The following is a 56,380-nucleotide window of genomic DNA, read 5'->3' on the forward strand; positions in this document are numbered from 1 at the left end:
CGCCCTGCCCGCGCTGACCCCCGCGAGCGACCTCGCTCCACGCCGGCCGGGCGCCGCGCTCCGGGAACAGCTCGGCGAGTCCGGGGCTGGTGCGCTCGTACGGGCGGCGACCGGCGTGCTGCGCCGGCACAGGGACGCCGACCCGCGTCGCGGCGCCCTCGCGGGGGAGCGGAGTGTCGGGGCCGAACTCAAGCGCCTGACCCGCCACGGCTGGCGGGTCCTGCACTCCGTCCCGCTTCCGGACGGTACGGAGATCGGACACCTGCTCATCGGGCCCGGAGGGGTCTTCGCGGTGAGCACCGAGCACCGTCCCGGGGCATCGGTACGGATCGGGGACGGCGCGCAGCGCATCGACGACGGCGCCCCGCAGCCGTACGAGCTCGATGGCCGGGCCGGTGCCCGGCGGGCCCGGGAGGCGCTGGAGGCGTACTGCGCCTTCGACGTGCCCGTCCAGACCGTGCTGGTGTTCACCGGCGTCACCGCACTGGAGGTGGCCGGCACCCCCGCCGGCGTCCGCGTGTACCGCGAGCGCGGGCTGTCCGCGCTCGCACCCCTGACGGGCGTGCTGACCGCCACCCAGGTGGAGCGGGTCTACGACGTCGCGCGGAACGCGGAGGCCTGGCTGGAGGCGTGATCCTGGGCCCGGCCGGTAGATTCCCCCGTACCGGGGCGGTGACGTCGCCGTGCCGCGCCGCCGAAGGGGAAGCCGCCATGACACTCCGCTGTGCCGTGCTCGACGACTACCAGTCCGTGGCGGCCACCGCCGCGGACTGGTCTCCCGTCGCCGACGACGTCGACGTGGTCGGATTCACCGAGCACTGCGCCACCGAGGACGAACTGGCGGAGCAGCTCGCCGAGTTCGACATCGTCGTGACGCTCCGGGAGCGTGTGCCGTTCCCCGCGACCCTGATCGAGAGGCTGCCCCGGCTCCGGCTGATCGTCGCCTCGGGCATGCGCAACACGTCCATCGACTACGCCGCCGCCGAGCGGCACGAAATCACGGTCTGCGGCACCGCCAGCACGGCCACCCCGCCCGTCGAGCTCACCTGGGCGCTGTTGCTCGGACTGGCGCGGGGAATCGTGACCGAGGCCAACTCCCTCCGCGCTGGAGGCCCCTGGCAGTCCACCGTCGGAGCCGACCTGCACGGGCGCAGGCTCGGGATCATCGGACTGGGGAAGATCGGCAGCAGGGTCGCCGCGGTCGGCCGCGCCTTCGGGATGGACGTGGTCGCCTGGAGCGAGCACCTGACCGAGGAGCGGGCGCAGGAGGCCGGGGCCGGATTCGTCGCGTCCAGGGAAGAGCTGCTGGAGACCAGCGACTTCGTCTCCGTGCACCTGGTCCTGAGCGACCGCACGCGGGGCCTGCTGGGTGCGAAGGAGCTCGGGCTGATGAGGCCCGGCAGCTATCTGGTCAACACCTCGCGGGCGGCGATCATCGACCAGGACGCGCTGCTCGACGTCCTGCACAGGGGGGCCATCGCGGGCGCCGGCATCGACGTGTTCGACGTCGAGCCGCTCCCCGCGGACCACCCGATGCGCAGCGCGCCGCGCCTCCTGGCCACACCGCACCTGGGCTACGTGTCGCAGGCCAACTACGCGGCCTACTACGGGGACGCGGTCGAGGACATCCGGGCCTTCCTGGACGGGAAGCCCGTACGCAGGCTCGGCTGACAGGTTGGCCGCCCCGGGCCCCGCGTGCCCCCGGGTTTCCCGGCGGTAGACCACGGATCGGAAGTAGCCTGACCGAAGGGGCACTTGGGCCCTGTGGACAGGGAGGGCGCCCGATGAGCCTGCTCGACGACGAGACGGCGGCAGGCATGGTCCCCGTACCGCCCGGCACGGTCGGTCTCCGCGACGACCGACGCGGTGCGGAGTGGGAGGAGACCGTCGACCCCTTCCTGCTCGCCCGCCTCCCCGTCACCCTCGGCCAGTACTGGGCCCTCACGGACACGGCCCCCGATCCCGCCGTCTCCCACGCCCTGCCCCTGACGAACGTCAGCTGGCTCGACGCCGTCGACGTGTGCAACCGCTTCTCGGCCCGCGTCGGACTGGCTCCGGTCTACTCCCACGACGCGCGGAGCGCCGAGGTGACCCGCGACCCCGCCGCCGACGGCTACCGGCTGCCCACGGAGGCGGAGTGGCAGTACGCGTGCAAGGCGGGCACCACCGGCTACCGCTACGGCGAACTCGACGACATCGCCTGGTACGAGGGCAATGCGGGCGGCCGGATCCACGACGTCGGCGGCAGGACCCCGAACCCCTGGGGGCTGTACGACATGCTGGGCAACGTCTGGGAGTGGTGCTGGGACCTCTACGACGAGGAGGTCTACGGCGCCTACCGCACCTTCCGCGGCGGTGGCTGGGCCGAGACGGAGCGCGGCTGCGGCGCCACGGTCCGGCGCCGCAGCCACCCCACGTTCGCGATCGACGACCTCGGCCTCCGGATGGCCCGGAACCGCTGAGGCGTGGGCGTCGAGAAAGACGCGGTAATGGTGGAGGTTCGAGTCCTCCCCCCGGCACCACCTACCGGGGTGGCCCAACATGGCAGAGGCAGCCGCGATCACACTCAGACTCTCGCTCCAGCTTCAGCATCGCCACCGACTGCCAGATCGACCGAGTACGGACGAACACCTTTGAATGCTGGCTCGAATCCGGCCTGCGCCTCTTCACGGCGCGGTAGTTCAATGGAAGAACGCGATGGTATGACGACTGATCCGCACTCTTGAACGGCGCTGGCACGCGCAATTGGGTGGCAACCCCAGGGGCCCGGGAGCTGGATACGACTCCCGGGCCCCGCCACGTCTGCCGCACCCCACCCCGGCAGACGTCAGACGGCCTTACACGGCCGACACGGCCGAGGAGGAGAACAGCACACGGTCGGTGCCGAAGGCCTCGGAGGCCGGTCCTGCCAGGGGCCAGCGGGTTGACGGCGAAACAGGACATGACCCAGTCCCCGAATTGGCGTCCCGATGAGCGCCCGCCACTGAACGGCGAGCCGAAGCCACCCGTCGACCAGGCCGTGGCCTCCGTGGCCACCACGGCGGAGATGCTGGCCCACCCCGACGTGGACGAATGCATGCTGGCCCCCTCGGAGCGGCACCGCCTGTCCCCGATACGGGGCCCGGCCCGCCGCGACGATGTGGTGGCGGCCCGCCTCCTGCTGCGCCTGTGCGCGGTACGGGCCACGGGCCATTCCCGTTCGCGATCGTGCTCGCCCAGTACTGCCCCGACTGTGGGAAGCACGGTCACGGCCGTCTCTCGCTACTCGGCCGGTCGGCCGGCCCCGGGCCCGTGGGCATCGACGCGGAACCCTTCACCCGCCGCGTCGGCCTCCGGCGCGGCTGAAGTGGATCCTGCCCGAGGTCGACCTACAGGCAGCCGCCCCCCGGACCCGGGAACCGGGCGGGGTCACCGGTCAGGAAATTCCTGCTCCGCGTCCTTGAAGCCCATGCGGGAGAACTGCTCGGCTCCATTCGTGAGCTGTACCTGGCGGTTCAAGTCGAGGCCCCCGCTCTTCGCCGCTGTGCCGACCATGTCGGTGATCTGCGTCCCAAGGCTGGAGAGCAGGTTCTCCGCCTCTGCGGTGCGCAGTGTCCCTCGCCAGGAGGCCGTGAGGTGTCCAGCGGGGTCACGCTCGTCGGACGGGGGCGCGGATCCGTCTTCTGTCAGCCGGTCGAAGACCTCGGTGCGCCAGTCCTCCCAGCTGATCTTCCCCAGGTTCCGCAGGCTCTTCCAGCCTTCGCCCCGGTCCCTGTGCACATGTTCGGCGAGGGCGTCGAACACGCCCAGGACGTATCCGGCGGACTTGGTCTCGGTAGCGAAGCGGCTGCCGTCGGCGTCAGGTGGTACCGAAGTGAGCTTTCCAGCGGCTTGTCGGGATACCGCCTCGCGGAGTTGCGCATAGGCGGCCGGGGTCTCCGAGAGGCGCCGCATCAGGCGCACGAGGTAGTCCGACGCCACGGACATGTGGACGCCCTCATCGTCCTTCCAGGGCGGCTCGGAATTCCTTCCGGCTCGGATGTACTCGATGTTTGCCGGCCTGAGGCTTTCGTAGACGTCCGGCATGTAGTCCGCCAGCGTCTTCGAGAACGGGACGGCGAAGTCTGAGCTGATCTTTCTCTCGTCCTCCGGCCCCTGGGTGTCCTCCAACGCGACCAGGATGTTCTTCATCGCCTGTGCCTGAACGACGGAGTGTTCGCCGGTCCTGTCTCCTGTGGTGGCCCGGTGGATCGCGTTCGCGAGGGTGGCGCAGTCACCGATGTCCTGTGGTTCCGCCGCCAACGTCGAGCGTAGGCGCTCGTCCTGGCTCATCTCCTCGCAGAAACCGGGTCCGTCGTCGGTGTGCAGATAGAGCCAGCCGCCACCGCTCCCTGCCAGCAGGACACACAGGGCGCCGACGACTACAAGGCGCCGCCCTGTCACGCGAGACTTCGACGTGGCTTCAGGGGCATCCGGAGTGGCCGAATCGGATGGCGCAGGCGTGCTCACTGTCAGCTGTTCCCGTCTGTCAGGTACTTGGACGTTGTCCCGACACCTCGGTCGTGGCCCTGGAGCATGTATGTGGCGTATGCCTGCTGGGCGTCGTTGTCGACGCCCGGACGGTCCTGTGCCCATCCTTCGACCATGTATGCGATCTTCTCGTTCGTCGCCAAATACCGGTCCGAGATGGCCGCGTTGGCAACGGCGTCGGCGTCACCTTTCATGGAATTGCCCAGTTCCCAGGTGATGGTGTCCACACCGCGCTGGAGCAGGTCGCCGTAGGCGATGGAGACGGCCGCGCCGCCTGCCGTGAAGTACAGCGGGGTCACCGCCCCGCCGACCAGGTGATAGGCGGCCTTCATCTTCCAGTCGGCATCCGCGTACTTGTCCATGCGCTCGTCGTTGAGTACGTCTTCCTTGATGGCGCTGTAGGCGCCCATGGCGGTGCCCATGTTCTCCATCTTCGCGTTGACGGCTTCAGGGGTGGTGCCTTCCGGCAACGATCCGAGCACGTTGCCGATATGGCGCAGTTCGGCCTTTTCCAGAGTGCCGAACGCCTCAGGGTCCTCGGAGAGCCCTCTGAGGACCTGGCTGAGGTCGTCGGCATGGACGGCCAGGTGGGTGGAACCGTCCTGCTCGAAGTAACCGTCGCCGTTTGCGGCTCGCATGTATGCGGTGTCCACCCCGGTCAGGATCTGGTGGGTGTCCGAGCCGTACTCGCCCAGTGCGTTGGCCAGCGGCCGGCGGAGGTTCGCCGGGATCTCGGCCTCCGTCCCCGACGTCGGTGCCAGATCGGTGACGGCCGTATGCAGGATGCGGGCCTGCGCCTCGGTGTGTTTCACGTCGGGCCAGGGGTCCTCGCCGTCCTGCAGCGGGATGTGGCCGGTGGTAGCAGCCTCCAGTGCGGCGCCGAGCCCGGCGTGCCCGAACGGGTCGTCGGTCTGGACCAACGGGTACAAGGAGAGGGTGACCTTCGGCCACTCGCGGGCGTTCTCGCCCTGGCCCATGAGGTAGTCCAACCGGCCGTTGCCCTTGGCCGGGTCAGGGCCCGGGTCGAGGTAGGCGGTCGCGGTGTCAGGATCGCGGCTCATGATACCGAGGAGGTTGTCGATGGCGTCCGCCCGGACGCCGTTGTGGCCGACCCCGAGCTGGACGAAGAGCTCCTTGTCCTTGCCCTCGGCGGCGATGAGTTCGTCGCCCAGCTCGTACATGAATTCCGGGTCGAACTTCTCATCGGCCATGTTCATCACGGCCACGAAGCCCGAGTAGCCCCGGATCGGGTTCTCCGCTTCGCCGTAGTTCCCGGTGCCGTTCACTCTGAGGTCCTCGGTGAAGTCCTCGTAGAAGGCGCGCTCCTTGGCGCCCTGGGGGTCCTTCGTGGCGCTGGCGATGGAGTTGCCGAGCTCACGCTGGATCCCGAGCAGCTGCGCGCGGCTCTTCTTGTCCCCGTCCGCCATCTCGAACAGCCTGTTGCCGAGCTTGATCGTGCCGTCTGCCCCGAGCCTGGCGAGCAGGGGCTGACTGAAGTCCTTGTTGCCACTGTTGGCATGAATCACGCGTTCGAACTGATCAAGTTCGGTGGGAGAGACCTTTTCGCCCGCGTTGAGCTTCATCGCGGTGTCGGCGACGGCCTCTGCTTCGTAGACCTCGATGTCGCCGCTGGGCGTGTGGTTGAAGCCGCCCTGGGTGCCGTCCTGGTCGTTGCTGTCCCTGGTGGCTGCCTTCAGGGCAAGGGCGAAACCGGCGTCGGCGTCACCGACCGCCTGCACGGCTCTGGATATCCGATCGGTCCAGGACTGTTCGGTGGAGTGCAGATCAGGGTCGTGACGGGCGGAGAACCGCTGGTCCTCCGTCAACTTGCTGAAATCCAGGTGGCACTGACCTCGATCGGAGACGGTCATTCCGGCGGCCACGGCGTCGCCGGCAGCGGTCTTCACCTTGCCCCGTAGATCGACGAACTGAGCATGCGCGTCTCGGATCAACGAGGCCAGAGCCTTCGCTTCGGCCTGGGCGGCCGCGTATTCCTTGAGCGTGATGTCGAAGCGCCGGTTGGCTGACTCGGCGCTCTGCCCGACCCAGGACGGGCCGAGGCTGATCCCGTGCACATCGCGCCTGTAGGAGCGCTCTGCCGTTGCGAACCGGCCCGCCATCGCGTCCCACTTCTCGGCTGCGGTGATGAGGGTGGAGAGGTCTGTCGTCATGACCTCGTGGTAGCTCGGCATGGCTGAATCTCCCGTCAGAGTCCGTCGATATTCGACTTCAGGCCGAGGCCCGTGCCGATGCCGATGTCGTTGTTCCGGAAGATGATGCCGGTGTCGCGTAGAGAGGCGCTCTCCGATGAGAGGCGCGTGCACAGCACCCGGAGCGAGCTGTCCCAGCCTTCGCCGTCCTTGGGGCCGAAGGCTTTGACAGCCACGCTGTTGGCCTCGTCCGCCCACTTACCCGCGTCACGGGTTTCCGTGAGTATGCGCTCGTCGATCGCGTCGGCTGCGGCCTTCTTCTCGGCGGGGGTGGACGCGCAGGAGGGACTGAGGGGGCCAGCTGATGACGAGCCACCCTGGTCGGCCGGCAATTGGTTCAGTTGCATGCCGGTCGAAGTGCTCTCGCGTTGATCCGACTTGATCTGTTCCCACTCGTCCCACGCCATCGAAATCCTCGCCCCCGGTTCCCGGCTCTGCACCATGGTCGTCACAGGCAGTGCTCACTCGCATGTCAGTATGAATGACGCTCCGTGCAGCAGCTTGCCGGGGCCTGGCCGTAGGCGAGCCCGCGTTCGCGGTTGTGGCGGGCACTCCGCGCCCGAGGCTCCTGGCGAGAGGGCGGGACTGAACTCGCTGGGCCCGGAGTGCACGCGTATCAGGGCGGGGCGTGCAACGGTCGCACGGAGAGGCACAACACGTGGAGCTGTTGAGGGACGACGACCCGAAGACGATCGGGGGATACCCCCTGTGCTCCTCGCTGCGCCGCGTTCGCGTCGTCTCCGCAGTTGGTCCTCGTCCAGCGAGGTGTACGTCGCGGGCGCCGCGGTGTGCGGGTCACCGCCGTGGCTCTTCTTCAGGGCACGGGTGACGGGTTCCGTCGATGCTGCAGCAACGCCTCCATGACCTTCACACTCCGTGGGTCATGTCCCGTGTTGTGGTGAGGTGATCAGCTGACGGCGCGGGGGTGGGATTCCACGCGGTTGTCCCAGCCGGACCCTCGCACCGTCTACAGGCTGAGCCGGGCGCGGCATCGGGCGGCGGAGGGCGACCGGCGGGTGGCAGAGGCCGAGGAACACGGGGGCGGCCGGAGCTCCACGGAGGGACGGCCGTTGGCGGTGGCGAAGGACGTCGACGAGCCATATGTGCTGTCCTGCCGCTGGGGCCCGCCTCGAGATCGGGTCCGACGGCCGGCTGACCGGAAGTCACCGACGACGGGGACACCGGCGGCTCCTCCGCCCGCTTCCGACAGCCAGTCGTGCCGCGAGGCCCTGTAGGTCGTGAGGGCCACGGAGGGTCGGTCTTCATGCCTGTCCCGGATTCCGACGAGCCCGGGACAGAAAAAGACCCCCTGCGCAGTGTCTCCACTGGCGAGAGGGTCTTTTCGGCACTTCCTGCGAAGTGCCCCCGGCAGGATTCGAACCTGCGCACCCGGCTCCGGAGGCCGATGCTCTATCCCCTGAGCTACGGGGGCGATATCGCTGCTCTCGGCGGCGACGAGTGAAACCCTACCAGCTCCGGCCGGGTGTCCGGGAACAGGTATTTCCGTGCCGCGGGCGCCCGTGTCCGAGAGGTACGCGGCCGCCGCTCCGGGAGGACGCCGGCCGCCCCGCCGGGGCGCAAGTGGGCAAAACCCGGACGCAGCTACTCCGCTCGACCTACCCTCGAAGGGTGTCAGGGGCGTACGGCCGCGTGCTTGTTGTGGACGACAACAAGGTCATCCGGCAGCTGATCAGGGTCAACCTCGAGCTGGAGGGCTTCGAGGTCGTGACCGCGGCCGATGGCGTCGAGTGCCTGGACCTGGTGCACGAGGTCTGCCCCGATGTGATCACTCTCGACGTGGTGATGCCCAGGCTCGACGGACTGCAGACCGCGGCCCGGCTGCGCGCCGATCCCCGGACCGGACATCTGCCCGTCGCCGTCATCAGCGCGTGCACGCCCCCCGACGCGGATTCCGGGGCGGCCGCCGGGGTCGACGCCTTCCTGGCGAAACCGTTCGAGCCGAGCGACCTGGTGCGCATGGTGCGCCGGCTCGCGCACCGGGAGGATCCGGCGCCGTTCGACGGCAGGCACGGCGCGGGGACGGCCGGGAGCGCGGCCGGCTGACCGGGTGCCCGCCCGGAACGCTGCCCGTATGGCGAAACCGGTTGGCGAAGCGCCCCCCTTCCTCCCATACGCTTGTCCCGTGACCCCCGCAGATCTCTCCCGGACCGTGCTGCACGCTGTGCGCCGCGCGGTCGACGAGGACGCCCTGCGCGCGCCGGTGCCCGCCCGCGTGCGGGTGGAGCGGACGCGGCCGGGCGGCAGCGGGGACTACGCCTGCGCCGTCGCCCTCCAACTGGCCGGCCCCGCCGCGCTCCCCGCGCGGGAGGTCGCCGCGCTGCTGCGGGACCGCGTCGTCGGCACGCCCGGGATCGGCCGGGTCGAGATCACCGGGCCCGGCTTCCTGAACTTCACCCTCGACGCCGCCGCCGACGGCCACGCGCGCGCCGACCGCGTCCGCGAGGTGCGCGAGACGGGCCTGCGGTACGGACGGGTCACCACGGAGGCCGGGCGCCTCCACCGGCTCCACCACCCGCGCGAGGTCCGGGCAGCGGTCCTGGCGCAGAGCGTGGCGCGCCTCCTGCGCACCCAGGGCGGTCAGGTGATCGTCGGCTGCGCGGGGGAGCCCGACCCTGCCTGGGAGGAGCTACGGGTCCGGGTCGGCCCGCGCCACGGGGCCGAGGGGAGCTCCGAGATCCGCCCCGTGCCCGCCGGTGCCACCGCCGGGACGCTGGTGCGGCGGCTCGGGTGCGACGCCGCGCTCTGGGGCCTGCAGCGGCCCGCCGCCCACGACCGCGCACCCCTGGCCGGTGATCTCCTCGTGCAGGGGGAGTCCAATCCCCTCTTCCTGGTCCGCTACGCCCACGCCCGCGCCCGCGCGCTCGTCCGTGAGGGAGAGAGGCTCGGCCTCGGCCCCGCGTACGAGGAGGACGTCGACGCGCCCGCGCTGCATACCGCGCTCGCCGATCACCCCGGCGTGCTGGCCGCCGCCGCGCGCCACCACGCGCCCGACCGCGTCGCCCGGCACCTGGAAACGGTGGCGGACGCCTTCTTCGACTTCCACGGCACGACTCCGCCGCTCCCCGTCGGCGACGAGAAACCCTCGGCCGCCCACCGCTCCCGGCTGGCCCTTGCCGAAGCCGCCGGGAAGGTGCTGGCAGGTGGCCTCTTCATGCTCGGCATCCACGCGCCCCCACACGTCTGATCCAGAGACCTGAGAGAGCAGAGCAGAACGATGAGCCGATCCGCACACCCCGCCGGGCCCCGTCACGCCGACGTCCTCCCCGAGGGCCACTACACCGCCCCGGCCACCGACCTGAACGAGCTGGACGCGAAGGTCTGGTCCCGTACCGTCACCCGTGACGCGGACGGTGCGCTCACCGTCGGCGGCATCGGAGTCGCCCGTCTCGCCGAGGAGTTCGGCACCCCCGCGTACTTCCTGGACGAGTCCGACTTCCGTGCGCGCTGCCGCGCCTGGGCCGATGCCTTCGGGGCGGACGCCGACGTCTTCTACGCGGGGAAGGCCTTCCTGTCGCGCGCCGTGGTGCGCTGGCTCAAGGAGGAGGGGCTGAACCTCGACGTCTGCTCCGGCGGTGAACTGGCGACCGCGCTGGACGCGGGGATGCCCGCCGAGCGCATCGCCCTCCACGGCAACAACAAGACCGTCGCCGAGATCGAGCGGGCCGTCGAGGCGGGCGTCGGGCGGATCGTGCTCGACTCCTTCCAGGAGATCGCCCGCGTCGCGCACATCGCCCAGCGGCTCGGCGTCCGCCAGCGCGTGCAGATCCGTGTCACGGTCGGGGTCGAGGCCCACACCCACGAGTTCATCGCCACCGCGCACGAGGACCAGAAGTTCGGCATCGCGCTGGCGGGCGGCCAGGCCGCCGAAGCGGTCCGCAGGGCACTCACCCTGGACGGCCTGGAGCTCATCGGGATCCACTCGCACATCGGGTCCCAGATCTTCGACATGGCCGGCTTCGAGGTCTCCGCGCGGCGCGTCGTGCAGCTGCTCGCCGAGGTCCGCGACGAGCACGGCGTCGAGCTCCCCGAGATCGACCTCGGCGGCGGCCTCGGGATCGCGTACACCTCCGACGACGACCCCCGCGAGCCGCACGAGATCGCCAAGGCGCTCGGCGACATCGTGACGAGGGAGTGCGAGGCGGCCGGTCTGCGCACCCCGCGGATCTCCGTCGAGCCGGGCCGCGCGATCGTCGGGCCCACGGCGTTCACGCTGTACGAGGTCGGCACGATCAAGCCCCTCGAGGGGCTGCGGACGTACGTCAGCGTCGACGGCGGGATGTCGGACAACATCCGCACCGCGCTGTACGACGCCGAGTACAGCGTCGCGCTCGTCTCGCGCACCTCCGACGCCGAGCCGATGCTGGTCCGGGTCGTCGGCAAGCACTGCGAGAGTGGTGACATCGTGGTCAAGGACGCGTTCCTGCCGTCCGACCTGGCATCCGGCGACCTGATCGCGGTGCCGGCCACCGGCGCGTACTGCCGCTCCATGGCGAGCAACTACAACCACGCCCTGCGCCCGCCGGTCGTCGCCGTGCGCGACGGGCAGGCCCGGGTCGTCGTCCGGCGCGAGACGGAGGAAGATCTCCTGCGCCTCGATGTCGGCTGATGAAATTTACATCTCAAAATCCGGACGGGTGGCAGAAACCCCCGTCCGGTGAGTGAGACTGGTCCACACATCAGAAGTATGAGAAACGAGGTCGGATGATGCGTACGCGTCCGCTGAAGGTGGCGCTGCTGGGCTGTGGAGTGGTCGGCTCAGAAGTGGCGCGCATCATGACGACGCACGCCGACGACCTCGCCGCGCGCATCGGCGCGCCGGTCGAGCTCGCCGGTGTCGCCGTCCGCCGGCCCTCCAAGGTGCGGGAGGGGATCGACCCCGCACTCATCACGACCGACGCCACCGCACTGGTCAAGCGGGGCGACATCGACGTCGTCGTCGAGGTCATCGGCGGCATCGAGCCCGCCCGCACGCTCATCACGACCGCCTTCGAGCACGGCGCGGGCGTCGTCTCGGCGAACAAGGCCCTGCTCGCCGAGGACGGCTCCGCCCTCCACGCCACCGCCGAGAAGCACGGCAGGGACCTCTACTACGAGGCGGCCGTGGCCGGTGCCATCCCGCTCGTGCGGCCGCTGCGCGAGTCCCTCGCAGGCGACAAGGTCAACCGGGTGCTCGGCATCGTCAACGGCACGACCAACTTCATCCTCGACAAGATGGACACGAGCGGCGCCGGATACTCCGAGGCGCTCGACGAGGCCACCGCCCTCGGGTACGCCGAGGCCGACCCGACCGCCGACGTGGAGGGCTTCGACGCCGCCGCGAAGGCCGCCATCCTGGCCGGGATCGCCTTCCACACCCGGGTGCGGATCGGCGAGGTGCACCGCGAGGGCATCACCGAGGTCACCGCCGCCGACATCGCCTCCGCCCGCCGCATGGGCTGCACCGTCAAGCTCCTCGCGATCTGCGAGCGCGCCGCCGACGGCAACTCCGTCACCGCCCGCGTGCACCCCGCGATGATCCCGCTCAGCCACCCGCTGGCCTCCGTCCGCGAGGCGTACAACGCGGTGTTCGTCGAGGCCGAGGCGGCCGGGCAGCTGATGTTCTACGGTCCCGGTGCCGGCGGCTCCCCGACCGCGTCCGCGGTCCTCGGCGACCTGGTCGCCGTCTGCCGCAACATCATCGGAGCGACCACCGGTCCCGGTGAGTCCGCGTACACGCGCCTGCCGGTCAGCCCCATGGGCGATGTCGTCACGCGCTACCACATCAGTCTCGACGTGGCCGACAAGCCTGGCGTACTCGCCCAGGTCGCGACGGTCTTCGCCGAACAGGGCGTATCCATCGATACGGTCCGCCAGCAGAGTCGGCCGGACAGTCAGGAAACCGGCGGCGAGGCATCCCTCGTCGTCGTCACCCACCGCGCGCCCGACGCAGCCCTCTCCGGGACCGTCGAAGCGCTGCGCAAGCTGGACACCGTGCGCGGTGTCGCCAGCATCATGCGTGTTGAAGGGGAGTAAGGACCCATGACCAGCAAGGGCACCCACCAGTGGCGCGGCATCATCGAGGAGTACCGGGACCGCCTTCCGGTCACGAGCACGACGCCGGTCGTCACACTCCGTGAGGGCGGCACGCCGCTCGTTCCGGCGCAGGTCCTCTCCGAGCGCACGGGCTGCGAGGTGCACCTCAAGGTCGAGGGCGCCAACCCCACCGGTTCGTTCAAGGACCGCGGGATGACCATGGCGATCACCCGGGCCAAGGAGGAGGGTGCGCAGGCCGTCATCTGCGCCTCCACCGGCAACACCTCCGCCTCCGCCGCCGCGTACGCGGTGCGCGCCGGCATGGTCTGCGCCGTCCTCGTGCCGCAGGGCAAGATCGCACTGGGCAAGATGGGGCAGGCGCTCGTCCACGGCGCGAAGATCCTCCAGGTCGACGGCAACTTCGACGACTGCCTGACCCTGGCCCGCAGCCTCTCCGACAACTACCCGGTGGCGCTGGTCAATTCGGTCAACCCGGTCCGGATCGAGGGACAGAAGACCGCCGCCTTCGAGATCGTCGACGCGCTCGGCGACGCCCCTGACATCCACGTCCTGCCGGTGGGCAACGCGGGCAACATCACGGCCTACTGGAAGGGCTACCGGGAGTACGCGGGTGACGGCGTCTCCGCGCGCACCCCGCGCATGTGGGGCTTCCAGGCGTCCGGTTCCGCGCCGATCGTGCGCGGTGAGATCGTCAAGGACCCGGCGACCATCGCCACCGCGATCCGCATCGGCAACCCGGCGTCCTGGCAGTTCGCACTGGACGCGCGTGACGAGTCGGGCGGCTTCATCGACGATGTGACGGACCGTCAGATCCTCTCGGCGTACCGTCTGCTGGCCTCCCAGGAGGGCGTCTTCGTCGAGCCCGCGTCCGCGGCGTCGGTGGCCGGTCTGCTCAAGGCCGCCGAAGAGGGCAAGGTCGACCCCGGCCAGAAGATCGTCTGCACCGTCACGGGCAACGGCCTCAAGGACCCCGACTGGGCCGTCGCGGGCGCACCGCAGCCGGTCACCGTCCCGGTCGACGCCGTGGCCGCGGCGGAGAAGCTGGGCCTCGCGTAGCAGTTCAGCCGCCCTCCGGGGCGGAGAGCGCATAGGAGGTGTGCGACACGCATCGTGCGCCTCCTGTGCGCCCTATGTCGCCACAGAACCTTCCTTCGATAGGCTGTGACCGACCCGCCCCGCCGCATCCGCCGCGGTGCAGCAGTCGTGGTGACTGCCGGGCCCCCCGTCCCCTCGCACAACGGCACCCCACGCACATCGCAGTACCCTGAACCACATCCCCGCCGCCGTACAGGAAGAGTCGTCCAACCGATGGCCGGTCCCGCGTTCCGAGCCGCCGCCGTCCGGGTGCGCGTCCCCGCAACCAGCGCCAATCTGGGCCCGGGTTTCGACGCCCTCGGCCTCTCGCTGGGGCTCTACGACGACGTCGTCGTCCGGGTCGCCGACTCCGGGCTGCACATCGACATCGCGGGTGAGGGCGCCGAGACGCTTCCCCGCGACGAGAGCCACCTGCTCGTCCGCTCCCTGCGCACGGCCTTCGACCTGCTCGGCGGACAGCCCCGCGGCCTCGAGATCGTCTGCGCCAACCGCATCCCGCACGGCCGCGGCCTCGGCTCCTCGTCGGCCGCCATCTGCGCCGGGATCGTCGCCGCGCGTGCCGTGACGACGGGCGGCGAGGCCCGCCTCGACGAGGCCGCGCTGCTGGAGCTGGCCACCGAGATCGAGGGCCACCCCGACAACGTCGCCGCCTGTCTCCTCGGCGGATTCACCCTCGCCTGGATGGACGGCGGAGCCGCCAGGGCGATCCGGATGGACCCGGCCGACTCCGTCGTCCCGGTGGTCTTCGTCCCGGCCGTGCCGGTGCTGACCGAGACCGCCCGCGGCCTGCTGCCGCGCACCGTCCCCCATGTGGACGCCGCGGCCAACGCCGGCCGTGCGGCCCTGCTCGTCGAGGCGCTGACCAGGCGCCCCGAGCTGCTGCTGGCCGCCACCGAGGACCGGATCCACCAGGAGTACCGGGGCCCGGCGATGCCGCAGAGCGTGGAGCTGGTGAACCGGCTGCGCGCCGACGGCGTCCCCGCTGTCATCTCCGGCGCGGGGCCCACCGTGCTCGCGCTGACGGATCAGGGCTCGGCCGACAAGGTCGCCCGGCTGGCGGGTGAGGGATGGGCCGCGAACCGGCTCGCCCTCGACGCCACGGGTGCGAGCGTGTTGCCGCTCGCCGCGTAATCCCATGTGATTGCCGGTGCATGAGAGGGGGAATGTTTGTTGGAGCCGGTAGTGTTAACCTCAAGTCAGCAATCGACGTCTTCGCGGCGCGTTGCTCCGTGTCCCCCTCCGGGACCACCACTCTTCCGGGAGCCTCCCCGACTGCCTGAGCAGCCTGCCTGAGCTTTCGAGCACGCTCCGGAACCGGCACGACACCCTCTTGCTCGTCCAGGAGTGGGCCGAGCAGGGGGATCTCGCGCCGGAACCCCGCACATTCGTCTCTCCGCCGTACCCGGCGGACCACCGCCCCGGCACGGTCCGCGATCGACACGATCAACAGACCGCAGTCGGACAGCACAACCGGTCGCCGAGCCAGAAGGCCGACGTCCGCTCCAGGGAAGGACCCTTCGTGAGCGACACCACCGATCTGATGGGCGTGACTGCCGACAAGAGCGTCGACAGCTCCGCGTCCGCCGAAGGTGCTGCCACTGGCACCACCGCACGGCGCCGCCGCTCCGGCACCGGCCTCGATGGCATGGTCCTGGCCGAGCTGCAGCAGGTCGCGTCCGGCCTCGGCATCAGGGGAACCGCGCGGATGCGCAAGAGCCAGCTGATCGAGGTCATCAAGGAGGCGCAGGCCGGAGGATCCTCCGCGCCCGCCCCCAAGGCCGCCGCGTCCGCCGGCACGGACGCCGCGAGCAAGCCGAAGCGGCGCGCCACGTCCAAGTCGCGCACCGGTGACGAGACCGCTGCCGCGCCCGCCGCCGACAAGGCCGCCGACCAGCAGCAGATCGACATTCCCGGTCAGCCGGCCAGCGACGACCAGCCCACGGGCGAGCGCCGTCGCCGCCGCGCCACCGCACAGGCGGGCAGCCCCGACACCAAGGCCGAGGCCAAGGCCGAGGCCCGTACGGAGTCGAAGGCGGAGCCCAGGACCGAGCCGAAGGGCGAGGGCCGCCAGGACCGCGCCGACGAGCGCGGCGAGGGCAAGGCCGACGCGAAGGCGGAGTCCGCCGCGGACAACGCCGAGGGCCGTCGCGGTGACCGCCAGGACGGCCGTCGAGGCGACCGCCAGGACCGCGGTGACCGCGGTGACCGCGGTGACCGCCGGGACCGCCAGCGCGACCGCCGGGGCAAGGGCGACGACCAGGGCCAGCAGGGCGGCGGACGCCGCCAGGGCCAGCAGGGCGGCGGCCAGAACCAGGGCCAGCAGAGCAGCGGCCCGCAGGACGACGGTTACGACGACGAGGGCGGCCGGCGCGGCCGTCGGGGCCGTTACCGCGACCGCCGTGGCCGTCGAGGACGCGACGACTTCGCGACCGACGTCCAGGTGGCCGACGACGACGTCCTGATCCCCGTCGCGGGCATCCTCGACATCCTCGACAACTACGCGTTCATCCGGACCTCCGGCTACCTGCCGGGACCGAACGACGTGTACGTCTCGCTCGCCCAGGTCCGCAAGAACGGCCTGCGCAAGGGTGACCACGTCACCGGTGCGGTGCGCCAGCCCAAGGACGGCGAGCGCCGCGAGAAGTTCAACGCGCTGGTCCGTCTCGACTCCGTCAACGGCATGGCGCCGGAGACCGGCCGCGGCCGTCCCGAGTTCCAGAAGCTGACGCCGCTGTACCCGCAGGACAGGCTCCGTCTGGAGACCGACTCCAACGTCCTGACCACCCGGATCATCGACCTGGTCGCACCGATCGGCAAGGGCCAGCGAGGCCTGATCGTGGCCCCGCCGAAGACCGGTAAGACCATGATCCTTCAGGCCATCGCCAACGCGATCACGGTCAACAGCCCCGAGTGCCACCTGATGGTCGTCCTGGTCGACGAGCGTCCGGAAGAGGTCACCGACATGCAGCGGTCGGTGAAGGGCGAGGTCATCTCCTCGACCTTCGACCGTCCCGCCGAGGACCACACCACGGTCGCCGAGCTCGCCATCGAGCGCGCGAAGCGCCTCGTGGAGCTGGGACACGACGTCGTGGTCCTGCTGGACTCGATCACCCGTCTGGGCCGCGCCTACAACCTGGCGGCACCGGCCTCCGGCCGCATCCTGTCCGGTGGTGTCGACTCGACCGCGCTGTACCCGCCGAAGCGCTTCTTCGGTGCCGCGCGCAACATCGAGGACGGCGGCTCGCTGACCATCCTGGCCACCGCGCTCGTCGAGACCGGCTCGCGCATGGACGAGGTGATCTTCGAGGAGTTCAAGGGCACCGGCAACATGGAGCTCAAGCTCGACCGGAAGCTCTCGGACAAGCGCATCTTCCCGGCGGTGGACGTCGACGCGTCCAGCACCCGTAAGGAAGAAATCCTCCTCGGCACCGACGAGTTGGCCGTGGTCTGGAAGCTGCGCCGGGTGCTCCACGCGCTCGACCAGCAGCAGGCCATCGAGCTGCTCCTGGACCGCATGAAGAAGACGCAGTCCAACGCGGAGTTCCTGCTCCAGATCCAGAAGACGACGCCGGGCAACGGCAACAGCGACTGACGTCCCGTCAGGATCCATCCGGAACCGCCCCCGCCACCTCGTGGCGGGGGCAGTTGCGCGTCTTCGCCCCTTCCGCCCGTGCGGGCAACATGCTTGTGTCGGCCGCCGGTCGGCTCCGGAGGGGAGAGCCCCGTCCTGGGCGGCATCCGCGGGCCGGGCGGCTCGTGGCCCGCCTCCTCGTGAGCTCCCCTCCTGGCGGTCGCAAGCGTTCGGCCCGGAGCGGCGTGGACACCCCCCGGCCCGGCTCGCCAGGGCGGGCCCAGGGCGCGCCCGGATGCCGGCCAGGGCGGCCCCCCGGCGCCGTCCGGCAGGGGCTGGAGCGGATCCTGCGTAGCGGCCCTCCGGAACGGAGGGTCCTGTGTCCCGGAGGCCGCCCGCCCGGAGACGTTGACCACATCCGGCGGGGCCGGAATGCGACCCCGCCGGATTCGGTCCCGGGCACGAAACGCCAGGTGAACCGCCTGTTTCCGGAAGATCGGCCACTCGCTTCGAGCCACCCTCGGCCGGACCGCGGTCTCAGCTCCCTGTGCAACGCTTTTCGATGCTCCGGCCGTCCCACCGAGTGACGCCGGACCACGCCCGTGCACCACGGCAGGGGGTAACAGCGAGAAGCGGAAGAGGGAGCGCATGAGCGAGCAGGGCAGGAGCACCGGCCGAATACGCGGCACCGGCAGCCGCCGGAGGAAGCCGTCGCGGGCCCGCCGGGGCAAGACGATCGCCCTGTGGGGCGCTGCCGCACTGGTGGTCGTCGGAGGATCCGGGCTCGGCTACGCCTACGTCACCCTCAACGGGAACCTGAAGGGCGTCGACATCGACGCCGCCCTCGGCACCCACCGCCCCGACGACGTGGACAACGGCTCGCAGGACATCCTGGTGCTGGGATCGGACTCCCGCTCCGGCGCGAACGCGAAGTACGGCGCCGACCAGGGCTCCGCGCGATCGGACACCGCCATGGTCGTGCACGTCGACAAGGGCCACACGTCCGCCAGCGTGGTCTCCGTCCCGAGGGACACCCTCGTCGACCGCCCCGCCTGCACGAGCGACACCACCGGGAAGCAGGTCGGCGGGCAGAAGCAGGCGATGTTCAACACGGCGTACGCCGTCGGCGGCCCCGCCTGCGCGGTGAAGACCGTCGAGCAGATGTCCGGCATCCGCATGGACCACTACGTCGAGGTCGACTTCACCGGGTTCAAGAAGCTCATCGACGAGCTCGGCGGGGTGAAGATCACCACCTCGGAGGCGATCGACGACCCCAACAGCCACCTCGCGCTGAAGCCCGGCCCCCACACCCTGAGCGGGGAGCAGTCCCTCGGCCTGGTCCGTACGCGTGAGAGCGTCGGCGACGGCAGTGACCTGGGGCGCATCCAGCTCCAGCAGGCGTTCGTCAAGGCGCTGATGGACCAGGCGAAGAGCGTCGGGGTGTTCTCCGACCCGAAGACGCTCTTCGGGCTCGCCGACACCGCGACCAAGGCCGTCACCACCGACTCCGAGCTGGCCTCCGTGAAGAAGCTCACCGGCTTCGCCAACGGGCTGAAGGGCCTCGGCTCGTCGAACGTCGACATGGTCACGCTGCCCGTGGAGTACGACCCGGAGGCCCCGAACCGGGTGCTGCCCCAGGAGAAGGCCGGACAGCAGGTCTGGGCGGCCCTCAAGCAGGACAAGCACATTCCGGCGTCCGCCACGGCGAAGTCGGCGGGCGACAAGGGCGACGCCGGGAAGGTCGTCCGGTAACGCGCCTTCCGTCACCGGCCGGTCGCCGAGGGTTCCCCGGAAGGCGCGGGAATATGCGGGGCAGGGTCCTCGTTTTGGGAGATACGGCCGGTCCTGGCAGACTGGTACGTCGGCCCCGGTTCACGGACGTGCAATCCGCGCGATCGACCCGGAGCCCTCCCGAAACTAGGAGACACCTTGAAGCGCGACATTCACCCCGAGTACGTCGAGACCCAGGTCAGCTGCACCTGCGGTGCGTCGTTCACCACCCGGAGCACCCTCGACGGCGGCGCCATCCGTGCCGACGTCTGCTCCGAGTGCCACCCGTTCTACACGGGCAAGCAGAAGATCCTCGACACCGGCGGCCGTGTGGCCCGCTTCGAGGCCCGCTTCGGCAAGGCCGCCGGCTCCGCCAGCAAGTAGCGAGCCGATGCGCCGGTTCCCGACGCCCTTCAAGGGGCGCCGGGACCGGCGTTTTTTCCGGCTGTGCGGCCGGCCTCGCCACTGAGGCGCCCCGCCGGCGGCACACCGTCCAGCAGGCCCGCAGACGTATGACGCAGAAACCAGGAGCCCGAAGATGTTCGAGGCGGTCGAGGAACTGATCGGCGAGCACGCCGATCTCGAGAAGAAGCTCGCCGACCCGTCGGTCCACGCCGACCAGGCCAACGCGCGCAAGCTGAACAAGCGCTACGCGGAGCTGACCCCGATCGTCTCCACCTACCGGTCCTGGAAGCAGACCGGCGACGACATCGGGACGGCCCGGGAATTCGCCGCCGACGACCCGGACTTCGCCGCCGAGGTCAAGGTCCTGGAGAAGCAGCGCGAGGAGATCACGGAGAAGCTCCGTCTCCTCCTGGTCCCGCGCGACCCCAGCGACGACAAGGACGTGCTCCTGGAGATCAAGGCGGGCGCGGGCGGCGACGAGTCCGCCCTCTTCGCCGGCGACCTCCTGCGCATGTACCTGCGCTACGCCGAGCGCGTCGGCTGGAAGACCGAGATCATCGACTCCACCGAGTCCGAGCTCGGCGGTTACAAGGACGTCCAGGTCGCCGTGAAGACCAAGGGCGGCAACGGCGCCACCGAGCCCGGCCAGGGCGTCTGGGCACGGATGAAGTACGAGGGCGGCGTGCACCGCGTGCAGCGCGTGCCCTCCACCGAGTCGCAGGGCCGCATCCACACCTCGGCCGCCGGTGTGCTCGTCACCCCCGAGGCGGAGGAGGTCGACGTGGAGATCCACGCCAACGACCTCCGCATCGACGTCTACCGCTCCTCGGGCCCCGGTGGCCAGTCCGTCAACACCACGGACTCCGCCGTCCGCATCACGCACCTGCCGACCGGTGTCGTCGCCTCCTGCCAGAACGAGAAGAGCCAGCTCCAGAACAAGGAGCAGGCCATGCGCATCCTGCGCTCCCGGCTGCTGGCCGCCGCGCAGGAGGCCGCCGAGCAGGAAGCCTCCGACGTGCGCCGCAGCCAGGTGCGCACGGTGGACCGCTCCGAGAAGATCCGGACGTACAACTTCCCGGAAAACCGGATCTCGGACCACCGCGTCGGCTTCAAGGCGTACAACTTGGACCAGGTGCTCGACGGCGATCTCGGCGCCGTCATCCAGGCCTGCGTCGACGCAGACTCCGCCGCCAAGCTCGCCGCCGCATAAGCCGCACCCGTCCCGCCCCGCTCGTGAACCCGTACGGAGAACCGCGATGAACCTGCTGCTCGCCGAGGTGGCCCAGGCCACCCAGCGGCTGGCCGACGCCGGTGTCCCCTCACCGCGCTTCGACGCCGAGGAACTCGCCGCGTTCGTGCACGACGTCAAGCGGGGCGAGCTGCACCACGTGCAGGACGCCGACTTCGACGCCCGCTACTGGGAGACGATCGCCCGCCGCGAGAACCGCGAGCCGCTCCAGCACATCACCGGCCGCGCCTTCTTCCGCTACCTGGAACTCCAGGTCGGGCCCGGTGTCTTCGTGCCCCGGCCCGAGACGGAGTCGGTCGTCGGCTGGGCGATAGACGCCGTCCGCGCGATGGACGTCGTGGAACCCCTCATCGTCGACCTCTGCACCGGATCGGGCGCGATCGCGCTCGCCATGGCGCAGGAGGTCCCGCGCTCGCGGGTGCACGCCGTGGAGCTGTCCGAGGACGCCCTGCGGTGGACCCGGAAGAACGCCGAGGGGTCCAGGGTCACCGTCCACCGCGGAGACGCCCTGAGCGCCCTTCCCGAGCTCGACGGCCAGGTCGACCTGGTGATCTCCAACCCGCCCTACATCCCGCTCACCGAGTGGGAGTACGTGGCGCCCGAGGCCCGCGACCACGACCCGCAGATGGCGCTCTTCTCCGGCGAGGACGGCCTGGACACCATCCGCGGCATCGAACGCACCGCGCACCGTCTGCTCCGCCCCGGCGGGCTCGTCGTCATCGAGCACGCCGACACCCAGGGCGGCCAGGTGCCGTGGATCTTCACCGAGGAGCGGGGCTGGGCCGACGCGGCCGACCACCCCGACCTGAACAAGCGCCCCCGGTTCGCGACGGCCCGCAAGGCCATGCCGTGACCACCGGGACTCCGGCACCGCACGATCCCTACCCGCCCCACCCGTACCTGTCCGAGGAGGCCGGCTGATGGCACGGCGATACGACTGCAACGACGCGACCGACCGTACGACCGGCCTGCGTGAAGCCGCGTCCGCCGTCCGCCGCGGCGAACTGGTCGTGCTGCCCACCGACACCGTGTACGGGATCGGCGCGGACGCCTTCAGCTCGGAGGGCGTCGCCGACCTGCTCGACGCCAAGGGCCGCGGCCGCAACATGCCGACCCCTGTCCTGATCGGCTCGCCGAACACCCTGCACGGCCTGGTCACCGACTTCTCCGAGCAGGCCTGGGAGCTCGTCGACGCGTTCTGGCCCGGAGCCCTCACACTCGTCGCCAGGCACCAGCCGTCGCTCCAGTGGGACCTCGGCGACACCCGCGGCACCGTCGCCGTACGGATGCCCCTGCACCCGGTCGCCATCGAGCTCCTCACGGAGGTCGGCCCGATGGCCGTCTCCAGCGCCAACCTCACGGGACACCCCTCGCCCGAGGACTGCGACGCCGCGCAGGAGATGCTCGGCGACAGCGTCTCCGTCTACCTCGACGGCGGCCCGACGCCCGGCATCGTCCCGTCGTCGATCGTCGACGTCACCGGCAGGATCCCCGTACTGCTGCGGGCCGGCGCGCTCTCGGTCGAGGAACTCCGCAAGGTGGTACCCGACCTCGAGGTGGCCAATTGACCGCCCCTGAGGGGCGTGGCATAGCGGGGCGGCACGACACTTTCCGCATCCTCCACGTCAGCACCGGCAACGTCTGCCGCTCGCCCATCACCGAGCGGCTGACGCGGCATGCCCTCGTGGACCGCCTCGGGGATCCGCTCAGCGGCGGCCTCATCGTCGAGAGCGCGGGCACCTGGGGACACGAGGGTGCGCCCATGGAGGCCAACGCCGAGGTCGTCCTCGCCGACTTCGGCGCCGACGCCACCGGCTTCGTCGGCCGCGAGCTCCTCGACGAGCACGTGATCCGCGCGGACCTGGTCCTCACCGCCACCCGCGACCACCGGGCCCAGGTGATCTCCATGGGCCACTCCGCGGGTCTGCGGACCTTCACCCTCAAGGAGTTCACCCGGCTGGTGCGGGCCATAGACCCCGCGACGCTGCCGGACGCCCGGGAGGAGGGCGTCGTCGAGCGCGCCCGCGCACTGGTGCGCGCCGCGGCGGCCCTGCGCGGCTGGCTGCTGGCCCCCACCGCGGAGGCGGACGAGGTCTACGACCCGTACGGCGCCCCGATCACCTTCTTCCGCTCCATCGGTGACGAGATCAGCCAGGCCCTCGACCCGGTCATGACCGCGCTGACCGGGGTGCGCGCCCCGCACTGAGCCGCTGACGGCCCACCCGCCCGGGGCGAGGTGCGCCGACCGGCGTAGAGGGGCCTGCGGCAGCGGGCAGGCGGCCCGGGGCGGGCCTACATTGGATCTGACGCCACGCACCCCTCCTCCAGGCCCGGAGCCCCCGATGCCGGTCACCACTCCAGCCGCACCCGCACCCGCGCCGCCGACGGCCCTCTCCGGGGCCACCGTGCCGCAGGACTTCGACGCGCTGCTCCGCCAGGACCCGGAGGTCGGATCCATCCTGCTGGCCGAGGCGGGCCGGCAGGCGAGCACCCTCCAGCTGATCGCCGCCGAGAACTTCACCTCACCCGCGGTCCTCGCCGCCCTCGGCTCCCCGCTCGCCAACAAGTACGCCGAGGGCTACCCCGGCGCCCGGCACCACGGCGGGTGCGAGCAGGCCGACGCCGCGGAACGCCTCGCGGTCCGGCGGGCCATGTCCCTCTTCGGCGCCGAGCACGCCAACGTCCAGCCGCACTCCGGCTCCTCCGCCGTCCTGGCCGCCTACGCCGCCCTGCTGCGCCCCGGTGACACGGTGCTGGCCATGGGACTCCCGTACGGGGGACATCTCACCCACGGCGCTCCGGGCAACTTCTCCGGGCGCTGGTTCGAGTTCGCCGGCTACGGCGTCGACCCCGACACCGGCCTGATCGACTACGCGCAGGTGCGCGCCCTGGCCCGGGCCCGTCGCCCCAAGGCGATCGTCTGCGGGTCGATCTCGTACCCCCGGCACCCCGACTACGAGCACTTCAGGGACATCGCCGACGAGGTCGGGGCCTATCTGATCGCGGACGCCGCCCACCCGATGGGGCTGGTCGCCGGGGGAGCGGCGCCGAGCCCCGTGCCGTACGCCGACGTGGTGTGCGCCACGACGCACAAGGTGCTGCGCGGACCGCGCGGCGGCATGATCCTGTGCGGCGTCGAGCTCGCCGAGCGGATCGACCGCGCGGTGTTCCCCTTCACGCAGGGCGGCGCCCAGATGCACACCGTCGCGGCGAAGGCCGTCGCCTTCGGGGAGGCGGCGTCGCCGTCCTTCGCGGTCTACGCCCACCGGGTCGTCGCCCACGCCCGCGTCCTCGCCGCGGCCCTGGAGTCGGAGGGCTTCGAGATCACCACGGGCGGCACGGACACCCACATCGTCGTCGCGGACCCCGGCCCGCTGGGAGTCGACGCGGCGACCGCCCGTGAGCGGCTGACGGCCGCCGGGATGGTGCTGGACACCTGTGCGCTGCCGTACGGGGACGCGCGCGGGCTCAGGCTCGGCACCGCGGCCGTCACCACCCAGGGCATGGACGAGGACGACATGGCACGGATCGCCTCGCTGTTCGGTGCGGCCGTGCGGTCCGGGTCCGACACGGGTGGCCTGCGGGCCGAGGTGCGGGGACTGGTGGAGCGCAACCCGCCGTATCCGGGGTAGTCGGTGCGGACGAGCCCTGTGCAACCAACACCCGTGGCTCGGTGTCCTTGCTCATGAGACTAGGGTGTGGGGCTGAGATGGCCGGCGAATTCTGTGGGGCAGCCCGTGCGTGATTACCTGCTGACGCTCTGTGTCACGGCCGCAGTGACCTATCTGCTGACCGGACCGGTGCGGAAGTTCGCCATCGCGGTCGGGGCGATGCCCGCGATCCGTGCGCGTGACGTCCACCGGGAACCGACACCCCGGCTCGGTGGCATCGCCATGTTCGGCGGACTCTGCGCGGGGCTGATCGTCGCGGACCACCTGTTCAACCTGAACGGCGTCTTCGAGCTCTCCAACGAACCCAGAGCACTGCTCTCCGGCGCGGCCCTGATCTGGCTGATCGGCGTCCTGGACGACAAGTTCGAGATCGACGCCCTGATCAAGCTCGGCGGGCAGATGATCGCCGCCGCCGTGATGGTCATCCAGGGCCTGACGATCCTGTGGCTGCCCATCCCCGGCGTCGGCACGGTCGCGCTCACCCAGTGGCAGGGCACGCTGCTCACCGTCGCGCTGGTCGTGATCACCATCAACGCGGTCAACTTCGTCGACGGGCTGGACGGCCTCGCGGCCGGCATGGTCTGCATCGCCTCCGCCGCGTTCTTCCTCTACACCTACCGCCTCTGGTACGGGTACGGCATCGAGGCGGCCGCCCCCGCGACGCTCTTCGCGGCGATCCTGATGGGCATGTGCCTGGGCTTCCTCCCGCACAACATGCACCCCGCGCGCATCTTCATGGGCGACTCCGGGTCGATGCTGATCGGTCTCGTCCTCGCCGCGGGCGCCATCTCCGTCACGGGCCAGGTCGACCCGGACGCGATGAAGCTCTTCGAGGGCAGCGAGCGGCAGGCGACCCACGCGATGCTGCCGGTCTTCATCCCGCTGCTGCTGCCGCTGACGATCATCGCGATCCCGGCCGCCGACCTCGTGCTGGCCATCGTGAGGCGCACCTGGAACGGCCAGTCACCGTTCGCGGCCGACCGGGGGCACCTGCACCACCGGCTGCTGGAGATCGGGCACTCGCACAGCAGGTCCGTGCTGATCATGTACTTCTGGTCCGCGCTGATCGCCTTCGGGGCCGTCGGCTACTCCGTGCACTCCGCGTCGCTCTGGATCGTGCTGGTGATCGTGGGCCTCAGCGCCGTGGGCCTGGTCCTGCTGCTCATGCCGCGCTTCACGCCGCGGGCCCCGCACTGGGCGGAGGCCTTCGTGCCGCCGCGCTACCGCAGGCGCTCGCGCGATGGCCAGGAGGAGTCCGCGGACACGGCGGACGTCACCTCGGAGGGTCAACAGGGCGCGGACGACTCGCACATGGCGTCCCCGGTGGAGGAACGGGCCCCGGTGGCCGTGGGCGTCTCCGGCGTCAACGGCGCGACCGCGATCGGCCCCCGTTCGCGGTTCACGAATCGGGACCGTGCCGACTCGCCGCGTTAGCAGCCACGGCACAGAACTCCCCATACCAGACAATGCCGCGTGATGTTCTGCACACACGCGCGAACTAACTCTCATGTGTGACAGCTGGCACACTTTCTGAGTAAAGACCTCATCAAATAGTTTGTGATACCGTTCACGAAGCCCGGTGAGGAGCCGAAGGACCTGAGTAGCACGGTCCATTGGCCCGAGGCATCGACTCGGACCGGGCCTACTCTCGTCCCTGACGACCACTGCCCACCCCCTGCCACGCGGAGTAACCGCCATGCCGTCCAACGACGCCCGGACTCTCCTCCACACCGCCGTGCCCACTGCTGCCGTCGGTGTTGTCGCCGTCGCTGTCAGCGCTGCGCTCGCCGGCGGCAAGGGGGCGATCGGCGCGGCGGTCGGGACGCTGGTGGTGATCCTCTTCATGGGGATCGGGCTCGGCGTCCTGCAGCGCACGGCGAAGTCCCTGCCGCACCTGTTCCAGGCCATGGGGCTGGTGCTCTACACGGTCGAACTGCTGCTGCTCTTCGTCTTCGTGGCCGCCTTCCAGAACACGACGCTGTTCAACCCGCGGGCCTTCGCCGCTTCGCTGATCGCAGCGACGCTGGCGTGGGTCGCGGCGCAGATCCGCGTGCACATGAAGACCAAGATCCTTTACGTCGAGCCGGACTCGTCCGCGGGCAAGACGCCCGAGAACATGGGGTCTTCGACGTGAGGGGTAGGGCCGGGATAAGCGAGCGTTCGAGACCCTGCTATCGTCCGGTGCCAACTGCGGCACTGCGGGCGCGGGCATCAAATTCGGCGCCTGCTTCATCGCGAGGCCTCATGCCTGAGCCGCCCCCCATCCGTAAAACCAGTCCAGTGCCGACCAGCGGCTGCTTGCCGCGCCGACACAACGAGGTTGCCGTACCTATGCGCCACGCTGAAGGAGCCCGCGGTGAGTGCTGACCCGACGACGGTGCTCGCCTTCGAGACCGACTGCCACATCTTCGACGGATGCGGCTTCCCGGCTCCTGGCCTGCACTCCTTTGTTTTCGAGCCGATGTTCACCGTCGGCGGCATCGAGATCAACAAGCCGATGCTGCTGGCGGTCCTGAGCACCGTTGTCGTCGTCGGCTTCTTCTGGGCCGCCTTCAACAAGCCGAAGGTGGTGCCCGGAAAGCTCCAGATGGTCGCCGAGGCGGGTTACGACTTCATCCGCACCGGTGTGGTGTACGAGACGCTCGGCAAGCGCGAGGGCAAGAAGTACGTGCCCCTCATGGTCTCGCTGTTCTTCTTCATCTGGATCATGAACCTCTGGGCGATCATTCCCTTCGCCCAGTTCCCGGTGGTCTCGGTCATCGGATTCCCGGTGGCGATGGCCGCGATCGTCTACATCCTGTGGGTCAGCCTGACCTTCAAGCGGCACGGATTCGTCGGTGGCTGGAAGAACATCTCCGGCTACGACCCGACGATCGGCCCGGCTCTTCCCTTCGTCATGCTCATCGAGATCATGTCGAACCTGCTGATCCGGCCGTTCACCCACGCCGTGCGACTCTTCGCCAACATGTTCGCCGGCCACGTGCTGCTGCTGATCTTCACGATCGCCAGCTGGTACCTGCTGAACGGCATCGGCATCGCCTACGCCGGTGTCTCGTTCGTGATGACCATCCTGATGACCGCCTTCGAGCTGTTCATCCAGGCGCTGCAGGCCTACGTGTTCGTCCTTCTGGCCTGCAACTACATCCAGGGCGCTCTCGCAGAGAACCACTGAGCAGCAGCCCGGCACCACCCCCCGATAGTCGTCCGGTGGCCAACCCCCACCGGTTCTGAAAGAGAAGGAAGAAACGGCATGTCCGCTCTTGAGACCCTCGCCGCCGTCAACATCACGGGCAACCTCGGTTCCATCGGTTACGGCCTCGCCGCGATCGGCCCCGGCGTCGGCGTCGGCATCATCTTCGGTAACGGCACCCAGGCGCTGGCCCGCCAGCCCGAAGCAGCCGGCCTGATCCGCTCGAACCAGATCCTCGGCTTCGTGCTCTGTGAGGCGCTCGCCCTGATCGGTCTCGTCATGCCCTTCGTCTACCCGGTCGACTAATTCGCGGCATTCTGACTGCCCGAAGCGACGAAAGGCATTGATGTGAACGCCCTACAGCTGGCGTCCGAAGGAGAGATCCAGAACCCGCTGATCCCTGCGGTTCCTGAGATCATCATCGGCCTCATCGCCTTCGCCATCGTCTTCGGTTTCCTCGCCAAGAAGCTCCTCCCGAACATCAACAAGGTTCTGGAAGAGCGCCGCGAGGCCATCGAAGGCGGTATCGAGAAGGCCGATGCGGCCCAGACCGAGGCCCAGAGCGTTCTTGAGCAGTACAAGGCTCAGCTCGCCGAGGCCCGCCACGAGGCCGCTCGTCTGCGCCAGGAGGCGCAGGAGCAGGGTGCCGTCATCATCCAGGAGATGAGGGCGGAAGGTCAGCGGCAGCGCGAGGAGATCATCGCGGCCGGCCACACCCAGATCGAGGCCGACCGCAAGGCCGCGGCGTCCGCGCTGCGTCAGGACGTGGGCTCCCTCGCCACCGCCCTGGCCGGCAAGCTCGTCGGCGAGTCCCTCGAGGACCACGCTCGGCAGAGCGGCACCGTCGACCGTTTCCTCGACGAGCTCGAGGCGAAGGCCGAGGCCGTCCGATGAACGGAGCGAGCCGCGAGGCGCTGGCCGCCGCACGCGAGCGCCTCGACGCACTGACCGACTCCACGTCGGTCGACGCGGCGAAGCTCGCCGAGGAGCTGGCAGCCGTCACCGCGCTGCTCCACCGCGAGGTGTCGCTGCGCCGGGTCCTCACCGACCCGTCGCAGGGTGGCGAGGCCAAGGCCGAGCTGGCCGGACGACTGCTGAGCGGACAGGTGGGCGGCGAAGCCGTGGACCTGGTCTCCGGCATGGTCCGTTCCCGCTGGTCGCAGTCGCGTGACCTGGTCGACGCGGCGGAGGAGCTGGCGAGCACCGCCGACCTCACCGCGGCCCAGCGCGCGGGCGTGCTCGACGACGTCGAGGACGAGCTGTTCCGGTTCGGCAGGATCGTCTCCTCCGACGTGGCACTGCGCTCGGCCCTGACCAGCAAGTCGGCCACGGCATCCGCCAAGAGCGAGCTGCTCCGCAGCCTGCTCGGCGGCAAGGCCCAGCCCGTCACCGAGCGCGTGATCACACGCCTCGTGACGCAGCCCCGAGGACGTAGCCTGGAAGCGGGACTCGACTCCCTGTCCAGGCTCGCCGCGGAGCGCCGGGACCGCATGGTCGCCGTCGTCACCTCGGCGGTGCCGCTGTCGGATCGCCAGAAGGAGCGCCTCGGCGCCGCCCTGGCGAAGATCTACGGCCGGCAGATGCACCTGAACCTGGACGTGGACCCCGAGGTCCTCGGTGGGATCTCGGTGCGCGTCGGTGACGAGGTCATCAACGGCACGATCGCGGAGCGCCTCGAAGAGGTCACCCGCAGGATGGCCGGCTGACGGCGCGCAGCGCCCACACCGCACCAACTGAACGAGCAAGAATTGCGGCCCGGTTGGGCCGTGCAGAAATTGCAGAAGATTCCTGGGGGTCGCCCCCAGACCCCCTTAAGAAACTTCGGGCCCAACAAGGAGAGCAGGGAACCCCAGATGGCGGAGCTTACGATCCGGCCGGAGGAGATCCGGGACGCACTGGATAACTTTGTCCAGTCGTACCAGCCGGACGCGGCCTCGCGCGAGGAGGTCGGGACGGTCAGCGTTGCCGGCGACGGCATCGCGAAGGTGGAGGGTCTGCCCTCCGCCATGGCGAACGAGCTGCTGAAGTTCGAGGACGGAACCCTCGGTCTCGCCCTCAACCTCGAGGAGCGCGAGATCGGTGCGATCGTCCTCGGCGAGTTCAGCGGAATCGAGGAGGGCCAGCCGGTGCAGCGCACCGGTGAGGTGCTCTCCGTCGGCGTCGGCGAGGGTTACCTCGGCCGCGTCGTCGACCCGCTCGGCAACCCGATCGACGGTCTCGGCGAGATCGCGACCGAAGGCCGTCGCGCCCTCGAGCTGCAGGCCCCTGGCGTCATGGTCCGCAAGTCGGTGCACGAGCCGATGCAGACCGGCTACAAGGCCGTCGACGCCATGGTGCCGATCGGCCGCGGCCAGCGTCAGCTGATCATCGGCGACCGTCAGACGGGTAAGACCGCTCTGGCCGTCGACACGATCATCAACCAGCGCGACAACTGGCGCTCGGGCGACGTGAACAAGCAGGTGCGCTGCATCTACGTCGCCATCGGTCAGAAGGGCTCCACGATCGCCTCCGTGCGCGGAGCGCTCGAAGAGGCCGGCGCGCTGGAGTACACGACCATCGTCGCCGCCCCGGCGTCCGACCCGGCCGGCTTCAAGTACCTGGCGCCGTACACCGGTTCGGCCATCGGCCAGCACTGGATGTACGACGGCAAGCACGTCCTCATCATCTTCGACGACCTCTCGAAGCAGGCCGACGCCTACCGCGCCGTGTCGCTTCTGCTGCGCCGCCCGCCGGGCCGTGAGGCCTACCCGGGCGACGTCTTCTACCTGCACTCGCGTCTGCTGGAGCGCTGCGCCAAGCTCTCCGACGACATGGGCGCCGGCTCGATGACGGGCCTCCCGATCGTCGAGACCAAGGCGAACGACGTGTCGGCGTTCATCCCGACCAACGTCATCTCCATCACCGACGGCCAGTGCTTCCTGGAGTCCGACCTGTTCAACGCGGGTCAGCGTCCGGCGCTCAACGTCGGTATCTCGGTCTCCCGAGTCGGTGGCTCCGCCCAGCACAAGGCCATGAAGCAGGTCTCCGGCCGACTGCGCGTGGACCTCGCCCAGTTCCGTGAGCTGGAGGCGTTCGCCGCCTTCGGTTCCGACCTGGACGCGGCCTCCAAGGCGTCGCTGGAGCGCGGCAAGCGCATGGTCGAGCTGCTGAAGCAGCCGCAGTACGCCCCGTTCCCGATGGAGGAGCAGGTCGTCTCCGTCTGGGCCGGCACCACGGGCAAGATGGACGACGTCCCGGTCGAGGACATCCGCCGCTTCGAGAGCGAGCTGCTCGAGTTCCTGCGCCGCGAGCGCAAGGACCTCCTGACCAGCATCGCCGAGGGCGGCAAGATGTCCGACGACACGCTGCAGTCGATCGCCGACGCGATCGCCGCCTTCAAGCAGCAGTTCGAGACCTCGGACGGCAAGCTCCTGGGCGAGGGCTGATCGATGGGCGCTCAGCTTCGCGTTTACAAGCGCCGCATCCAAGCCGTCACCGCGACCAAGAAGATCACCAAGGCGATGGAGATGATCGCCGCCTCGCGCATCGTCAAGGCGCAGCGCAAGGTGACGGCGTCGATGCCGTACGCGACCGAGCTCACCCGTGCGGTGACCGCGGTCGCGACCGGCTCGAACACCAAGCACCCGCTCACCACCGAGGCCGAGTCCCCGGCCCGGGCGGCGGTCCTGCTCCTCACGAGCGACCGCGGTCTGGCCGGCGGCTACTCCTCCAACGCCATCAAGGCGGCGGAGCGGCTGAGGGAGCGGCTGGCGGCCGAGGGCAAGGAGGTCGACACCTACATCGTCGGCCGCAAGGGTGTCGCGTACTACGGCTTCCGTGAGCGCAAGGTCTCGGAGTCGTGGACCGGCTTCACCGACAGCCCCGAGTACTCGGATGCCAAGAAGATCGCCGAGCCCCTCATCGCGTCCATCCAGAAGGACACGGCCGAGGGCGGCGTCGACGAGCTGCACATCGTCTTCACGGAATTCGTGTCGATGATGACGCAGAACGCGGTCGACGGCCGGATGCTGCCGCTGTCGCTCGACAAGGCAGAGGAGGAGAGCACCGAGAAGGGTGAGATCCTCCCGCTGTTCGAGTTCGAGCCGTCGGCGGAGGACGTCCTCGACGCCCTTCTGCCGCGCTACGTCGAGAGCCGTATCTACAACGCACTGCTGCAGGCCGCCGCTTCCGAGCACGCCGCCCGCCGCCGTGCGATGAAGTCGGCGACCGACAACGCCGGGGATCTGATCAAGAGCCTCTCCCGGCTTGCCAACGCGGCCCGCCAGGCCGAAATCACCCAGGAAATCAGCGAGATCGTCGGCGGTGCAGGTGCGCTGGCCGACGCGTCCGCGGGGAGTGACAAGTAATGACGACGACAGTTGAGACGGCCGCTGCCACGGGCCGCGTCGCCCGGGTCATCGGCCCGGTCGTCGACGTGGAGTTCCCCGTCGACGCGATGCCGGAGATCTACAACGCCCTGCACATCGAGGTCGACGACCCGGCCGAGGCCGGCGCTCGTAAGACGCTGACCCTGGAAGTCGCCCAGCACCTGGGTGACGGCATGGTCCGCGCGATCTCGATGCAGCCCACCGACGGCGTGGTCCGCCAGGCTCCGGTGATCAACACGGGCGAGGGCATCACCGTCCCCGTCGGTGACATCACCAAGGGCAAGGTGTTCAACACCCTCGGCCAGATCCTGAACGAGCCGGAGGCCGAGGCGCAGATCACCGAGCGCTGGCCGATCCACCGCAAGGCCCCGGCCTTCGACCAGCTCGAGTCCAAGACCGAGATGTTCGAGACCGGCCTGAAGGTCGTCGACCTGCTGACCCCGTACGTCAAGGGCGGCAAGATCGGTCTGTTCGGTGGTGCGGGCGTCGGCAAGACGGTCCTCATCCAGGAAATGATCATGCGTGTGGCGAAGCTGCACGACGGTGTGTCGGTGTTCGCCGGTGTCGGCGAGCGCACCCGTGAGGGCAACGACCTCATCGACGAGATGACCGACTCGGGCGTCCTGGAGAAGACCGCGCTGGTCTTCGGCCAGATGGACGAGCCGCCGGGCACCCGTCTTCGGGTCGCGCTGTCCGCCCTGACCATGGCGGAGTACTTCCGCGATGTGCAGAAGCAGGACGTGCTGCTCTTCATCGACAACATCTTCCGCTTCACGCAGGCCGGTTCCGAGGTCTCCACGCTGCTCGGCCGCATGCCGTCCGCAGTGGGTTACCAGCCGACCCTGGCCGACGAGATGGGTGTGCTCCAGGAGCGCATCACCTCGACGCGTGGTCACTCGATCACCTCGATGCAGGCGATCTACGTCCCCGCGGACGACCTGACCGACCCGGCCCCGGCCACCACGTTCGCCCACCTCGACGCGACGACGGTTCTCTCCCGTCCGATCTCCGAGAAGGGCATCTACCCGGCCGTGGACCCGCTGGACTCCACGTCCCGCATCCTGGACCCGCGCTACATCGCGCAGGACCACTACGACACGGCCAGCCGTGTCAAGGGGATCCTGCAGAAGTACAAGGACCTCCAGGACATCATCGCGATCCTCGGTATCGACGAGCTGGGCGAGGAGGACAAGCTCGTTGTCCACCGTGCCCGTCGCGTCGAGCGCTTCCTGTCGCAGAACACCCACGCCGCCAAGCAGTTCACCGGCCTGGACGGTTCGGACGTTCCGCTCGACGAGTCGATCGCCGCGTTCAACGCGATCTGTGACGGGGAGTACGACCACTTCCCCGAGCAGGCGTTCTTCATGTGCGGTGGCATCGAGGACCTCAAGGCCAACGCCAAGGAGCTCGGCGTCTCCTGAGCCTCCGGCTCACCGAGGGGGGTGGGTGTGTCCCGCCCCCCTCACCACGCCCCGTAGAATTGACCCAACACCCGGCACGACCGCCGGGTGGTGACCCGAGGAGCCACCCTTGGCTGCTGAGCTGCATGTCGAGCTGGTCGCCGCGGACCGCAGTGTCTGGTCCGGCGAGGCCACCCTCGTTGTCGCGCGTACCACGTCCGGCGACATCGGCGTCATGCCCGGTCACCAGCCGCTTCTGGGTGTGCTGGAATCGGGCCCCGTGACGATCCGTACGAGCGACGGCGGGACGGTTGTCGCCGCTGTGCACGGCGGTTTCATCTCGTTCGCGGACAACAAGCTGTCACTGCTGGCGGAGATCGCCGAGCTGGCTGACGAGATCGACGTCCAGCGCGCCGAGCGTGCGCTGGAGCGTGCGAAGTCGGACACGGACGCGGGCGCCGAGCGCCGCGCGGACGTGCGACTGCGCGCGGTGGCGGCGCACTGAGCGTCCCCACGAGGAGTTTTTGACTCAGCCGCGGCCCGAGCTGGAGAGATCCAGACCGTGTCGCGGCTGAGGCGATGCAGGTGCAGTGCGGTATCCGTTGCTCGACGATGCGAGGAGGTCGGTGGAGATGGTCCTCGCGTTGTGGGTGGGCGGCCTGGTCGTCGTACTGGTGGCGGTGGGTCTGTTCGTCTTCGGCCTCCGCAGGCGGCTGATCCAGCGCTCGGGCGGCACCTTCGACTGCAGCCTGCGCTGGGACATCCCGGCGGAGCCGGACCCGTCCGGCAAGGGGTGGGTGTACGGGGTCGCCCGCTACAGCGGTGACCGCGTCGACTGGTTCCGGGTCTTCTCCTACTCGCCGCGCCCCCGACGGGGCCTGGAGCGTTCCGCCATCGAGGTGGTCGCCCGCCGGCTGCCCGAGGGCGAGGAGGAGCTGGCGCTCCTGTCCGACTCCGTCGTGCTCGGCTGTCTCCACAGGGGGGCCCGCCTGGAGCTGGCGATGAGCGAGGACGCCCTGACGGGCTTCCTCGCCTGGCTGGAGGCGGCCCCGCCCGGCCAGCGGGTGAACGTGGCTTAGAAGCGGGCCTCCCGTCGGCACGGGCCCTCCTCCGGACATTCTCCGGGGGAGGGCCCGTGCCGTTTCCCCGGCAGGTCCGGTCGGAGCGGGTCCCCACCGGAGCCGGCGGGGAGTCCCCGGCCGGTCCGGCGCGGTACCCGAGGGCCGGCCGGGGCGGGACCGGGCCGGGCGGAGAGCGACAAGGCGGGACCGGGCGGGGCCGGACACACGAAAACCGGGGAGACAGGGGGCGGTCCTGTCTCCCCGGCGCTTTTCGGGGGGTGGCGGCTTCGTGCGGGGTTAGTTGAGGCCGCTGTCCATCGCGCTCACGAGCTCACCGTTCGCGGTGTCACCGCTGAACTCCCAGAAGAACGCTCCGCCCAGGCCCTGGCTGTTCGCCCAGGCCATCTTGGACGTGATCGTCGCCGGGGTGTCGTAGCTCCACCAGTTGGTGCCGCAGTGCGCGTAGGCGGTGCCGGCGATGGTGCCGGTGGCGGGGCAGGTGTTCTTGAGGACCTTGTAGTCCTCGATGCCCGCCTCGTACGTGCCCGGGGCGGCCCCGGTCGCCGTGCCGCCGGGCGCTGCCTGGGTGACGCCGGTCCAGCCGCGGCCGTAGAAGCCGATGCCGAGCAGCAGCTTCTTCGCCGGGACGCCCTTCGCCTTCAGCTTGGCGATGGCGGCGGCGGAGTTGAAGCCGTCCTGCGGGATGCCGTTGTACGAGTTCAGCGGGGAGTGCGGTGCCGTCGGGCCCTTGGCCTCCCAGGCGCCGAAGAAGTCGTACGTCATCACGTTGTACCAGTCCATGGACTGGGCCGCGCCGGCGTAGTCCGCGGCGTCGATCTTGCCGCCGTCCGAGCCGTCCGCGGTGATCGCGGCGGTGACCAGGTTGTTCGAGCCGAACTTGGTGCGCAGCGCCGAGGAGAGGTTCTTCAGCGCGGCCGGGCCGCTGGTGTCACAGGTGAGACCGCAGGCGTTGGGGTACTCCCAGTCGATGTCGATGCCGTCGAAGACATCGGCCCAGCGGGGGTCCTCCACCAGCTTGTAGCAGGAGTCGGCGAAGGCGGCCGGGTTCTGCGCCGCAGCACCGAAGCCGCCGGACCAGGTCCAGCCACCGAAGGACCAGAGGACCTTGATGTGCGGGTACTTGGCCTTCAGCTTGCGCAGCTGGTTGAAGTTGCCGCGCAGCGGCTGGTCCCAGGTGTCGGCGACGCCGTCGACCGACTGGTCGGCGGTGTAGGCCTTGTCGTAGTCGGCGTAGGAGTCGCCGATGGTGCACTTGCCGCCCTGGACGTTGCCGAAGGCGTAGTTGATGTGCGTGATCTTCGCGGCGGAGCCCGAGGTCACCAGGTTCTTCACGTGGTAGTTGCGCCCGTAGACGCCCCAGTTGGTGAAGTAGCCCAGGTTGACCTTGTCACCCGTGCCGGGGCCCGGGTCGGTGGTGCCGGTGGTGCGCACGGCCACCGAGGCGCTGACCGGACCGGTCTGGTCGGCGGTGTCGCGGGCCTGCACCGTGTAGGAGTAGTCGGTGCCCTTGGTGAGGCCGCTGTCGGTGTACGTCGTCGTGGTGACCGTCGCGACCTTGGCGCCGTCGCGCAGGACGTCGTAGTTCTTGATGCCCTTGTCGTCCGTGGCGGCGGTCCAGCTGATCTTCGCCGAGGTGTCCGTCACGTTGCTCGCGGTCGGGGTGCCGGGCTTGGACGGGGCGGTGTCACCGGGGACGGTGGGGCCGCCGTCGCAGGACGCGCCGTTCAGCTTGCATCCGGAGGGCGAGCCGCCCCCGGTGCCGTTGAAGCCGAAACTGATGCTGGCGCCGGGGGAGACCGAGCCGTTCCAGCTGAGGTTCTTGGCGGTCCAGTGGGTTCCGGAGCTGGTGACCGAGGCGTCCCAGGCGGAGCCGACCGCGGTGCCGGAGGGGAAGTCCCACTCGATGGTCCAGGACGAGAGGGCGGTGGTGCCGGTGTTCTTGACCGTCCACTGGCCCTCGAAGCCGGTGCCCCAGTCGGACTTCTTCACGTAGGTGGCGGTCGCGGAGGCGGCGGCCTCGGCGGGAGAGGCCAGGCCGACCATCGCGGCGAGGGGGAGCAGGAGTGCGGTGAGACCCGCGACCGTCCTGGATCTCGTGGCTGGTCCGGTTCCGCGTCTCCATCCGAGTCGGGTCCGGCGTAGGGGGTTGTCAGTGCTCAACGGTGCTCCTCGGGTGAGGTCCGGCAAACGGGGATCAAACCCTGCGTCGCCCTGAGCCCGCTTTGTCATGGCGTACTCACCGCAGCGTGTTCGGTGAGATTAGGAAGGTCTGGACCAATCGTCAAGAGGTCCAGACCAAAGATCCCTGCCGGGAGTCAGATACCCAACTCCTGCGCGAGTACTGCCGCTTGCACCCTGCTGCGCAGCTCCAGCTTCCCGAGGAGCCTGCTGACGTGCGTCTTCACCGTCGCCTCGGCCATCGAGAGGTGCACCGCGATCTCCGCGTTCGACATCCCCTGGCCGAGACAGCCCAGCACCTCGCGCTCCCGTCGGGTCAGCGCGTCGAGCGCCTCGGGAGCGCGTCCGCCCGTCCTGGGGGCGGGGGAGGTGCCGGCGAACTCCTCGATCAGCCGCCGCGTCACCGCGGGGGCGATCATGCCCTCGCCGCGCGCCACCGTGCGTACCGCTTCGAGCAGGTCCCCGGCGTCGGTGTTCTTCAGCAGGAACCCCGAGGCACCCGCGCGCAGCGCCCCGAAGACGTACTCGTCCAGATCGAAGGTCGTCAGCACCAGCACGTCCGCCAGCCGCTCGCCCACGACCTGCCGCGTCGCCGACACCCCGTCGAGCCGGGGCATCTGCACATCCATCAGCACCAGGTCGGGCCGCAGCTCACGGGCCAGGCGCACGGCCTCCTCCCCGTCGGCGGCCTCGCCCACGACCTCGATGTCCCGCGCACTGCGCAGGATCAGCACCAGTCCCGCGCGCACGGCCGACTGGTCCTCCGCCACCAGCACCCGGATCGTCATGCCCCGTACGCCCCTTCCGCGACGGGCAGTCCGGCCCGTACCCGCCAGGTCTTCCCGTCGTCGCCCCGGGGCTCCGGCCCCGCCTCGAACGTCCCGCCCAGCAGCGCCACCCGTTCCCGCATGCCCACCAGACCGGCCCCCGAGCCGGGTGCGCGCGGACCCGGGCGGTCACCCAGCACGCTGCTCACCTCGACCAGGAGCGCCTCGCGCGAGCGCCTCAGCCGAACGGTCACCGGACCCGGTGCCGCGTGTTTCAGCGCGTTCGTCAGCGACTCCTGCACGATGCGGTACGCCGCCAGCTCCACCGGCGCCGGCAGCGGACCCGCGGCCTCGCAGTCGTCGTCCAGGGTGACGGTCAGTCCGCTGGAGGCGGAGTTCGCGCCGGCCTGTCCGACGAGCGCGTCCAAGGAGGCGAGCGTGGGTGCCGCACTGGGGGGCCCGGCCGCGCCGCTCTCCCGCAGGAGTCCGATCAGCCGGCGCATCTCGGCGAGCCCGTCGACACTGTTCCTCCTGATCACACCCAGCGCGTCGCGCGAGGTTCCGGGCTCGTCGATGGAGAGCGCGGCCGTGGAGTGGATGGCGATGGCGGAGAGGTGGTTGGCGACCAGGTCGTGCAGCTCGCGGGCCATCCGGGAACGCTCGGCGGTCACCGCCTGGACCCGGTCCATCTCGGCCAGCAGCGCGGTCTGGTCGGCACGCAGCCGGGCCGATTCGGCGGCGTCCCGGTGGTTGCGCACACTGACGCCTGTCAGCGCCGGCCCGAAGCTGAGCAGGCCGGTGACGATGCCGATGAGCAGCGCGTCCGCGGACGGGATCCAGGCGATGAAGCCGGCCGTCACCGCCACCGTGACGAGCAGGGTCGTCACGGGGATCCGGCGGGCCGCGGCCGGGGTCCCGTACAGCACGGCGGCGTAGACGAGGTCGGTGAACATCAGCAGGGTCGCCAGACTGCCCACGGTGAACTGGTCGGCGACCAGCGCGAGTGTGCCGACGGCCAGCGCGGTCTGCGGGGCGCTGCGCCGCAGCAGCTCCAGGGCCGAGATCACCGCGAGCGGCAGGAGCGAGACCCAGGGGGCTTCGAAGAGCCGCCCGTTCTGGACGTGGATGCCGACCAGCCAGAGGAACAGCCCGCCGGAGAGTCCGACGGACGCGAGGATCACGTCGTCGCGGTGCGGGCGCGCGATTGAGAACACCCTCCCATCCAACACGGCGGCGCGGCGCCCCGCGTCGGTACGCGGAGGGAGAGGCGACTACACCGAAGGATGCAGCCGCCTTTCCTCATTCCCGACGACGACCGGGCGCCGTACGGAAGGGAGCCTGGGAGGGACAGGAAGGAGAGGTGCCGTGATCGTCACGCTGATCGTGCTCTGCGAGGTCGGCTTCTGGGTCCTGCTGGCCGCCGGACTCGCCCTGCGGTACGTCGCGAGGAAGCCCCGGATCGGCGCGGCCGTGCTGCTGTGCGAGCCGCTGCTGGAGGTCGTCCTCCTGGTGGTGACCGCCATCGACCTGAAGAACGGCGCCGCCCCGGACTGGAAGCACGGTCTGGCCGCCGTCTACATCGGATTCACCGTGGGACTCGGCCACTCGACCATCACCTGGGTCGACGCCAGGGTCGCCCACCGCTTCGCGGGCGGCCCGCCACCGGTGAAGCCCCCGAAGTACGGGATGGCGCGGGCCGCCCACGAGTGGCGCACCGCCGCCCGGTGGGTCCTGGCGGCCGTGACCGCCCTGGCCCTGCTGGAGACGGCGGTCCTGTACGTCGGCGGGGACGGGGACACCGGCTCGCTGCGGATGTGGCAGCGGACGATGCTCTGGGTGATCGGGATCAACCTGGTCATCGCCGGGTCCTACACGCTCTTCCCCAAGCGGGGGCCGAAGGACCGGGTCGGCGCCGGCGGCTGATTCAGCGCTCGCCGCCCGGCACCCACAGCACGTCCCCGACCTCCTTGTTCGCCGTCCTGGCGAGGATGAACAGGAGGTCGGAGAGGCGGTTGAGGTAGGTCGCCGTCAGGGCGTTCATGACCTCACCGTGCACCTCCAGCGCCGCCCAGGTGGACCGCTCCGCCCGGCGGACGACCGTGCAGGCCTGGTGCAGCAGGGCCGCCCCCGGGGTGCCGCCCGGAAGGATGAAGCTGCGGAGCTTCTCCAGCTCCTCCAGGAAGGTGTCGCAGTCCGACTCCAGCTTGTCGATGTAGGACTGCTCCACCCGCAGCGGCGGGTACTCCGGGTTCTCCACCACCGGGGTGCAGAGGTCCGCGCCCACGTCGAACAGGTCGTTCTGCACACGGACGAGGACCTTCACGACGTCCTCGGAGAGATTCCCCAGCGCGACGGCCGTACCGATGACGGCGTTGGCCTCGTTGGCGTCGGCGTAGGCCGAGATCCGCAGATCGGTCTTGGCGGTCCGGCTCATGTCGCCGAGGGCGGTGGTGCCCTTGTCGCCGGTACGGGTGTAGATGCGCGTCAGATTGACCATGGGGCCAGCGTAGTTACGCTCCGGCCCTGCGGAAGACCCGCGTGCCGGCCGTCACAGCCAGAAGAGCGAACGCGAGGGCCACCAGGACCCCGTACAGCATGTGCGCCGTGGCGTACGAGCCGACGTACGCGTCCCGCACCGCGTCCACCAGGTAGCGGAACGGCGTGAAGTGCGACAGCACGTCCAGCCACGCGGGGCCGAGCGTCATCGGCAGCATCAGGCCGGACAGCAGCATGGCCGGCATGGTGAGCGAGTTGATCACCGGCCCGAACTCCTGCGGCGTACGCACCTTCATGGCCAGTGCGTACGACAGCGAGGCCAGGGAGACCGTGAGCAGGCCCACGAAGGCGAAGCCGATGAGCACCCCGGGGAGCGGAGCCCGCAACCCCATCGCCAGGGCCGCGAGTACCAGCAGCACGGCCTGGAACATGAACAGCAGGGCGTCCCGCAGGACCCGTCCCAGCAGCAGCGCCAGCCGGCTGACGGGGGTCACGCGCATGCGGTCCACCACTCCCGTCGACTTCTCGATGATGACCGAGAAGCCCGCGAAGGAGGCTCCGAACAGGCCCAGTTGGAGCAGCAGTCCGGGGACCAGCACCTGCCAGGAGTCGCCCCGCGAGCCGAGCGGGAGTCCCGTCAGGAGCGGGCCGAAGAAGAGCAGGTACAGCAGCGGCATCAGGATTCCGAAGAGGATCTGGAACCGCGAGCGCAGGGTCTGGCGGACGTACCGGCCGAAGATCAGTGAGGTGTCGTGGAGAAGCATCGGGGTCCTAGACGGTGACGGGGGCGGCCTCGGCGGCGGCCGGGGTGCGCCCGGTGATCGCGAGGAAGGTGTCGTGCAGTGAGGCGTCCGGCGAGCCGGCGTGTGCGGCCTTCAGCGCGGCCGGTGTGCCCTCGGCGACGACCAGGCCGCCGTCGATGACGACCAGCCGGTCCGCGAGGGCGTCCGCCTCGTCGAGGTGGTGGGTGGTGAGCACGACCGTCGTGCCGAAGTCGTCCCGCAGCCCCCGGACCAGGTCCCACAGGTCCTCCCGGCTGCCCGGGTCGAGTCCGGTGGTCGGCTCGTCGAGGAGGAGCAGGGGTGGGCGGTGGGTGAGGCCCATCGCGATGTCGAGGCGGCGGCGCTGCCCGCCGGAGAGCGCGGCCGTCCTGCGGTCGAGCAGGCCTCCGAGGCCGAGGCGCCCGGCCAGGCCGGCCGCGCGCGCGACCGCCTCGGCCTTGCCGAGCCGGTACAGCCGCCCCTGGGTGACGAGCTCCTCCCGCACGGTGACGTGCGGATCCACCCCGCCGGACTGGGCGACGTAACCGCACCTCTCGCGGACCCCCGCGGGGTCCGCCGTCAGGTCGCGGCCGGCGACGGTGGCCGCGCCGCCGGTGGGGGCCAGCAAGGTGGTGAGCATCCGCAGCGTGGTGGTCTTGCCCGCGCCGTTGGGTCCGAGGAGGCCGACGATCTCGCCGGGCATGACGGTCAGGTCGACCGAGCGCACGGCGTGGACCGGCCCGGCCTTGGTGGTGAAGGTCCGGGCGAGGCCGGACGCGCTGATGATGGGCATGGCTCCACAAAAACAGAGTCATTTAAAAATTGCAATGACCCCAAAATTACAGAGACCCCATCAGCTGCGTAGGATGGCGCCATGACCGAGGGGCTCAGGGAGCGGAAGAAGCGTCGGACGAGGCAGCACCTGTCGGACGTGGCCACCGGGCTCTTCGTGGAGCGGGGCTTCGACGCGGTCACGATCGCCGAGATCGCCCAGGCCGCGGACGTCTCGGTGAACACGGTCTACAACTACTTCCCGGCCAAGGAGGACCTCTTCCTGGACCGCGGCAGCGGCATCGTCGACCGGCTCTCGCGCTACGTCCGGGGCCGCGACGTGGGGGAGTCCGCCGCCGGCGCCGTCCTGCGTGAGCTGCGCATCCAGGTGGAGGGCGTCTCGCCCACGGTCGGCCTCATGGAGGGATACGCGGCCTTCATGAGGGTCATCGAGGGCGCCGACACCCTCAAGGCCCGCCTCTGGCACATCCAGCAGGAGGCCCAGCTCCACCTGGAGGCCACCATGCGGGCGGAGTCCGGAGCGGACCCCGGCGACCCGGTCCCGGATCTGGTGGCCGGTCAGCTCTCCTGGGTGCACAGCACCCTGATGGCGTACATCGGCGCCGAGATGGTGGCGGGCCGCACACCGGACGAGGTCTCCCGCGACGCGCTCGCCCTGCTCGACGGCGTGGAGGACCTCCTCGGCGAGAAGGTGCTCAACTACGCACGACGCGCCGCCGCGTGACGCCGGCCGGTGTGATGTCCGTCATGTGAGACGTGACGCGCATCTCTTCACGGCCTCAGGGCCCCTCACGGGTACTAATCTCCGCCGGAGAGATGCGAACGACCGAGAATGCATAGGGGTGCGAATCGTGGCCAGGAAGCTCGCCGTCATCGGCGCCGGACTCATGGGGTCCGGTATCGCGCAGGTATCGGCCCAGGCGGGCTGGGACGTGGTGCTGCGTGATGTCACCGACGGGGCCCTGGCCCGTGGGCGCGGCGGCATCGAGGCCAGCTACGGCAAGTTCGTGGCCAAGGGCAAGCTGGAGGCGGCGGACGCCGAGGCCGCGCTCGCCCGGATCACCACGACCACCGACCTCGACGCCGTGGCCGACGCGGACGTGGTCGTCGAGGCCGTCTTCGAGAAGCTCGAGGTCAAGCACGAGATCTTCCGCGCGCTCGACAAGATCGTGCGGGAGGACGCCGTCCTCGCCTCCAACACCTCCGCCATCCCGATCACCAAGATCGCGGCCGTGAGCGAGCGCCCGGAGCGCGTCGTCGGCGTGCACTTCTTCTCACCGGTCCCGATGATGCAGCTCTGCGAGCTGGTGCGCGGCTACAAGACCAGCGACGAAACCCTCGCCACCGCGCGGGAGTTCGCCGAGTCCGTGGGCAAGACCTGCATCGTCGTCAACCGCGACGTCGCGGGCTTCGTCACCACCCGACTGATCTCGGCGCTGGTCGTCGAGGCGGCCAGGCTCTACGAGTCGGGCGTCGCCTCGGCCGAGGACATCGACACCGCGTGCAAGCTGGGCTTCGGCCACGCCATGGGCCCGCTCGCCACGGCCGACATGACCGGGGTGGACATCCTCCTGCACGCCACGGGCAACATCTACGCCGAGTCCCAGGACGAGAAGTTCGCCGCCCCGGAGCTGATGCGCCGGATGGTCGACGCAGGTGACATCGGCCGCAAGAGCGGGCAGGGCTTCTACAGCTACTGATCGACCACCGGGCCCCCGGGCCCCTCGGCCTGCCGCCGCGCGGACCGGGGGAACCGGGATCCCGCGCCGTCAGGCGCACGGATCCGGCGGGCACGGCCGGTCCGCTTTCACCCCTCGGGGTGAATTCGGTATCGGTTCGCTTACAGACGGCAACTTCCCTGTCGCCGCAGCAGTCAGTTGTGGCAGAGGAAGAAAGAGAAACAGACAGACCGACCTTGCTACGGGGTATATCCGGGGAGCGCATATGCACATCAGGGGCGACCACGCCGAGCTGGTCGTCGGGGGCCGCCTCGACGTCCGAAGCGCGGCGGACGCCCGTACGGTTCTGCACTCGGCCGTCGACGACGGAGCCGGCGACCTCGTGCTGAACCTGACCGAGCTGGACTCCTGGGACGCCACCGGCCTCGGCGTCATCATGGGCGCGCACCGCAGAGCCGGCCGGGCCGGCCGGCGGCTCGTCCTGCGCGGTGTGCCGCCGCAGATGCAGCGCCTGCTGGTGGCGACCAGACTGCACAGGATCCTGGCCATCGAGGGCGGGATCGCCGCGGACTCCCTGCCACGCGTCTGAGGGGCCGGCGTTCAGCGGGCCGTCGGCGATCCCTGCACAATCCTCACGAGAACGTGATGTCTCAGGCGGCGCGGCCCCCCGCCGGTTCGTAGATACTGTGCGAAGGTTTAGGGTTCGGCCGTCCGCCGATCGACGAGGACCCACTGGCGGACACCGGACCGGAAGCGACAGCGGGGCGTGCGAGGCCGGAGGGGGCAACCACGCACTGCGCGTCTTGGGGGTTTTGACGATGGACCCGACGAACCGGGGACCGGAAGAGTACGGCCACGGAAATGACCGGTCCGGTGACGACGGCGGGCGCAGACGGCAGTCCCGCGATCCTCTGACGCCCGACTTCGGACACCAGACACCGCAGCAGTCGCGGACCGTACAGCTGATATCGGGCGACTTCCTGCTCACCGTCAATCCGGTCGACGGCAGCGAGATCGAGCCCTGCAGACCGGGGGAGCGGCCCGAAGCGCCCGTGCGGCACACCGCCGCCCAGCGCGTGGAGCGCGAGCGCGCCGCCGCGCCGCCCGTCCCCCCGGGGCCGCCCGCCCCGCAGATGCCCCTCCTCGAGCGCCAGGACGAGCGCGAGCGGCTGGTACGGCTCCTGGCCCGAGGGCGTTCGGTGTGCCTCACCGGACCCGCGGGGTCGGGCCGCACGGCCCTCCTGGACGCCGTGGCCGCCGACTGCGCCGGCCTGGCACCGGACGGCGTCGTACGGCTCTCCGGTCACAAGCGGACCGCCGGCGAGCTGCTCCACGGGCTCTTCGAGGCCGTGTACCGCTCGCCGCTGCACCGCCCCGACCGCGAGGGCCTGCTCGCCCTCGTCCACGGCATCGGCGCCGTGGTCCTCGTCGACGACCTGGAGCTCGGCGGGGCCGCGCTCCAGGAGCTGCTCGACGCCACCCCCGAGTGCGCGTTCCTCCTCGCCACGACCCCGGACGTGACCGCGCCCGCGGCCGAGGCGAACCTCGAGGAGGTCCTCCTCGCCGGGCTCGGCCGCAGCGCCTCGATCGAGCTCATGGAACACGTCGTGGAGCGCCCGCTCACCGAGGAGGAGGCGAACTGGGCGGGAGACCTCTGGTTCGAGTCCGAAGGGCTGCCGCTGCGCTTCGTCCAGGCCGGAGCACTGCTGCGCCAGCGCGACGACCGGCGCACCGGCCAGGAGACGTCCGACGGATTCGACGACGACCCCGACGACACACCCTTCGGCCGGTCCGAGCCGGCCGATTTCCCGCTGCCCAGCCTCGGTGAGGGCGCGGCGCCGGCCGCCCTGCTCGCCTCCCGCCTGAGCGAGGCGGCCAGGGAGACCCTGCGCTTCGCCGTCGCGCTCGGCGGCGAGGTGCCCCACCAGGCCCATCTGCCGGCCCTCGTGGGGGACACCCACGCCGATGCCGCGCTGGGAGAGCTCGCCGGCAGCGGCCTGCTCTCCCCGGCGGGCCCCCGCTACCGGCTGGCGGCAGGTGTCCTGACCCAGCTGGAGGCGAGCGGGTACGACGAGAGAGCGGACGCGCACGCCCGCAGCGCGGCCCAGCACTTCGCCTGGTGGGCGGGGCACTCCTCCGTCACCCCGGAGCGCGCGGTCGCCGAGGCGGACGCCGTTCTCGCCTCGATGGCCCGCCTCGTCCCCGGCGAGGCTCCGGGACAGGCCAGCGTGGCCGTCCTGCTGGCCCGCAGTGCCGCTCCCGCCTTCGCGGCGGGGATGCACTGGGGTGCCTGGGAGAAGAGCCTGAGGACCGGCCAGGAGGCCGCACGGATCGCCGGCGAGGTCGCGGAAGAAGCGTACTTCCACCACGAGTTGGGTGTCCTCGCGCTCTGCGCCGGCCAGCTGGACCGGGCCAGGGCCGAGCTGGAGGCCTCCATCGGCATGCGCGGGGCGCTCGCCGACAAGCCCGGTGCGGTGGCGGGGCGCCGGGCGCTGGCCCTCGTCGCGGACCGCTCCGGCGAACCCGTCCTCGGCATCCCGGCGGGCGAGGAGGTGCCGGCCCCGCGTCACGACGAGTCGGCCTCGCCTCCCGCAGGCACCCCGTCGGCCGCCCCCCTCTTCCCCCGGGTCAAGGACACCTCCGCGACCCTCGTCACCCGCCAGGGACCACCGCCCGCGCGGATGACCGCCGGGCGTCCGGGACTGCTCCGGGGGGCCCGGCGCAACCTCGTCGCCGTGGGCGCGGGCGCGCTGCTGGCGGCGGTCCTCGGCACGGTGGTCACCCTGGGCGCCACCTCGGGGAGCGGCGAGGACCCGGAGGGGCAGAACGTCACCACCGAGCAGTCGGCGAGCGAGGACGACAGCGAGAACGGTCTCCCCGCGGACGAGCCGGCCGACGACGGAGCCGGCGAGGGCACCGCCGGGGGAGGGTCCGAGTCGCCCGGCCCGACCGGCACCGCCGGCCCGTCCACGAGCGGTACGCCGTCCCCGGGCACCTCCGGCCCCGGCACGAGCCCGTCGGGCACCCCGTCGAGCAGCAGCCCGAGCGACCGGCCCACGGACGACGGCCCGTCACCGACGAAGAAGCCGACGAAGACCCCGACCACCGCGCCGACGGAGACCCCGACGACCCCGCCGGCCACACCCTCCACCGAGCCGACTCCCACGGAGACCCCGACGGAGACCCCGACCGAGCCGGAGACCTCCAACTCCGCGAGCGGCCCCGCGGAGACCGTCACCGCGTCGGCCACCCAGGACGGACCCGCCTCGCCATCGCCCACGACGGCCTGAACGCACGGACGCCGTACGGGCCCGGTCCACGGGCCCGTACGGCGTGACGGAGACAGCAGCGCCGACGGTCAGAACAGCCGCAGCTTGTCGTCCTCGATGCCGCGCATCGCGTCGTAGTCGAGGACCAGGCAGCCGATCCCGCGGTCCGTCGCCAGCACCCGTGCCTGCGGCTTGATCTCCTGTGCGGCGAACACGCCCCGCACCGGTGCCAGATGCGGATCGCGGTTGAGCAGCTCCAGATAGCGGGTCAGCTGCTCCACACCGTCGATGTCACCCCGCCGCTTCAGCTCCACGGCCACCGTCGCGCCGTCGGCGTCCCGGCAGAGGATGTCGACCGGGCCGATCGCGGTCGGGTACTCACGGCGGATCAGGGTGTAGCCCTCGCCGATCGTCTCGATCCGGTCCGCGAGCAGCTCCTGGAGGTGCGCCTCCACGCCGTCCTTGATCAGCCCCGGGTCGACACCCAGTTCGTGGGACGAGTCGTGGAGGATCTCCTCCATCGTGATGATCAGTTTCTCGCCCGCTTTGTTCACCACGGTCCAGACGCCCTCGTTCTCGTCGGCGCCCTCCTTCAGGGTGCACGGCGGGGACATCCAGTTGAGCGGTTTGTACGCCCGGTCGTCGGCGTGGATCGAGACGCTGCCGTCCGCCTTCACCAGGATCAGACGGGGGGCGGAGGGCAGGTGGGCGGTGAGCCGGCCCGCGTAGTCCACGGAGCAACGGGCGATGACGAGACGCATGGTCGGCAACGCTACTCGACGACCGGTGGTCCACGCGATTCCCGCCCTCCTCGCCCGGTACGGCCCTTGACGTATGCCGATCGGGCTTGCCCCTCTTTGCGACCGTTCGTTATTGGCCGGTTGTGTTCCCAATCTCCTGGTGCGGCCCGGACTGCGCCCTTACCGTGGAAGCAGGAGGTCGCCGCCTGTGTACGCAGCGTCGCCGCCCCGCCTTGCCCGTAAGGCCCCGGCCACCCGTCGGGGCCGCGAGAGGAGAACCCATGTCGCTCGACGTCTCACCGGCGCTGTTGGAACAGGCCGAGCGAGGCGAGGTCGACGAAGCCGACTTCGTCGACTGCGTCCGGACCTCCCTGCCCTACGCATGGGAGATGATCAGCTCGCTGGTGGCCCAGCTGAAGGTCGACGGCGGAGAGTTCGCCGACAACCAGACGCCCCCGCCGGACGAGCAGGCACGTGGTCAGCTGCTGCGTGCGCTCGCGAGTGATGCGATACGCGGCGCGCTGCAGCGGCACTTCGGAGTGCGCCTGGCATTCCAGAACTGTCACCGCATAGCCGTATTCCCGCTGGACGCCTCGGTCGACGAGCGGCTGGCCCGATTCACCTCGGTGAGAGGCCAGTTGCTCAACCAGTCGCCCGAACTTCGGGACTGCTGAACGCTTCTGCTGCCGCTCCGGGCCGCGGGAGGTGCAACTGGCTCCGGGGCGGCAGCCCCCGCACCACCGCACCACCAGCGAGAACGGCTCACTCCAGCAACGGCAGCACTTCCGTGCCCAGCCGCTGCACATTCGTCTCCGTCGCCGCGAGATCGCCCGACCCCTCGACCATGAGGGCGAAGCGGGTGATGCCCGTGCGCTCCGCCGTGGCCGCCAGCCGGTCCGCGGCGAACCGTGGAGGGCCCACCGGATGCAGGCCGCAGAGGAACTCCGTGTACGCGACGGGGTCGCGCATCACCCGGTGCCGTCCGTCGACGGTCACATGGGCGTCGAGCCCCTGCCGCAGCCATCCCGGCATCGCCTTCACGAGCGTCTCGACGGCGTCGGCGGGACGGTCGGCGATCTGGGCCACCCCCGCGGACACATGTGCTACCCGCTCCACGACCTCCGCCGGCTGGCCGGCCTCCCGGGCCGCCGAACGCCAGAGGGTGACCATGTCGGCCTTCTCCTCGTCGCCGCAATGCATTCCGAGGAGCATCGGCAAACCCTTTCCAGCGGCGAGTTTCACGCTTTTCGGGGACGTGCACGCGACGACCACCTCAGGACCCGACGGACCGTTCCCGAGGAGCTCGTCGGCCCGGGGCACCACGGCCACCTCGCGGAAGCCGAAACGCTCCCCGCGCCCTGCCACCCGGGGCTTGCCGAGCCAGTCCAGCAGGAGGTCCAGCGCCTCGGGGAAGCCCTTCTCGTACGCCTCCAGCCCGCCGCCGAACACCTCCAGGTCGACCCAGGGCCCGCCGCGCCCCACCCCGAGGGTGAAGCGGCCGCCGCTGGTCAGGTGCAGCAGCGCGGCCTGCTCGCCGAGCATGACCGGGTGCTGGCTCGGCAGCACGCTCACCGCCGTGCCCACCCGGATCCTTCGGGTGCGGCCGAGCAGCAGAGCGGCCAGTGTCGTGGCGGACGGGCAGACCCCGTACGGCACGAAATGGTGTTCCGCCAGCCAGACGGAATCGAGTCCGGACTCCTCCGCCACCTCCGCGGAGCGGACGGCCCGGTGCAGGGCCTCACCCTGCCCCTGGCCCGGAAACTGAGCTGCCAGTACGAACGTTCCTACGCGCATCGCCTTCTGCCTCCTCACGGCCGACGCGGCTGTCCCCCCACTGGCAACAACGTCTGACACGTGCCAAAGGCACGGTCCACGGCGAAGTTGTTGCGATTTTCCGGTAACCCACCCGCCCCACCGCCGCTCTCACGTCACTCCCGACACCTGCCCGCTGCCGATGCCTCTAGGCTGGACGGAACAATCTGCCCGTACCGCCGCCCCGTGAGGTGTCACGTGTCCCCGCGCCGCAACCGCCCCCGAGGCGGCGAGAGCCCCACCGGCAACGCACCCGACGCGGGGTCGCGGTACGGCGGGGGCGGTGACACGGAGAGCTGGCAGGGCGAGGAGTGGTCGGTGCGCCCGGTGAGTGGCGCGAGCGCGGCCGGCAAGCGCTACCGCTGCCCGGGCTGCGACCAGGAGATCCCGTCCGGTGTCCCGCACCTCGTCGCCTGGCCCGAGTTCGGCGGGATCGACGACCGCAGGCACTGGCACAAGGCCTGCTGGAACGCGAAGGACCGCCGCACCACACGGGTGCAGCGGTCCAGGAACGCTCCGCGGTACTGAGCGGCCGGCTCACACGTCCCGGCGGTCCAGCGACGCCAGGGCGGCGGCCATGACCACCGCGGTCACGCCGAGAATGATCCACAGCGGTTCCCAGCCGGTCGGCCCGGACGTGGTGACCGACGCGTCGTACATCGCGCCGAGCTGGTTGGGGATCGAGTACTCGAAGAGCGCCTGCTGCACGGAGGAGAGCGTCGGCGAGAACATGAACATCGCGAGGACCAGCGGGAGCAACACCACCGCGATCATGATCGTGATGGCGCCCGCCGAGTGCCGGACGATCGTGCCGAGCGCGAGCGAGAGCAGCCCGAGCGTCGCGACGTAGAGGCCGACCCCCACCGTGGAGCGCACCCAGGCGGCCCCGTCGGCCGTGGCGCCGTCCAGCATGGCCGTCTGCAGGACACCGACGACCCCGGCGGTCACCGTGGTGATCGTGAAGGCGAGCAGGAAGAAGACGACCGACTTCGCGATCAGCATCCGTGCCCGGCTCGGGCACGCGGTCAGCGTCGTACGGATCATTCCGGTGCCGTACTCGGACGCGATGGTCAGCACGCCGAGGGTCATCACACAGATCGAGCCCAGCAGCACGCCGAAGAAACCGAGGCTGAGGACGGGGGTCCCGTCGAGGTTCGCGTCCGACACGCTCACGGCGAACGCGGTGAGCAGACCGATGCCGACCAGCAGCACGATCATCACGCCCAGTGTCCACATCGTGGAGCGCACGGAGCGGATCTTCGTCCACTCGGAGGCGATCGCGTCACCGAGGCCGGGGGTGCGCACCGGGATCGGCGAGGAGTACAGGCCCGACTGCCCGCCCCAGCCCTGCTGCGGCTGGTGGTGCGGGGGCTGCTGGTGCGCCTGCGTCTGCGGGGGCGGCGGAGGCATCGTCATCGGGAGTCCTCGCTGGTCTTGCGCTCGGTGCGGTCCACGGGTGCGGGTGCGGGTGCGTCGGCGTACGGGTTCTGTCCCGGGGGCGGCGGGGCGTACCAGCCCTGCTGCGGGACCTCGGAGGGCGGCTGCGGCGCGTAGCCGGGCTGCCCGGGGGCCGCCTCGTAGCCGGGCTCTCCGTAGCCGGGCGGCGGCAGCTGGAGCCCCGCCTTGGCGTCCGCCGTCGAGCGGTAGTCCACGGCGCCCTGCGTCATCCGCATGTACGCCTCCTCCAGGGAGGCCTGGTGCGGCGAGAGCTCCCACAGCCGGACGTCCGACTCGTGCGCCAGGTCGCTGATCCGGGGCAGCCCGAGCCCGGTGACGCGCAGCGCGCCGTCCGGCTCCGGCATGACCCGGCCGCCCGCCTCCGTCAGCGAGGCCGTCAGCTTCTCCCGCACTTCAGGGCCGTCGGCCGCCACCCGTACACGGGCGAAGTCGGCGGAGTTGGCCGAGATGAAGTCGGTGACGCTCATGTCGGAGAGCAGCTGTCCGCGGCCGATCACGATCAGATGATCGGCGGTCAGCGCCATCTCGCTCATCAGGTGGCTGGAGACGAAGACCGTGCGCCCCTCGGAGGCCAGCTGCTTCATCAGGTTGCGGACCCAGAGGATGCCCTCGGGGTCCAGCCCGTTGACCGGCTCGTCGAAGAGCAGCACCTGCGGGTCGCCGAGGAGCGCCGCCGCGATGCCGAGCCGCTGGCCCATGCCGAGGGAGAAGCCCTTGGACCGCTTCCTCGCGACGTCCTGCAGTCCGACGACGCCCAGGACCTCGTCCACCCGCGCCGCCGGGATGCCGGCGAGCTGAGCCAGGCACAGGAGGTGGTTGCGGGCGCTGCGCCCGCCGTGCACGGCCTTCGCGTCGAGCAGCGCCCCCACCTGGCGCGGTGCGTTGGGAAGGCTCCGGAAGGCGTGCCCGCCGATCGTCACGTGACCCGACGTCGGCCGGTCCAGGCCGAGCATCATGCGCATGGTGGTGGACTTGCCCGACCCGTTGGGACCGAGGAACCCCGTGACGGCACCGGGCCGCACCTGGAAGGAAAGGTTGTGCACGGCCGTCTTCGCGCCGTAGCGCTTGGTCAGGCCGACTGCCTCGATCATTCTCCAGCCCCATCGACTTATCTGTCGTCGGGGCCCAGGCCTCAGGCCGCACGCCCCCCGTAAGAGTTAGGAGGATAACCAGCCCCGGGCGGTTCCGGCCAAGCCGTCGTCCGGAGCGTCGCCGTGCCAAGGGCCGCTCAGGCGTCCCGCTTCTTCAGTACGAGGTAGCCGCCGATCAGGGCCGCCGCCACCCACAGCACCATGATCCCGAGCCCCGCCCAGGGCCCGTACGGTGCCGGGTCGCTGTTCAGGGCGTCCGGGACCACCTGCATGATCTTGGAGCCGGCCTGGTCGGGGAAGTAGCGGGCCACGCTCTTGGCGCCGGGGACCGCCGAGAGGATCTGCGAGACGAGGAAGAAGAACGGCATCAGGATGCCGAGCGACAGCATGGAACTGCGCAGCATCGTGGCCACGGCCATGGAGAAGACCGCGATCAGGCCCATGTAGATGCCGCCGCCGAAGACCGCGCGCAGCACGTTCTCCGCGCCGATGTCCGTGCCGCGGTCTCCGAGCATCGCCTGGCTGAGGAAGAAGGTCACGAAGCTGGTGGCGAGCCCGACCAGCAGGGCGAGGACACCCGCCACCGCGATCTTGCTGAAGAGGAACGACCCGCGCTGCGGCACGGCCGCCAGCGAGGTGCGGATCATCCCGGAGCTGTACTCCGTACCCACGACCAGGACACCGAAGACGACCATCGCCAGCTGTCCGAGGACCATCCCGGAGAAGCTCACGAACGTCGGGTCGAAGGTGGCCTGCTCGGCGGCGGAGAGATCGTCGAACTGGCTGTTGAGCAGGGCGCTCAGCGCCGCGCCCATGGCGACGGTGACGACGAACGCGCAGATCAGCGTCCAGGTGGTCGAGGAGACCGTACGGATCTTGGTCCACTCGGAATTCAGGACCGCGGGTACCGATGCCATCGCCGTCACACCTCCTTCGCGCCGTCGCCGGCCGCCCGGCCGGCGGTCTGCTGCTGGTTCCATCCGTCGCCCCAGTGCGGGCCCACCGGCGGTGGCGGGGCGCCGTCGCGATCGGAGTGGGCGTGGTACTCCACGGAGCCCGCGGTCATCTGCATGAAGGCCTCCTCCAGCGAGGCCCGCTGGGAACTGAGCTCGTGCAGGACGATCCCGTGGTGGCCGGCGAGCTCGCCGAGCCGCTCGGGGGCCTCGCCGTCGATCTCCAGCGTGCCGTTGCCCGACTCGACGGCGACGACCCCCTCCGCGTGCAGCAGATCGCGCAGGCGCTCCTGCTCCGGGGAGCGCATCCGCACGAAGCTGCGGGAGTTCTCGTGGATGAAGTCGGCCATCGACGTGTCCGCCAGCAGCTTCCCCTGCCCGATGACGATCAGATGATCGGCTGTCAGGGCCATTTCACTCATGAGGTGCGAGGAGACGAAGATCGTCCGGCCTTCCGCCGCGAGGGTCTTCATCAGATTCCGGATCCAGTGAATTCCCTCCGGGTCCAGACCGTTGACGGGTTCGTCGAACATCAGGATCTCGGGGTCGCCGAGGAGCGCCGCCGCGATTCCCAGCCGCTGCCCCATGCCGAGGGAGAAACCCTTGGACTTCTTCTTCGCCACCGCGCTCAGACCGACCGTGTCGAGCACGTGGGAGACCCGGCTCGCCGGGATGCGGTTGCTCTGGGCGAGGCAGAGGAGGTTGTTGTACGCGCTGCGGCCGCCGTGCATCGACTTCGCGTCGAGCAGCGCCCCGATGTGCTTCAGCGGCTCCTGGAGCTCGCGGTAGTGACGGCCGTCGATGCGCACCGTGCCGCTGGTCGGGTTGTCGAGGTCGAGCATCATCCGCATCGTCGTGGACTTGCCCGCCCCGTTCGGGCCGAGGAACCCCGTCACCATGCCGGGCCTGACTTGGCATGAGAGATGGTCGACGGCAACCTTGTTGCCGAAGCGTTTGGTGAGGCCGTCGAGCTCGATCATGCGTTCACGCTAGAACGGCCGCGCGCCCGGCGCCACCACAAAGGCGAAACCGGGCGCGCAAAAGGTACTGCTGAGGTACGTGCCGTGGGTCAGCGGGTCTGCTGGGCGGGGACCCCGCGGGTGGCGGAATCGTCCTCGACCGGGGAGCCGGCGGCGGCGACCGCGGCGCCCGTCAGCGTCGCCAGCATCTCGCGGACGTTGGTCAGCTGGGCGTTGATCGAGTCGCGGCGGTTGGTGAGCGCCGCCAGCTCGCGCTCCGACTCGCTGCGGATCCGGTCGGCCTTGGCGTTCGCGTCCGCCACGATGTCCTCGGCCTGGCGCTGGGCCGTCTCCACCGTCTGGCGGGCCCGGCGCTCGGCGTCCGTACGGAGCTTCTCGGCCTCCAGACGGAGCTGCTCCGCGCGGTGCTCGATCTCGGCGAGGCGCTTCTCGGCCTTCGCCTGACGGGACGCGAGGTCGCGCTCCGACTGCTCACGGCGCTTGGCGAGGTTCGTCTCGAAGTCCGCGGCGGCCTGGGCGGCCTTGGCGCGGGTCTCCTCGAAGAGGGCGTCCGCCTCCTCGCGCTTCTGCTGGGCGTCCTTCTGGGCGTCGGAGCGGAGCGTGCTCGCCTCGCCCTTCGCCTTCTCGACGATACGGACGCCCTCGTCCTCGGCCTTCGACTTGCGCTCGGCGGCGAACGTCTCCGCGTCGTTGCGCACCTGCTGGGCGGCCGACTCGGCCAGCTCGCGGTGCTGCTCGGCCGCGCGGCGGGCCTCCTCGCGCAGGTCCTTCGCCTCCTCCTCGGCGAGGCGGAGGATCTTCTCGACGCGCGCACCGAGACCGGCGTACGACGGCTCGGCGTCGTTGACCTGGGCCTGGGCGTTCTGCGTCTCGAGGTGGAGCTCCTCGATGCGCTTTTCCAGAGAGGTGATACGGGCAAGAGCACTGTCACGGTCGGCGACGAGTTTGGTAATGCGGTCGTCCACCTGACCGCGGTCGTATCCACGTCGCACGAGCTCGAAGCCGAAGGGGGAGGAAGGGTCGCTCATGGGGTTCCTGTCGAATGAGACCGGTGAGGTGTTAGAGGGAATCCTAGGGGCCTGGGCGGCGTGTCAACGTGAAGATGCCGCTTTGGTATGGAGAATGACACCCCTTTTGAGTGGCTGACCTCCGGAGTGCTTGCGACCCGAAGGCTTGAATGTTCATGGCGAAGTACGTGACCGGCTACCCGTCCGACGCCTTGCCACCCGACCGGGTACCCGCCGTGGCACCGGCCTTGACGCCCCCGGCGCCACCGCCCGACGCCTTGCCCGTCCCACCCGGGGCCTCGAAAGACTCCAACGCCTCGAGGACGTCCTGGACACGGGAGATCTCCGTATTGATGTCCTCGCGCCGTCGCACGAGCAGGTCCAGCTCCCGGCGGCCCTCGTCGACCATCTGCTCGGCCTCGGCCTCGGCGTCCGCGCGCAGCTTCTCGGCCACGCGGGTCAGTTCGGCCTTCTTGGTCTCGGCCTCCTTGAGGAGGGACTCAGCGCGCTTCACAGCGGCGATGCGGACCTTGCTCGCCTCCGAATTCGCGTCCGAGAGCAGCTCCTTGGCCTTGGCCTCGGCCTCCGCCCGCTGTTCCGTCGCCGCCTTCATCAGCTTGTCGACGCGCTCGCCGGCCGTCTTCATCTGCTCGGACGTCTCGCGCCGGGCGCGCTCGTGCAGCTCCTCGATCTCGCCCTCGATCCGGGTCCGGAGCTCCTCCGCGCGCTCCCGGGTGGCGGTGGCGTCCCGGCGGGCGCCGACGAGCAGCTCGTCCGCGTCCGCACGGGCCCGCTCCACCAGGGAGTTGCCCTCGACCGTGGCCTCGGAGGTGATCCGCACCGCCTCGTTGCGCGCGGCGCCGACCATGCGGTCGGACTGCTCCTCGGACTCGGTGGCGGCGCGCAGCGCCTCCTCCTGGGCCTTGTTGACGAGCTGGTCGGCCTGTTCGGCCGCGTCCGCACGGCGCTTCGCCGCAGCCTCGCGCGCCTCGTCAAGCAGCCGGTCCGCCTCCTGGCGGGCCTCGGCGCGCACCTGCTCCGCGGCGGACTCGGCGTCGGCGCGCAGCCGCTCCGACTCCTCGCGGGTGCGGGCCGCGTGCTCCTGGGCCGAGCTCACGGTCTGCGCCGCCTCCGCGCGCAGCCGCTCGGCCTCGTCGGCCGCCTCGCCGACGAGGCGCTCCGACTGCTCGGCCGCCTCGCTACGGATCCGCTCGCTCTCACCCGTCGCCTCGGCCATGAGCCGGTCGGCCTGCCCCGCCGCCTCGGAACGGATCCGGTTGGCGTCCTCCCGGGCCTCGCCGCGGGCGCGGGACGCGTCCTGCTCCGCCGAGGCCAGGGCGTCCGACGCCTCCGTGCGGATCCGCTGGCTGTACTCGGAGGTGTCCGAGCGCAGCTTCTCCGACTCGGTGATGGCCTCGGAGACCGTCCGCTCGGCCAGGGTCTTCGCGGCCTCGGACTCCTCGTGCGCGACCTGGCGGATCCGGTTGGCGTCCTCGGTGGCCCGCTCGCGCTCGGCATAGGCGTCGGAGCGGACCCGGTCGGCCTCCTCCTGCGCCTCGGTCCGCGTCCGCTCCGCCGAGTGCTCGGCGGCCGAGCGCAGCCCGGTGATCTCCTCCTCGGCCTGCTCCTGCAGCCCCGCGACGGAGTCCCGCACCTGCTGGGCGGTCTGCTCGGCGGCGGAGACCAACTCGGACGCCCTGCTCTCCGCCTCCTCGACCAGCCGCTGGGCCTCGGCCTGGGCCTCCTCGACCCGCTTGCGGGCGGAGGCGAGGAGCTCCTCGCTCTGCTCGCGGGCGCGCTCGCGCTCCTGCTCAGCCTCGGCGC

General features: G+C 70.5%; 51 protein-coding genes, 1 tRNA gene and 1 pseudogene. 35 read left to right on the forward strand and 18 right to left on the reverse strand.

The window, feature by feature from the left end; genetic code table 11:
• The 3 genes from B9S57_RS10835 to B9S57_RS10845 all read left to right on the forward strand — a co-directional run.
• Positions 1-634, forward strand: a 634-nt coding sequence (locus tag B9S57_RS10835) for a nuclease-related domain-containing protein (RefSeq protein ID WP_146057745.1), incomplete at its 5' end; no start/stop codon positions are given.
• 77 nt (positions 635-711) lie between these two features.
• A complete protein-coding gene (locus B9S57_RS10840) occupies positions 712-1,671 on the forward strand; it encodes a D-2-hydroxyacid dehydrogenase family protein (protein WP_103515331.1) in 960 nt (319 codons plus the stop codon).
• Between the two features lie 113 nt (positions 1,672-1,784).
• Positions 1,785-2,462, forward strand: a complete 678-nt coding sequence (locus tag B9S57_RS10845) for a formylglycine-generating enzyme family protein (protein ID WP_103515332.1) — start codon at positions 1,785-1,787, stop codon at positions 2,460-2,462.
• A gap of 946 nt (positions 2,463-3,408) precedes the next feature.
• On the opposite strand, the gene B9S57_RS10850 is transcribed toward B9S57_RS10845, so the two are convergent.
• From B9S57_RS10850 to B9S57_RS10865, 4 genes are all read right to left on the reverse strand, one after another.
• Positions 3,409-4,422, reverse strand: coding sequence for a hypothetical protein (locus tag B9S57_RS10850; protein WP_103515333.1), 1,014 nt, complete (start codon positions 4,420-4,422; stop codon positions 3,409-3,411).
• Between the two features lie 68 nt (positions 4,423-4,490).
• Entirely contained in the window at positions 4,491-6,701 is a 2,211-nt protein-coding gene (locus B9S57_RS10855) for a hypothetical protein (RefSeq protein WP_103515334.1), read from the reverse strand.
• A 14-nt stretch (positions 6,702-6,715) separates the two neighbouring features.
• Entirely contained in the window at positions 6,716-7,126 is a 411-nt protein-coding gene (locus B9S57_RS10860) for a hypothetical protein (RefSeq protein WP_103515335.1), read from the reverse strand.
• 953 nt (positions 7,127-8,079) lie between these two features.
• Positions 8,080-8,151, reverse strand: a tRNA-Arg gene (locus B9S57_RS10865).
• A gap of 197 nt (positions 8,152-8,348) precedes the next feature.
• Here B9S57_RS10865 and B9S57_RS10870 point away from each other — a divergent pair.
• From B9S57_RS10870 to B9S57_RS10990, 25 genes are all read left to right on the forward strand, one after another.
• Positions 8,349-8,783 (forward strand): response regulator, encoded by a 435-nt coding sequence (locus tag B9S57_RS10870; protein ID WP_374935927.1) that lies wholly within the window; start codon positions 8,349-8,351, stop codon positions 8,781-8,783.
• 79 nt (positions 8,784-8,862) lie between these two features.
• On the forward strand, positions 8,863-9,924 hold the full coding sequence (nrtL, locus tag B9S57_RS10875; RefSeq protein ID WP_103515337.1) for an ArgS-related anticodon-binding protein NrtL: 1,062 nt from the start codon (positions 8,863-8,865) through the stop codon (positions 9,922-9,924).
• A gap of 30 nt (positions 9,925-9,954) precedes the next feature.
• Complete coding sequence (gene lysA / locus B9S57_RS10880) at positions 9,955-11,346, forward strand: diaminopimelate decarboxylase (RefSeq protein ID WP_103515338.1); 1,392 nt, start codon at positions 9,955-9,957, stop codon at positions 11,344-11,346.
• A 95-nt stretch (positions 11,347-11,441) separates the two neighbouring features.
• Positions 11,442-12,752, forward strand: coding sequence for a homoserine dehydrogenase (locus B9S57_RS10885; protein ID WP_181011313.1), 1,311 nt, complete (start codon positions 11,442-11,444; stop codon positions 12,750-12,752).
• A 6-nt stretch (positions 12,753-12,758) separates the two neighbouring features.
• Positions 12,759-13,829: a threonine synthase gene (thrC, locus tag B9S57_RS10890; RefSeq protein ID WP_103515339.1), complete on the forward strand. Its 1,071-nt coding sequence runs from the start codon at positions 12,759-12,761 to the stop codon at positions 13,827-13,829.
• 252 nt (positions 13,830-14,081) lie between these two features.
• Positions 14,082-14,999: a homoserine kinase gene (thrB, locus tag B9S57_RS10895; protein WP_103515340.1), complete on the forward strand. Its 918-nt coding sequence runs from the start codon at positions 14,082-14,084 to the stop codon at positions 14,997-14,999.
• A gap of 388 nt (positions 15,000-15,387) precedes the next feature.
• A complete protein-coding gene (rho, locus tag B9S57_RS10900) occupies positions 15,388-17,460 on the forward strand; it encodes a transcription termination factor Rho (protein WP_103515371.1) in 2,073 nt (690 codons plus the stop codon).
• Between the two features lie 627 nt (positions 17,461-18,087).
• On the forward strand, positions 18,088-19,191 hold the full coding sequence (locus tag B9S57_RS10905; protein WP_103515341.1) for an LCP family protein: 1,104 nt from the start codon (positions 18,088-18,090) through the stop codon (positions 19,189-19,191).
• Positions 19,192-19,368: 177 nt separating this feature from the next.
• Positions 19,369-19,593: a 50S ribosomal protein L31 gene (rpmE, locus tag B9S57_RS10910; protein ID WP_033298361.1), complete on the forward strand. Its 225-nt coding sequence runs from the start codon at positions 19,369-19,371 to the stop codon at positions 19,591-19,593.
• A 154-nt stretch (positions 19,594-19,747) separates the two neighbouring features.
• Positions 19,748-20,824 carry a peptide chain release factor 1 gene (gene prfA, locus B9S57_RS10915; protein WP_103515342.1) on the forward strand — a complete coding sequence of 359 codons (1,077 nt, stop codon included), beginning with the start codon at positions 19,748-19,750 and terminating at the stop codon, positions 20,822-20,824.
• Positions 20,825-20,870: 46 nt separating this feature from the next.
• The gene (gene prmC, locus B9S57_RS10920) at positions 20,871-21,716 is read left to right on the forward strand and encodes a peptide chain release factor N(5)-glutamine methyltransferase (RefSeq protein WP_103515343.1); all 846 of its coding nucleotides are present in this window, start codon (positions 20,871-20,873) and stop codon (positions 21,714-21,716) included.
• 67 nt (positions 21,717-21,783) lie between these two features.
• Entirely contained in the window at positions 21,784-22,431 is a 648-nt protein-coding gene (locus tag B9S57_RS10925) for an L-threonylcarbamoyladenylate synthase (protein WP_103515344.1), read from the forward strand.
• Positions 22,428-23,069, forward strand: coding sequence for a low molecular weight phosphatase family protein (locus B9S57_RS10930; protein WP_033298366.1), 642 nt, complete (start codon positions 22,428-22,430; stop codon positions 23,067-23,069). Before B9S57_RS10925 ends, B9S57_RS10930 begins: the two co-directional genes overlap by 4 nt.
• Positions 23,070-23,205: 136 nt before the next feature.
• Positions 23,206-24,495, forward strand: coding sequence for a serine hydroxymethyltransferase (glyA, locus tag B9S57_RS10935; protein ID WP_103515345.1), 1,290 nt, complete (start codon positions 23,206-23,208; stop codon positions 24,493-24,495).
• Positions 24,496-24,588: 93 nt separating this feature from the next.
• On the forward strand, positions 24,589-25,968 hold the full coding sequence (locus B9S57_RS10940; protein ID WP_181011314.1) for an MraY family glycosyltransferase: 1,380 nt from the start codon (positions 24,589-24,591) through the stop codon (positions 25,966-25,968).
• Positions 25,969-26,230: 262 nt separating this feature from the next.
• Entirely contained in the window at positions 26,231-26,668 is a 438-nt protein-coding gene (locus tag B9S57_RS10945) for a hypothetical protein (protein WP_103515347.1), read from the forward strand.
• A 222-nt stretch (positions 26,669-26,890) separates the two neighbouring features.
• Positions 26,891-27,706 (forward strand): F0F1 ATP synthase subunit A, encoded by an 816-nt coding sequence (atpB, locus tag B9S57_RS10950; RefSeq protein ID WP_103515348.1) that lies wholly within the window; start codon positions 26,891-26,893, stop codon positions 27,704-27,706.
• 78 nt (positions 27,707-27,784) lie between these two features.
• On the forward strand, positions 27,785-28,030 hold the full coding sequence (atpE, locus tag B9S57_RS10955; RefSeq protein WP_014048348.1) for an ATP synthase F0 subunit C: 246 nt from the start codon (positions 27,785-27,787) through the stop codon (positions 28,028-28,030).
• A gap of 42 nt (positions 28,031-28,072) precedes the next feature.
• Positions 28,073-28,618 (forward strand): F0F1 ATP synthase subunit B, encoded by a 546-nt coding sequence (locus B9S57_RS10960; protein WP_103515349.1) that lies wholly within the window; start codon positions 28,073-28,075, stop codon positions 28,616-28,618.
• Entirely contained in the window at positions 28,615-29,430 is an 816-nt protein-coding gene (locus B9S57_RS10965; RefSeq protein ID WP_103515350.1) for a F0F1 ATP synthase subunit delta, read from the forward strand. The genes B9S57_RS10960 and B9S57_RS10965 overlap by 4 nt, the downstream gene beginning before the upstream one ends.
• Before the next feature lie 147 nt (positions 29,431-29,577).
• Entirely contained in the window at positions 29,578-31,149 is a 1,572-nt protein-coding gene (gene atpA / locus B9S57_RS10970; protein ID WP_073745255.1) for a F0F1 ATP synthase subunit alpha, read from the forward strand.
• Between the two features lie 3 nt (positions 31,150-31,152).
• On the forward strand, positions 31,153-32,070 hold the full coding sequence (locus tag B9S57_RS10975) for a F0F1 ATP synthase subunit gamma (protein WP_103515351.1): 918 nt from the start codon (positions 31,153-31,155) through the stop codon (positions 32,068-32,070).
• Entirely contained in the window at positions 32,070-33,512 is a 1,443-nt protein-coding gene (atpD, locus tag B9S57_RS10980; RefSeq protein WP_103515352.1) for a F0F1 ATP synthase subunit beta, read from the forward strand. Before B9S57_RS10975 ends, atpD begins: the two co-directional genes overlap by 1 nt.
• Before the next feature lie 109 nt (positions 33,513-33,621).
• On the forward strand, positions 33,622-33,996 hold the full coding sequence (locus tag B9S57_RS10985) for a F0F1 ATP synthase subunit epsilon (protein ID WP_014154046.1): 375 nt from the start codon (positions 33,622-33,624) through the stop codon (positions 33,994-33,996).
• 127 nt (positions 33,997-34,123) lie between these two features.
• Complete coding sequence (locus B9S57_RS10990; RefSeq protein WP_103515353.1) at positions 34,124-34,570, forward strand: DUF2550 domain-containing protein; 447 nt, start codon at positions 34,124-34,126, stop codon at positions 34,568-34,570.
• A gap of 279 nt (positions 34,571-34,849) precedes the next feature.
• On the opposite strand, the gene B9S57_RS10995 is transcribed toward B9S57_RS10990, so the two are convergent.
• The 3 genes from B9S57_RS10995 to B9S57_RS11005 all read right to left on the reverse strand — a co-directional run bounded on the left by B9S57_RS10995 (position 34,850) and on the right by B9S57_RS11005 (position 38,732).
• Complete coding sequence (locus B9S57_RS10995) at positions 34,850-36,733, reverse strand: glycoside hydrolase family 18 chitinase (RefSeq protein ID WP_103515354.1); 1,884 nt, start codon at positions 36,731-36,733, stop codon at positions 34,850-34,852.
• A gap of 155 nt (positions 36,734-36,888) precedes the next feature.
• The gene (locus B9S57_RS11000) at positions 36,889-37,539 is read right to left on the reverse strand and encodes a response regulator transcription factor (protein ID WP_103515355.1); all 651 of its coding nucleotides are present in this window, start codon (positions 37,537-37,539) and stop codon (positions 36,889-36,891) included.
• Entirely contained in the window at positions 37,536-38,732 is a 1,197-nt protein-coding gene (locus tag B9S57_RS11005) for a sensor histidine kinase (RefSeq protein ID WP_103515356.1), read from the reverse strand. The genes B9S57_RS11000 and B9S57_RS11005 overlap by 4 nt, the downstream gene beginning before the upstream one ends.
• Before the next feature lie 151 nt (positions 38,733-38,883).
• Here B9S57_RS11005 and B9S57_RS11010 point away from each other — a divergent pair, with 151 nt between their 5' ends.
• On the forward strand, positions 38,884-39,441 hold the full coding sequence (locus B9S57_RS11010; RefSeq protein WP_103515357.1) for a hypothetical protein: 558 nt from the start codon (positions 38,884-38,886) through the stop codon (positions 39,439-39,441).
• Position 39,442: 1 nt separating this feature from the next.
• Here B9S57_RS11010 and B9S57_RS11015 read toward each other — a convergent pair whose 3' ends face one another.
• The 3 genes from B9S57_RS11015 to B9S57_RS11025 are packed head-to-tail and all read right to left on the reverse strand — an operon-like array spanning position 39,443 to position 41,568.
• Positions 39,443-40,015, reverse strand: coding sequence for a cob(I)yrinic acid a,c-diamide adenosyltransferase (locus tag B9S57_RS11015; RefSeq protein WP_103515358.1), 573 nt, complete (start codon positions 40,013-40,015; stop codon positions 39,443-39,445).
• Between the two features lie 13 nt (positions 40,016-40,028).
• A complete protein-coding gene (locus tag B9S57_RS11020; RefSeq protein WP_103515359.1) occupies positions 40,029-40,778 on the reverse strand; it encodes an ABC transporter permease in 750 nt (249 codons plus the stop codon).
• A 7-nt stretch (positions 40,779-40,785) separates the two neighbouring features.
• The gene (locus B9S57_RS11025; protein ID WP_103515360.1) at positions 40,786-41,568 is read right to left on the reverse strand and encodes an ABC transporter ATP-binding protein; all 783 of its coding nucleotides are present in this window, start codon (positions 41,566-41,568) and stop codon (positions 40,786-40,788) included.
• 81 nt (positions 41,569-41,649) lie between these two features.
• On the opposite strand from B9S57_RS11025, the gene B9S57_RS11030 reads away from it, so the two are divergent.
• From B9S57_RS11030 to B9S57_RS11045, 4 genes are all read left to right on the forward strand, one after another.
• A complete protein-coding gene (locus tag B9S57_RS11030) occupies positions 41,650-42,291 on the forward strand; it encodes a TetR/AcrR family transcriptional regulator (protein ID WP_103515361.1) in 642 nt (213 codons plus the stop codon).
• Positions 42,292-42,418: 127 nt separating this feature from the next.
• The gene (locus tag B9S57_RS11035) at positions 42,419-43,267 is read left to right on the forward strand and encodes a 3-hydroxyacyl-CoA dehydrogenase family protein (RefSeq protein WP_103515372.1); all 849 of its coding nucleotides are present in this window, start codon (positions 42,419-42,421) and stop codon (positions 43,265-43,267) included.
• 244 nt (positions 43,268-43,511) lie between these two features.
• Positions 43,512-43,835, forward strand: a complete 324-nt coding sequence (locus B9S57_RS11040) for an STAS domain-containing protein (protein WP_073745281.1) — start codon at positions 43,512-43,514, stop codon at positions 43,833-43,835.
• 229 nt (positions 43,836-44,064) lie between these two features.
• Positions 44,065-46,536: an ATP-binding protein gene (locus B9S57_RS11045; RefSeq protein WP_103515373.1), complete on the forward strand. Its 2,472-nt coding sequence runs from the start codon at positions 44,065-44,067 to the stop codon at positions 46,534-46,536.
• A 68-nt stretch (positions 46,537-46,604) separates the two neighbouring features.
• On the opposite strand, the gene nucS is transcribed toward B9S57_RS11045, so the two are convergent.
• Entirely contained in the window at positions 46,605-47,276 is a 672-nt protein-coding gene (nucS, locus tag B9S57_RS11050) for an endonuclease NucS (RefSeq protein WP_014154036.1), read from the reverse strand.
• A 260-nt stretch (positions 47,277-47,536) separates the two neighbouring features.
• Between nucS and B9S57_RS11055 the strand changes: the two genes are divergently transcribed.
• Positions 47,537-47,929, forward strand: coding sequence for an SCO5389 family protein (locus tag B9S57_RS11055; protein WP_103515362.1), 393 nt, complete (start codon positions 47,537-47,539; stop codon positions 47,927-47,929).
• Positions 47,930-48,017: 88 nt separating this feature from the next.
• Here the strand turns inward: B9S57_RS11055 and B9S57_RS11060 are convergent, their stop codons facing one another.
• Positions 48,018-49,049, reverse strand: coding sequence for an LLM class flavin-dependent oxidoreductase (locus tag B9S57_RS11060; protein WP_103515363.1), 1,032 nt, complete (start codon positions 49,047-49,049; stop codon positions 48,018-48,020).
• Positions 49,050-49,265: 216 nt separating this feature from the next.
• Between B9S57_RS11060 and B9S57_RS11065 the strand changes: the two genes are divergently transcribed.
• A complete protein-coding gene (locus B9S57_RS11065) occupies positions 49,266-49,595 on the forward strand; it encodes an ATP/GTP-binding protein (protein ID WP_103515364.1) in 330 nt (109 codons plus the stop codon).
• A 9-nt stretch (positions 49,596-49,604) separates the two neighbouring features.
• Here the strand turns inward: B9S57_RS11065 and B9S57_RS11070 are convergent, their stop codons facing one another.
• From B9S57_RS11070 to B9S57_RS11095, 6 genes and pseudogenes are all read right to left on the reverse strand, one after another.
• Positions 49,605-50,483: an ABC transporter permease subunit gene (locus B9S57_RS11070; protein WP_103515365.1), complete on the reverse strand. Its 879-nt coding sequence runs from the start codon at positions 50,481-50,483 to the stop codon at positions 49,605-49,607.
• A complete protein-coding gene (locus B9S57_RS11075; protein WP_103515366.1) occupies positions 50,480-51,616 on the reverse strand; it encodes an ABC transporter ATP-binding protein in 1,137 nt (378 codons plus the stop codon). The genes B9S57_RS11070 and B9S57_RS11075 overlap by 4 nt, the downstream gene beginning before the upstream one ends.
• Before the next feature lie 137 nt (positions 51,617-51,753).
• A complete protein-coding gene (locus B9S57_RS11080) occupies positions 51,754-52,533 on the reverse strand; it encodes an ABC transporter permease subunit (RefSeq protein WP_103515367.1) in 780 nt (259 codons plus the stop codon).
• 5 nt (positions 52,534-52,538) lie between these two features.
• Complete coding sequence (locus tag B9S57_RS11085; RefSeq protein ID WP_103515368.1) at positions 52,539-53,549, reverse strand: ABC transporter ATP-binding protein; 1,011 nt, start codon at positions 53,547-53,549, stop codon at positions 52,539-52,541.
• 89 nt (positions 53,550-53,638) lie between these two features.
• Positions 53,639-54,577, reverse strand: coding sequence for a cellulose-binding protein (locus B9S57_RS11090; protein WP_103515369.1), 939 nt, complete (start codon positions 54,575-54,577; stop codon positions 53,639-53,641).
• A gap of 175 nt (positions 54,578-54,752) precedes the next feature.
• A pseudogene (locus B9S57_RS11095) lies at positions 54,753-56,380 on the reverse strand (hypothetical protein); the annotation flags it as partial.

It is taken from the genome of Streptomyces sp. SM10 (assembly GCF_002910915.1).
GTDB lineage: Bacteria > Actinomycetota > Actinomycetes > Streptomycetales > Streptomycetaceae > Streptomyces.

Coding starts and splice junctions, on each gene's coding strand:
- B9S57_RS10840 (WP_103515331.1), top strand. CDS start 712: ATGACACTCCGCTGTGCCGTGCTCGACGACTACCAGTCCGTGGCGGCC.
- B9S57_RS10845 (WP_103515332.1), top strand. CDS start 1,785: ATGAGCCTGCTCGACGACGAGACGGCGGCAGGCATGGTCCCCGTACCG.
- B9S57_RS10855 (WP_103515334.1), bottom strand. CDS start 6,701: ATGCCGAGCTACCACGAGGTCATGACGACAGACCTCTCCACCCTCATC.
- B9S57_RS10860 (WP_103515335.1), bottom strand. CDS start 7,126: ATGGCGTGGGACGAGTGGGAACAGATCAAGTCGGATCAACGCGAGAGC.
- lysA (WP_103515338.1), top strand. CDS start 9,955: ATGAGCCGATCCGCACACCCCGCCGGGCCCCGTCACGCCGACGTCCTC.
- B9S57_RS10885 (WP_181011313.1), top strand. CDS start 11,442: ATGATGCGTACGCGTCCGCTGAAGGTGGCGCTGCTGGGCTGTGGAGTG.
- thrC (WP_103515339.1), top strand. CDS start 12,759: ATGACCAGCAAGGGCACCCACCAGTGGCGCGGCATCATCGAGGAGTAC.
- thrB (WP_103515340.1), top strand. CDS start 14,082: ATGGCCGGTCCCGCGTTCCGAGCCGCCGCCGTCCGGGTGCGCGTCCCC.
- B9S57_RS10905 (WP_103515341.1), top strand. CDS start 18,088: ATGAGCGAGCAGGGCAGGAGCACCGGCCGAATACGCGGCACCGGCAGC.
- prfA (WP_103515342.1), top strand. CDS start 19,748: ATGTTCGAGGCGGTCGAGGAACTGATCGGCGAGCACGCCGATCTCGAG.
- prmC (WP_103515343.1), top strand. CDS start 20,871: ATGAACCTGCTGCTCGCCGAGGTGGCCCAGGCCACCCAGCGGCTGGCC.
- B9S57_RS10925 (WP_103515344.1), top strand. CDS start 21,784: ATGGCACGGCGATACGACTGCAACGACGCGACCGACCGTACGACCGGC.
- glyA (WP_103515345.1), top strand. CDS start 23,206: ATGCCGGTCACCACTCCAGCCGCACCCGCACCCGCGCCGCCGACGGCC.
- B9S57_RS10945 (WP_103515347.1), top strand. CDS start 26,231: ATGCCGTCCAACGACGCCCGGACTCTCCTCCACACCGCCGTGCCCACT.
- atpE (WP_014048348.1), top strand. CDS start 27,785: ATGTCCGCTCTTGAGACCCTCGCCGCCGTCAACATCACGGGCAACCTC.
- B9S57_RS10965 (WP_103515350.1), top strand. CDS start 28,615: ATGAACGGAGCGAGCCGCGAGGCGCTGGCCGCCGCACGCGAGCGCCTC.
- atpA (WP_073745255.1), top strand. CDS start 29,578: ATGGCGGAGCTTACGATCCGGCCGGAGGAGATCCGGGACGCACTGGAT.
- B9S57_RS10975 (WP_103515351.1), top strand. CDS start 31,153: ATGGGCGCTCAGCTTCGCGTTTACAAGCGCCGCATCCAAGCCGTCACC.
- atpD (WP_103515352.1), top strand. CDS start 32,070: ATGACGACGACAGTTGAGACGGCCGCTGCCACGGGCCGCGTCGCCCGG.
- B9S57_RS10990 (WP_103515353.1), top strand. CDS start 34,124: ATGGTCCTCGCGTTGTGGGTGGGCGGCCTGGTCGTCGTACTGGTGGCG.
- B9S57_RS11000 (WP_103515355.1), bottom strand. CDS start 37,539: ATGACGATCCGGGTGCTGGTGGCGGAGGACCAGTCGGCCGTGCGCGCG.
- B9S57_RS11015 (WP_103515358.1), bottom strand. CDS start 40,015: ATGGTCAATCTGACGCGCATCTACACCCGTACCGGCGACAAGGGCACC.
- B9S57_RS11020 (WP_103515359.1), bottom strand. CDS start 40,778: ATGCTTCTCCACGACACCTCACTGATCTTCGGCCGGTACGTCCGCCAG.
- B9S57_RS11025 (WP_103515360.1), bottom strand. CDS start 41,568: ATGCCCATCATCAGCGCGTCCGGCCTCGCCCGGACCTTCACCACCAAG.
- B9S57_RS11030 (WP_103515361.1), top strand. CDS start 41,650: ATGACCGAGGGGCTCAGGGAGCGGAAGAAGCGTCGGACGAGGCAGCAC.
- B9S57_RS11040 (WP_073745281.1), top strand. CDS start 43,512: ATGCACATCAGGGGCGACCACGCCGAGCTGGTCGTCGGGGGCCGCCTC.
- B9S57_RS11045 (WP_103515373.1), top strand. CDS start 44,065: ATGGACCCGACGAACCGGGGACCGGAAGAGTACGGCCACGGAAATGAC.
- nucS (WP_014154036.1), bottom strand. CDS start 47,276: ATGCGTCTCGTCATCGCCCGTTGCTCCGTGGACTACGCGGGCCGGCTC.
- B9S57_RS11055 (WP_103515362.1), top strand. CDS start 47,537: ATGTCGCTCGACGTCTCACCGGCGCTGTTGGAACAGGCCGAGCGAGGC.
- B9S57_RS11060 (WP_103515363.1), bottom strand. CDS start 49,049: ATGCGCGTAGGAACGTTCGTACTGGCAGCTCAGTTTCCGGGCCAGGGG.
- B9S57_RS11070 (WP_103515365.1), bottom strand. CDS start 50,483: ATGACGATGCCTCCGCCGCCCCCGCAGACGCAGGCGCACCAGCAGCCC.
- B9S57_RS11075 (WP_103515366.1), bottom strand. CDS start 51,616: ATGATCGAGGCAGTCGGCCTGACCAAGCGCTACGGCGCGAAGACGGCC.
- B9S57_RS11080 (WP_103515367.1), bottom strand. CDS start 52,533: ATGGCATCGGTACCCGCGGTCCTGAATTCCGAGTGGACCAAGATCCGT.
- B9S57_RS11085 (WP_103515368.1), bottom strand. CDS start 53,549: ATGATCGAGCTCGACGGCCTCACCAAACGCTTCGGCAACAAGGTTGCC.
- B9S57_RS11090 (WP_103515369.1), bottom strand. CDS start 54,577: ATGAGCGACCCTTCCTCCCCCTTCGGCTTCGAGCTCGTGCGACGTGGA.